Below are 56,966 nucleotides of genomic sequence, written 5' to 3' on the forward strand. Positions count from 1 at the left end.
TTGACCAATGACCCCGGTTCCGGTTTCGCCGCAGTGTGGAATGCCGTCGTCGCTGAGCTCAACGGAGAACCCAACACTGATGGTGATGCCGGCACCGGCACCACTTTGACCAGTCCACTAACCCCCCAGCAAAGAGCTTGGTTGAACCTCGTCCAACCGCTCACCATCGTTGAGGGGTTTGCTCTGCTGTCGGTCCCGAGCAGCTTTGTGCAAAACGAGATCGAACGCCACCTGCGCACCCCGATCACCGCAGCGCTGAGCCGTCGGCTTGGACAACAGATCCAGCTCGGCGTCCGCATCGCCCCGCCGCCCGCCGACGATGATGACGATTTGGTGGCCGCCGCGGTCGAGGACCCCGGCCTCGAAGCGTCACCAGAAACGTCACAAGAAGTCTCCGACGAGATCGATGACTTTGGCGAAAACGCGCCAAATTGGCGGCAAAGCTGGCCGACGCACTTCAAGAAGCGCTCAACCGACGCTGATACCAGCGCTAGCGCCGGCGGTACCAGCCTCAACCGCCGCTACACGTTCGACACCTTCGTCATCGGAGCCTCCAACCGATTCGCGCACGCGGCCACTCTGGCGATCGCCGAGGCACCCGCCCGTGCCTACAACCCACTTTTCATCTGGGGCGAGTCCGGACTGGGCAAAACACACCTGCTGCACGCCGCGGGGAACTACGCACAGCGTTTGTTCCCGGGCATGCGCGTCAAATACGTGTCCACCGAGGAATTCACCAACGACTTCATCAACTCGCTGCGTGATGACCGCAAAGTCGCCTTCAAACGCAGTTACCGCGACGTCGACGTATTGCTCGTCGATGACATCCAGTTCATCGAAGGCAAAGAAGGTATCCAGGAAGAGTTCTTCCACACCTTCAACACGTTGCACAACGCGAACAAGCAGATCGTGATCTCCTCGGACCGGCCGCCCAAACAGCTGGCCACTCTCGAAGACCGGCTCAGAACCCGGTTCGAGTGGGGACTGATCACCGACGTTCAACCCCCCGAGCTGGAAACCCGCATCGCGATCTCGCGCAAGAAGGCGCAGATGGAGCGACTCGCGGTGCCCGACGACGTCCTAGAACTGATTGCCAGCAGCATCGAACGCAACATTCGCGAACTCGAGGGTGCGCTCATCCGTGTCACCGCGTTTGCCTCGTTGAACAAGACCCCCATCGACAAGGCACTTGCCGAGATCGTGCTGCGTGATCTGATCGCCGACGCCGGCACCATGCAAATCAGCGCGGCCACCATCATGGCTGCCACCGCCGAATACTTCGACACCACGGTCGAAGAGCTCCGCGGCCCTGGCAAGACCCGAGCGCTAGCTCAGTCGCGACAGATCGCTATGTACCTGTGCCGGGAGCTCACTGACCTGTCACTACCCAAGATCGGCCAGGCATTCGGGCGCGACCACACCACGGTCATGTACGCCCAGCGCAAGATCCTGTCCGAAATGGCCGAGCGCCGTGAGGTCTTCGATCACGTCAAGGAGCTCACCACCCGCATTCGGCAGCGCTCCAAGCGCTGATCCGCGGCCAGCTCCAGTAATTTCTGCAAAAAAAACTTCTCTCACGTTAGTCACACGAGTTACACGACGCCGGTGTGTGTAGTCCTGTGCACAAACGCTGCAGACATTCATGTAATTTTCGGACTGGAGTGCACACCGCCCGTCCCATCCCCAACAGGCCAACACAGACCACACAGCCACCCGCAGCGTGATCCACAGCCCCACCGGTCCTCTAGCTGCGTCAAGACCCGGCTGTCCCCAGAATTAACACCCCTTATTACGGTTATTGAGATCTCTTCGATGATTGTTCTTTGAAGAACAGCGTTGGGGACATCCGCTACACAGCGCCGCATCGCAGCGCGTGTCGGCTGACTTGTCGTCACTGACAGCGAGCTTTCAAGTTCGGGCTTGAAGCTCTACGGTTGGTGTTCGACTGTCGTTGCGGACGTCTTGGTGTAACTACACGCCACTGACGTACGAAGCGGTCAGTCCCACCTGCCGGCGGCAAAGTCGGCTCATGGATTTACGGGTTTTGAACTCACTGTTAGGTGAAGGGACGCAATGGACGCGGCTACGACACGAGCTGGTCTCACCGACTTGAAATTTCGTTTGGTGCGCGAGTCCTTCGCCGATGCGGTGTCGTGGGTCGCAAAAAACTTGCCCACCAGGCCTGCGGTGCCGGTGCTGTCGGGGGTGTTGTTGACCGGCTCCGACGAGGGGCTGACCATCTCGGGTTTTGACTACGAAGTTTCCGCAGAAGTCCGGGTTCCCGCCGAAATCGCTTCTCCTGGAACGGTTTTGGTATCAGGACGATTGCTGTCCGACATTACCCGCGCACTGCCGAACAAGCCGGTCGACTTCTACGTCGACGGTAACCGCGTCGCGCTGACCTGTGGGAACGCCAGGTTTTCACTTCCGACGATGGCGGTTGAGGATTACCCGACGCTGCCCACACTGCCCGAGGACACCGGCACGCTGCCCGCCGAGCTGTTCTCCGAGGCGATCGGTCAGGTCGCCATCGCCGCAGGTCGTGATGACACCTTGCCCATGTTGACCGGTATTCGTGTCGAGATCTCAGGCGAGAAAGTGGTTTTGGCGGCCACCGACCGGTTCCGCCTGGCAGTTCGCGAGTTGACCTGGAATGCGTTGTCCCCCGACATCGAGGCGGCGGTGTTGGTGCCGGCCAAGACCCTGGGCGAGGCGGCCAAAGCCAACACCGATGGTTCGGAAGTCCGGTTGTCGTTGGGCGCCAGTATGGGGGTTGGCAAGGACGGCCTGCTGGGTATCAGCGGTGACGGCAAGCGCAGCACCACGCGGCTCCTTGATGCGGAGTTTCCCAAGTTCCGTCAGCTGTTGCCGGCCGAACACACCGCGGTGGCCAGCGCCGATGTGGCTGAGCTGACCGAGGCGATCAAGCTGGTCGCCTTGGTGGCCGACCGCGGCGCCCAGGTGCGCATGGAGTTCGCCGATGGAATGTTGCGGCTTTCGGCCGGAGCCGATGACGTCGGACGGGCCGAAGAAGACATTGCCGTTGAGTTCGCGGGTCAACCCTTGACCATCGCGTTCAACCCGACATATCTGATCGACGGTTTGGCCTCGTTGCATTCCGAGCGGGTGTCGTTCGGTTTCACCACGCCGGGCAAGCCGGCGCTGTTGCGGCCAGCGTCCGCTGAGGACCGGATTGTCAGCGGTCCCGGGGATCAAGGTCCCTTCGCGGCGGTGCCGACCGACTACGTCTATCTGTTGATGCCGGTTCGGTTGCCGGGCTGACCACCATGGTGCCGAAATAGGTGTACGTCCGGCATTTGGGATTGCGTGATTTCCGTTCGTGGGCGCACGCGGATCTTGAACTGGGGCCCGGACGAACGGTGTTCGTCGGTCCGAACGGATTTGGCAAGACCAATATCATTGAGGCGCTGTGGTATTCGGCCACATTGGGGTCGCACCGGGTCGGTACCGACGCGCCGTTGATCCGCGCGGGTGCCGACCGAGCTGTGATCTCGACGATCGTGGTCAATGACGGTCGAGAATGTGCGGTGGATCTGGAGATCGCCGCAGGCCGTGCTAACAAGGCGCGGTTGAATCGATCACCGGTGCGCAGCACGCGCGAGGTGATCGGTGTTTTGCGGGCGGTGTTGTTTGCCCCCGAAGATCTGGCCTTGGTGCGTGGGGACCCGGCGGATCGTCGCCGCTACCTCGATGACTTGGCGACGTTGCGCCGACCGACCATCGCCGGCGTGCGTGCCGACTACAACAAGGTGCTGCGGCAGCGCACCGCATTGCTGAAATCCGTTTCAGGAGCACGGTTTCGGGGAGACCGCGGCGCGTTGGACACCTTAGATGTATGGGACAGCCGGCTGGCGCAACATGGTGCGGAACTGATGGCGGCCCGCGTTGATTTGGTGCGTCTACTGGCACCGGAAGTGGAGAAGGCATATCAGCTGCTGGCGCCGGAGTCGCGGTCAGCGGCGATCGCGTATCGAGCCAGCATGGATGCATTCGTGGCTGCCGACGACGCCGCGCCGGATCGTGTCACCCTGGAAGAAGGGTTGTTGGCGGCGTTGGCCGCGCGCCGTGATGCCGAGTTGGAGCGGGGTGTGTGTCTGGTAGGTCCGCACCGTGACGACTTGGAATTGCGTCTCGGCGACCAGCCGGCAAAGGGCTTTGCCAGCCATGGGGAGTCATGGTCAATGGCGGTGGCGCTGCGATTGGCGGCCTTTGCGCTGCTGCGCGCCGACGGTAGCGAACCGGTCTTATTACTCGACGATGTGTTCGCTGAGCTCGATGCCGCCCGTCGCACGGCTTTGGCAAGGGTCGCCGAGTCGGCCGAACAAGTCTTGGTAACCGCGGCGGTGCTCGAAGACATCCCTTCGGGCTGGGATGCTCGCAAGGTGCATATCGATCTGCGTGACAGTGCCGACGGCCGGGTATCGGCGGTGCAGTCGTGAACGGTGACGGCGAACAGCCCGGGCCCGGTGACGGCGCAGCACGTGACGAATTGCCCGGCATGGACTTGGTGCGGCGTACTTTGGCCGAAGCGCGGGCGGCAGCGCGCGCCCGTGGCCAAGACCCGGGGCGAGGTTTCGCCGCGGGGCCCGCGCCGCGACGTGTGGCGGGGCGACGCCGTAGTTGGTCAGGACCCGGGCCGGACACCAGGGATCCGCAACCGCTGGGCAAGCTGACGCGCGACTTGGCGAAAAAGCGCGGGTGGTCCGGTCACGTCGCGGAAGGCACCGTGCTGGGTCAGTGGAGTCAAGTGGTCGGCGCGCAGATCGCCGATCACGCAACGCCCACGGCGCTCAATGAGGGTGTGTTGAGTGTGACGGCCGAATCAACGGCGTGGGCGACACAGTTGCGGATCATGCAATCACAACTGTTGGCCAAGATCGCCGCAGCGGTGGGCAACGGCGTGGTGACCTCGCTCAAGATCACCGGCCCGGCCAGTCCGTCGTGGCGCAAAGGGCCCCGACACGTCGCTGGTAGAGGCCCTCGCGACACCTACGGCTAGGTCCCACGCGGACAAATGCGACCCCTCGAATCGAGTCCACGGCCATGGAGGTCTCAGATCGGCTAGGACGAGATGGACCCGCATCTCCAACGTCGGGACGCATCGGGAAGCAAGATATCGAGCGCACGGCGCAGTTAGATAGGTAGAAACGCGCCCAGAGAATCGGTGCGGACAACCACTCACGGTAGAGTGGAGGAGCGACTGCTGCGGTGACTGGACCGCGCGCATCCAACCCCGAGGAGAACATTCGGACCGTGGCTGCCCAGAAGAAGAAGGCACAAGACGAATACGGCGCTTCGGCGATCACCGTTCTCGAAGGCCTCGAGGCCGTCCGTAAACGCCCCGGTATGTACATCGGGTCCACCGGTGAGCGCGGTCTGCACCACCTGGTGTGGGAGGTCGTCGACAACTCGGTGGACGAGGCGATGGCCGGCTACGCCACCCAGGTGAACGTGCGGCTGCTCGATGACGGCAGTGTCGAGGTCGCTGACAACGGCCGAGGCATTCCGGTCGCGATGCACGCCACCGGCGCCCCGACCGTCGACGTCGTCATGACCCAACTGCACGCCGGCGGCAAGTTCGGCGGCGAGAACAGTGGTTACAACGTCAGTGGTGGTCTGCACGGCGTGGGTGTGTCGGTGGTCAACGCGCTGTCCACCCGACTGGAAGTCGACATCAAGCGCGACGGATACGAGTGGTCGCAGTTCTACGACCGCGCCCAGCCGGGCACCCTCAAACAGGGCGCGGCAACCAAGAAGACCGGAACCACCATCCGGTTCTGGGCCGACCCGGACATCTTTGAGACCACCGAATACGACTTCGAGACGGTGGCGCGGCGCCTGCAGGAGATGGCGTTCCTCAACAAGGGCCTGACCATCAACCTCACCGACGAGCGGGTCACCCCGGACGAGGTCGTCGACGACGTCGTCAGTGATACCGCCGAAGCACCAAAGTCCGCCCAGGAGAAGGCCGCCGAATCGACCGCGCCGCACAAGGTCAAGAGCCGCACCTTCCACTATCCCGGCGGTTTGGTCGATTTCGTCAAGCACATCAACCGCACCAAGAGTCCTATTCAGCAGAGCATCGTCGACTTCGAGGGCAAGGGCTCCGGCCACGAAGTCGAAATCGCGATGCAGTGGAACGGTGGCTACTCCGAGTCGGTGCACACCTTCGCCAACACCATCAACACCCATGAGGGTGGAACGCACGAAGAAGGCTTCCGCAGTGCGTTGACCTCGGTGGTGAACAAGTACGCCAAAGACAAGAAGCTGCTCAAGGACAAGGACCCCAACCTCACCGGTGACGACATCCGCGAGGGGTTGGCCGCGGTCATCTCGGTGCGGGTGGCAGAGCCGCAGTTCGAGGGTCAGACAAAGACCAAGCTGGGCAACACCGAGGTCAAGTCGTTTGTCCAGAAGGTTTGCAACGAGCAGCTCACCCACTGGTTCGAGGCCAATCCTTCGGAAGCCAAAACCATTGTGAACAAGGCGGTCTCCTCGGCGCAGGCACGTCTCGCCGCGCGCAAGGCGCGAGAGTTGGTGCGGCGCAAGAGCGCAACCGATCTCGGTGGGCTGCCCGGTAAGTTGGCCGACTGCCGCTCGACAGATCCGCGCAAGTCGGAACTGTATGTGGTGGAGGGTGACTCCGCCGGCGGCTCGGCAAAGAGTGGCCGCGATTCGATGTTCCAGGCGATCCTGCCGCTGCGCGGCAAGATCATCAATGTCGAAAAGGCACGCATCGACCGAGTCCTGAAAAACACTGAAGTCCAGGCGATCATCACCGCGTTGGGTACCGGTATTCACGACGAATTCGACCTCTCGAAGCTGCGCTATCACAAGATCGTCTTGATGGCCGACGCCGACGTCGACGGCCAACACATCTCCACGTTGTTGTTGACCCTGTTGTTCCGCTTCATGCGTCCGCTGATCGAGAACGGCCACGTGTTCCTGGCACAGCCGCCGCTGTACAAGTTGAAGTGGCAGCGCACCGAACCCGAGTTCGCCTACTCCGATCGGGAGCGCGACGGCCTCCTCGAGGCTGGGCTCAAAGCCGGCAAGAAGATCAACAAGGAAGACGGCATTCAGCGTTACAAAGGTCTGGGCGAGATGGACGCCAAGGAGCTGTGGGAAACCACGATGGACCCATCGGTTCGGGTGCTGCGCCAGGTGACCCTCGACGATGCGGCGGCCGCCGACGAATTGTTCTCCATTCTGATGGGTGAAGACGTCGATGCACGCCGCAGCTTTATCACCCGTAATGCCAAAGACGTTCGGTTCCTGGACGTTTAGACCCCGAGTCCGCGTTTTGACTGAGCAAACGAGGAATAGATGACAGACACGACGCTGCCGCCTGGTGGTGAAGCTAGTGACCGGATAGAACCGGTCGACATTCAGCAGGAGATGCAGCGCAGCTACATCGACTACGCGATGAGCGTCATCGTCGGCCGGGCCCTGCCCGAAGTCCGCGACGGGCTCAAGCCGGTACACCGCCGTGTGCTCTATGCCATGTATGACTCCGGGTTCCGGCCGGACCGCAGTCACGCCAAGTCGGCGCGCTCGGTCGCCGAAACGATGGGTAACTACCACCCGCACGGTGACGCGTCGATCTATGACACCTTGGTGCGGATGGCGCAGCCGTGGTCGCTGCGCTACCCGCTGGTCGACGGTCAGGGCAACTTTGGGTCGCCGGGTAATGACCCGCCAGCCGCCATGCGGTACACCGAGGCTCGCCTGACCCCGCTGGCGATGGAAATGTTGCGTGAAATCGACGAGGAGACAGTCGATTTCATCCCGAACTACGACGGTCGGGTGCAGGAACCGACGGTGTTGCCCAGCCGGTTCCCCAACCTGTTGGCCAACGGGTCCGGCGGCATCGCGGTCGGCATGGCCACCAACATCCCGCCGCACAACTTGCGTGAACTCGCCGAAGCGGTGTTCTGGTGCCTGGAAAACCACGACGCCGACGAAGAGGCGACGCTGGCCGCGGTCACCGACCGCGTTAAGGGACCCGACTTCCCCACCTCGGGTCTGATCGTCGGTACCCAAGGCATCTCCGATGCCTACAAGACCGGTCGCGGTTCCATCCGGATGCGCGGAGTCGTTGAGATAGAGGAAGATTCGCGCGGCCGGACATCACTGGTTATCACCGAGCTGCCGTATCAGGTCAACCACGACAACTTCATCACCTCGATCGCCGAGCAGGTTCGCGACGGCAAACTGGCCGGCATCTCCAACATCGAGGATCAGTCCAGCGACCGGGTGGGCCTGCGGATCGTCGTCGAGATCAAACGCGACGCCGTGGCCAAGGTGGTCCTCAACAACCTCTACAAGCACACCCAGCTGCAGACCAGCTTCGGCGCCAACATGCTGTCCATCGTCGATGGCGTACCGCGCACCCTGCGTCTGGACCAGATGATCCGCTACTACGTCGAACACCAACTCGACGTGATCATCCGACGCACCACCTACCGGCTGCGAAAAGCCAATGAGCGGGCCCACATTCTGCGCGGTCTGGTCAAGGCGCTGGACGCGCTCGACGAGGTGATCGCACTGATCCGGGCGTCGCAGACGGTCGACATCGCCCGCGCCGGCCTGATCGAGTTGCTCGGCATCGACGAGATCCAGGCCCAGGCCATCCTGGACATGCAGCTGCGGCGGCTGGCCGCCCTGGAACGCCAGCGCATCGTCGACGATCTGGCCAAGATCGAGGCCGAGATCGCCGATCTGGAAGACATCCTGGCCAAACCGGAACGCCAGCGCGCCATCGTGCGGGACGAACTCGCCGAGATCGTCGACAAGCACGGCGACGACCGTCGTACCCGGATCATCGCCGCCGACGGCGACGTGAGCGATGAGGACTTGATCGCCCGCGAGGACGTCGTCGTCACGATCACCGAAACCGGCTACGCCAAGCGGACCAAGACCGACCTGTACCGCAGCCAGAAGCGCGGCGGCAAGGGCGTGCAGGGTGCCGGTCTCAAGCAAGACGACATCGTCCGGCACTTCTTCGTCTGCTCAACGCATGACTGGATCTTGTTCTTCACCACCCAGGGCCGGGTCTATCGGGCCAAGGCCTACGAACTGCCCGAGGCGTTACGCGCCGCGCGTGGGCAGCACGTGGCGAACCTGTTGGCATTCCAGCCCGAGGAACGCATCGCCCAGGTGATCCAGATCAAGAGCTATGAGGACGCGCCCTACTTGGTGCTGGCCACCCAGAACGGGTTGGTCAAGAAATCCAAGTTGACCGACTTCGACTCCAACCGCTCCGGGGGGATCGTGGCGATCAACCTGCGCGGTGAAGACGAACTCGTTGGCGCCGTGCTGTGTTCGTCCGAGGAAGACCTGTTGCTGGTCTCGGCGAACGGTCAGTCGATTCGGTTCTCGGCGACCGACGAGGCGCTGCGGCCGATGGGCCGGGCCACCTCCGGCGTGCAGGGCATGCGGTTCAACGCCGATGACCGGCTGCTGTCGCTGAATGTGGTCCGAGAGGGCACCTACTTGCTGGTGGCCACGGCGGGCGGCTACGCCAAACGCACTGGGATCGAGGAGTATCCGGTCCAGGGCCGCGGCGGCAAGGGCGTGCTGACCATCATGTACGACCGCCGGCGTGGCCGGCTGGTCGGCGCGCTGATCGTCGATGACGACAGCGAGCTCTACGCGATAACCTCCGGTGGCGGTGTCATCCGTACCGCGGCTCGCCAGGTCCGCAAGGCGGGACGGCAGACCAAGGGCGTTCGGTTGATGAACCTCGGCGAGGGTGACACGCTGTTGGCCATCGCCCGCAACGCTGAAGAAAACGCCGACGAAGCTGTCGCGGAAGCAACCGACACCGACGAGTCCAGCAACTAGGGCCGGGGCGGGGTACACCCGCCCTGGGGCAAAGCGTGGGGCCATTAGACTCAGCGACCTGGGTACATACGTTAGGAGTCCGGGTGACCTCACCGAACGATCCAGGCGCCCCCAATATGGGCGACAACTTCAATGGGGACGCCGCGGTCGACCGTTCCGGCGTACACCGGGCGGGGACGGGGCCCGGCCGGCTACCCGATCCAGCGGATTCACCGCCCTGGCAGCGGGGTGCGGCGCGACCGGGAAACCCGGGGCCACGCCCACCCGAACAGTCCGGTGAGGGGCGGGTGCCCGGTCCGACGTCGGCCGCCGACGCCCGGCTGAGCCGCTTCATCTCCGGTACGTCGGCGCCGGCCGGCGGGCCGGCTCCGGTCAAGGCCCCGCCGCCGGAGGCCGAAGCCCCACCGGTGCGTGGCGAGAACCTCCCGGCGGAGGTCTACGCCAGCGAACTGCCCGATCTGTCCGGACCGGCTCCCCGACCCGTGCAGCGCAAGCCCGCCCCCGATCGTGGGGCGGACAATTCCGGGGCCCATCCGATGGCCGGTGCGGCACGGTCGGCGGCCGCCGAAGCCCGGGAATCGCGGGAATCGCGCTTCCAGGTGTCGTCTCGGCGGGCGGCGCGCGGCCCGGTACGGGCCAGCATGCAGATCCGACGGATCGATCCGTGGAGCACGCTGAAGGTGTCGGCGCTGCTCTCGGTGGCGCTGTTCTTCATCTGGATGATCGCGGTGGCCTTCCTGTACCTGGTTCTGGGCGGTATGGGCGTGTGGGCCAAGCTCAACAGCAACGTCGGCGACCTGCTGAACAACACCAGCGGCAGTAGCGCGGAGCTGGTCTCCAGCGGAACCATCTTCGGCGGTGCCGTGCTGATCGGCTTGGTGAACATCGTTTTGATGACGGCGATGGCCACCATCGCGGCATTTATCTACAACCTGGCGACCGATCTGATCGGCGGTATCGAGGTCACCCTGGCCGATCGCGACTTGCGGTTTTGGGAGTCGGGAACCCATTGCGGTAATCTCGTCGCTCGGCCGTATGCGCAATACGGGCCTATAGCTCAGGCGGTTAGAGCGCTTCGCTGATAACGAAGAGGTCGGAGGTTCGAGTCCTCCTAGGCCCACGACCATGTGCCCATCAAGACATAGCGTGCGGCTCGTGTTGCTGCTGGTAGCGACTGCTGTGGTAGCAGCATCGGTGCGGGCACGGCGCAGCGTCGAGGTCTGGCACGTGGCGCCGGATCCGGATTCTGGATTCGTACCCGGTTATCCACCCGGTCACGACGAGGGGCCTTAGCTCAGTTGGTAGAGCACCGCCTTTGCAAGGCGGGTGTCAGGGGTTCGATTCCCCTAGGCTCCACAAATCATCTGTCTGACCTCGGCTGGTCGCCCACTTTCCTGGCATGAGGGTCGTTGTGCGCCGAACTCGTCACACCGACCATGCGCGCACTGCAATGTTGCGGATTTGCTCCCGATCACCGAATCAAGGATCAATCGTGGTGAATGTGAACCGACCCGACTATGTACTGGGCCATTCGGACTACGAGTTGGGCCGCCTGGGCCGCCAGGCCATGCTGCTGGACGCGACCACGCGCGAGTACGTGGCCACCGCGGGCCTTGAGCCCGGGATGCGGGTGCTCGATGTGGGCAGCGGTCCCGGAGAGGTCGCGTTTGTCGCCTCGGAGCTGACGATGCCCGGCGGCGAGGTGGTCGGAACGGACCGAGCGGCCGGCGCGGTGAGCGCGGCATCGGCGACCGCGGCGGTGCGGGGGCTATCCGAAACCGTTCGCTTCCGGCTGGGTGACCCCGCCGACTTGAGCTTCGAGCGGCCATTCGATGCGATTGTGGGCCGCTACGTCCTGACCTTCCAGGCCGATCCCGCCGCCATGCTGCACCGACTGTCTCAACATCTGGTGCCTGGCGGGATCGTGGCGTTTCACGAGCCGGACTGGAGTGCCGTCCGCTCGTCGCCACCGGCGCCCACCCACGACCGCTGCTGTTACTGGATCCGCGAGGCGTTGGACCGCACCCACACCTCCTGGGACATGGCCGACCGCCTACACAACGCCTTCACCGGTGCCGGGCTACCGGCACCGACGTTGACCATGCGGACCTTCATCGGGGCCGGGCGTGCGGCCGCGGTGTGGCTACAAGCCCTCGCCGATCTGGTTGAGACGCTGCTGCCGACCATCCAGGCCCAGGGTGTGGCGACCGCGATCGAGGTCGGTATTGAAACGCTGACGCAGCGGCTGCTCGAGGAGGTCAGCGATCTGGGCGCGACGGTTATCGGACGCTCCGAGGTCGGAGCGTGGACCCGCACCCCGCACAGCGGCTAGCACCGCGACCAGGACGGGCCGGTCACGTCAGCCGCCGGCCCGGTTCGCGTTGGCGTGAATGGCCTCGCGACAGTAGGCCGCGAGCCCCGGCAACCCGAATGATTCGTCGTAGGTGGCGATGTACCTGGGGTCGCTCACGTACATGTCGCCAGGTTGCGGTGAAAGGCCGGCGGGCAGTCGTAGAACCAGCGATTCACGTGGCGGCGGTGTTGCTCCGCCGCGTTCATAGCCTCCTCGGAGTCGGCCGGCAGCCCAGCGCGGAAGGCGTCGGACAAGGCCTTCTCAATGGCTTGGCCCTCGGCCTTGATCCGAACTTGGTGCGGCGTTGGGATTCCTTCCACTCCGCGGTCTCGCCCCACTTCTGCTCGGTCTCGACCCGGTAGTCGTCGAAGCCGTCACCGAAGAGTTCGCGCATGTCGTCGACGGTCATGGGGGTGTTGGTCATGGCTTTCTCCAATGCCAGATCGATTGCCTCGACGAGGTCCTTCATCTCATCGAGTCGCGCCATGACGCGTTCGCGCTGACGAACCAGGTGGCTGACCGCATTGCCCTCGTCGAGCAGCCGCGCGATCTCGTCGAGCGGCAGCTCGAGTCGGCGGTAGACGATGACCTGGGACAGGCGCGTCAGGTCCGCCGACGTGTAAACCCGGTAACCCGAGGCCGCACGTCGACTCGGGATCAACAACCCGATTTCGTCATAGTGGTGAAGCGTGCGCACCGTGATGCCGAATCGCTCCGCGACCTGGCCCACGGTGAGTCCGTCCACCGGCGTCTCCTGCGTCACGTCGATCAGGTTGGCGCCTCACGTCGCGTGAGGGTCAAGCCGTCGTGATAGGCGGCCTAGTTGCCCGAGTCCATGGGCACGCTAAGCGAGTCCTAGGGACGCGGCTGGACGTCAACGCTGGGTGGGCGCGGGGACGGCTCGGGCTGCGACGAACGGCGCACCACGGTGAATGCCACCGCACCGCCGGCCACGACAACCACGGTGACCGCCCCGGCAATCACCCAGGGACGCTTACTGCGGCCCTGCTTGCGCCGGGCCTCCTGAATCACCCGGGGCAGATTGGCGACCACTTCTTGAGCGGCGGCCAGCTCCTGGGCAATCGCTTCCTGAGCGGCGGCAACCTCGCGGGCCAAGCGGCCCTGGGGGTACCGGCGGCGAAGCTCCGACGCGGTCGACTGCGCAGAGTGCACCCCGAGTCCCACAACACCTCGGGTCACATCCACCGGCCCCACCGCCGTGTAGGTCAGCCCGCGGGTCAGTCGCTCCCGTGGCGTCAACCGTGCTTCCGCCTGCTCGCTCATCTGCCGCCTCTCTACTGTCGTGCCAAACCGTCTTGCCAGGCCCTGGCCCAGAGCTACTCCGGTCCCTACACAGACTGCCACCATTAGGGCGTTCGCGGGCCCATTGCCCGCACACGGCTTCCCGCGAGTCGGAATGACACCGGCTGCGGCCGGGCCCGTCTGTAATGGCAGACTGTGATTCCGTGACTAACAGCCCAATTCAGACTGCAACCGCCACGCTGCACACCAACCGCGGGGATATCAAGGTCGCCCTCTTCGGGAACCACGCTCCCAAGACCGTTGCCAACTTTGTCGGCCTTGCGCAGGGCACCAAGGAATATTCGACCCAGAACGCATCCGGTAGCACCTCCGGCCCGTTCTACGATGGCGCTGTCTTTCACCGGGTGATCCGGGGCTTCATGATCCAGGGCGGCGACCCCACCGGCACCGGCCGCGGCGGACCGGGCTACAAGTTCGCTGACGAGTTCCACCCGGAGCTGCAATTCGACAAGCCCTACCTGCTGGCGATGGCCAACGCCGGGCCGGGCACCAACGGCTCGCAGTTCTTCATCACCGTCGGCCCGACGCCGCACCTGAATCGGCGCCACACGATCTTCGGCGAGGTGAGCGACCCGGACTCACAGGGTGTGGTGGAGGCGATCGCGACGACCTCCACCGACGGCAGCGACCGGCCCACCGAACCGGTCGTGATCGAGTCGATCACTATTTCCTGACACCTTCAGCTCAACGTTTGCCGCGGCCGGCATAGCCGGCCGCGGTGAGCGCGTCGAGTACGTCGAGCGGATCGGTACCGAGATCCCACCGCGACAAGACGAACATGGCGTCGTTGTCCCCCTCGATCTCGAGCAAACGGACCGTGCGCGCATGGCGACGGAATTCGTTGATCCGGATGATCTTGATGCTGGCGGGGCGCAGCAGCTGAGTCCGAAGCCGGCCGCGGATCGCTAGGCCCTCACGCGTGATTGCCAGCTTTGGCCGCGCGCGCCACGATTCGCCCGCAAACAAGATCAGACCCAGTGCGGCAACGCCTGCCAGAATGCGCCCAGGCGGGTCTGTGACGACGGTCACAGCGGCGGTAGCCATCAAAACGCCAGCGAGCGCACAACCAGTGATCCCCGCCGTCCGCGGCGACCATTGTGTTTGCTGCATGCGCTACTTCAGCCCTCCGACCACGGGGGATACGGTTATCCACAGACGCTATCAACAGTGGGGATAAATCACACGCGTGTGATTGAACTACAAAAGAGTTGATGGCGCGGTGACCCTCCTACCCAGTAATGAATTCATTACGGGTGTGGTATGGGTCAGTGCCAGCGCATCGTGAGCAACAACCCGGTGATCATGAAAGCGAACGCGATCGCGTAGTTCCACGGACCCAGCTGAGCCATCCAATTGAGCGCCGCGGGAGCTTGACTACCGACGGCAGCCAACTGGAACACCATCAACCAGACCAGGCCGATGAGCATCAAACCGATGAACAACGCGACGAACCAGACGCTGGAAGGGCCGACCTTCACCTTCACTGGGGTGCGGCTCACCGGCTTGACGGTGAAGTCGTTCTTCTTACGGACCTTCGACTTGGGCATTGGTACCTCGAAATACCTCAACAACACAATGAGCGGGACAGGACTGCAACGATTACGGCTGCAGCATTAGGCATAGCTTTGCCACGAGACTAACCCAACCGGCCCTGTGACCAGGAAATGGAGGCGGCATGACCGATGAGCGCCGCTCGCCGTGGCGCTTCGGCGTTCCGCTGGTCTGCCTACTGGCCGGTCTGCTGCTGGCCGCCACCCACGGGGTCTCCGGCGGCGCGGAAATCCGCCGCAGCGATGCACCACGACTGGTGGACCTGGTCCGTCAGTCGCAGTCGTCGGTCAACCGCCTCAACGCTGAGCGCGATGCCCTCACCGCGCGGATCGACGCGAACCACCTGCGGTCCTCTGATGCCGCCCTGACGGCGATGCTGCGCCGAGCCCGCGAGTTGGCCAGCGAGGCCGATATGGATCCGGCGCACGGCCCGGGCCTGGTGGTCACGCTCAACGACGCGCAGCGCGACGCCAACGGCCGCTTCCCGCGCGACGCCTCCCCCGATGACCTGGTGGTGCACCAACAAGACATCGACGCCGTTCTCAACGCGATGTGGAGTGCCGGCGCCGAGGCGATTCAGATGCAGGACCAGCGCATCATCGCCAACTCGGTGGTTCGCTGCGTCGGCAACACCCTGTTGCTCAACGGTCGCACCTACAGCCCGCCCTACATCATTACCGCGATCGGAGATGCGGCCGCGATGCAAGCGGCGCTCGAGGCGGCACCACTGGTGGTCCTCTACAAGCAGTATGTGGTACGCTTTGGTATGGGCTACCGCGAGGAAGCCAAATCCGATGTGAATGTCGCCGGGTACTCCGAACCGGTCCGGATGCACTACGCGCAGCCGCTCGGTCCGGTGGGCTACTGAGCCGACCAGAACTCGGGCCGGACGGTAACCTGTCACGATGCCCATCCTGGTCGTCGACAACTACGACAGCTTCGTGTTCAACCTGGTCCAGTACCTGGGCCAGTTGGGTGTGCGGGCCGAGGTGTGGCGAAACGACGACCCGCGGCTCTGCGACGAGGCCGCCATCGCGGCGCAATTCGATGGGGTGCTGCTCAGCCCGGGCCCGGGCACTCCGGAACGAGCCGGTGCATCGGTGAGTTTGGTCCGGGCGTGTGCGGAGGCGCGCACGCCACTGTTGGGGGTATGCCTGGGCCACCAGGCCATCGGGGTTGCCTTCGGGGCGACCGTCGATCGGGCGCCCGAGCTGCTGCACGGTAAGACCAGCAGCGTCTATCACACAAATGTTGGCGTCCTACAAGGACTTCCCGACCCGTTCACGGCAACCCGCTATCACTCGCTGACCATCCTGCCGGACTCGCTGCCGGCCGAGCTGGAAGCCACGGCGCACACCCGCAGCGGAGTGATCATGGGAGTTCGCCACACCGAGCTGCCGATTCACGGTGTCCAGTTCCACCCCGAGTCGATCCTGACCGAGGGCGGGCACCGGATGCTGGCCAACTGGCTGGCCTACTGCGGATGGGCGCGCGACGACACGCTGGTGCGACGTTTGGAAAACGAGGTCGCCAGCGCGATCCGACCGCACCTGCCGGTGGAGGCCGGAACTACTGACCGAACTTTAGCGTGACAATGCCGTCGCGGTTCACCCCGGCACCGGCGGGCGGATTCTGATACACGACCCGGTTGTGCTGGGAACCGCCGGCGTCCACGTCGGGCCCCTTGTCCAGTGATCCCGTCCAGCCCAGCGCGCGCAACCGCGGCTCGGCGTCGGTCCAGAACATGCCGGACAGGTCGGGCATGACGAACTGATTGCCCTTGGACACCTGTAGATCGATCACCGAATCGATCGGCACCGTGGTGCCCGCCGGCGGATTGGTGGCGATGACGCTGCCGGCAGGCTTGGGGCTATCCACCGATGCCTGACTGAACTTGGTGAACCCGTAAACGTTGAGGTTCTGTTCGGCTTCCTCAACACTTTGGCCCGCGACGTCGGGAATCTGCTTGGTCGCGGGGCCAGAGCCGACGATGATCGTGATGACGTTGGTGATCGCCGACGTCTGGTTGGCCGGCGGGTTGGTTCCGATGACCTTGCCCATCAGCTCGGGGGTCGAGGGCGACTTGGCCTCTTTGAACCTGCCGAATCCCGCCGCGGTCAGCTTCTTGACGGCCTCGGCGTAGGTCATCGAGGAGACGTCGGGGAGCTCGCGCTGCTCGGGACCGGTGGAGACGTTGATGGTGATCTGGTCGCCGGCCGACACCGAGGCGTTGGCGGCCGGGTCGGTACCGATGACGTGGTCGGGTGGGATCGTCGAGTCCGGCTTGAGCAGGGTGCGGGTCTTGAAGCCACGGTTTTGCAGCGCAGCGATGGCATCCGCCGATGCTTGGCCCCGCACATTGGGAACTTGCACGTTGCGGGTGTTGCCGCCGAACGTGTTGATGGCGATGGCGACGACGATCGTCAGTACGGCCACCACGGCCACCACGGCCACCCAGCGGCCGACCGAGGGCGTGCTGCGGTCCCGGTCGGTGTTATCGAGTGTCTGGCGAGGCAGCGGGTCGGTGCGTGGCGCGGCCGGGCTGGACGGTGAGGACGCCGTCAGGGAGCGCCGCTCGGCGCCGGTCAGCACTTTAGGTGCCTCGGGCGCTTCGCCGTTGTGCACCCGCACCAGGTCGGCGCGCATCTCCGCGGCGGTCTGGTAGCGGTTGTCCGGGTTCTTGGCCAGGGCCTTGAGCACCACCGCATCCAGCTCGGCGGAAATCCCTTCGTGGCGTTCCGACGGCGGGATGGGGTCTTCCCGAACATGCTGGTAGGCGACCGCGACCGGGGAATCGCCGGTGAACGGTGGCTCGCCGGTCAGGATCTCGTAGAGCACGCATCCCAACGAGTAGACGTCAGATCGTGCGTCGACCGAATCGCCGCGGGCCTGCTCGGGCGACAGGTACTGCGCGGTGCCGATGACCGCCGCGGTCTGGGTGACGCTGTTGCCGCTGTCGGCGATCGCGCGCGCGATGCCGAAGTCCATCACCTTGACCGCATTGGTGGTGCTGATCATGATGTTTGCCGGCTTGACGTCGCGGTGAATGATGCCGTTTTGATGGCTGAAGTTCAGTGCCTGGCACGCGTCCGCGATGATCTCGATGGCGCGCGTCGGGGCCATCGGGCCGTCGGTGTGCACGATGTCACGGAGGGTGACCCCGTTCACGTACTCCATGACGATGTAGGGCAACGGTCCGGACGGCGTCTCGGCTTCGCCGGTGTCATACACCGCGACAATCGCCGGGTGATTGAGCGCGGCGGCGTTTTGCGCCTCCCGCCGGAAGCGCAGATAGAAGCTGGGATCGCGAGCCAGGTCAGCGCGCAGCACCTTGACCGCGACGTCGCGGTGTAGCCGCAGGTCGCGGGCGAGGTGTACCTCCGACATACCTCCGAAACCGAGGATGTCGCCCAGTTCGTAGCGGTCGGACAGGTGCTGAGGGGTGGTCATCGCTGCATCTCAAATCGGGCCAGCGCCGCACGATGCTGCGGCGTCACCGTGACATTCCAGCTGGTTGCGCTGTCCCGGTTCCCTATCGGGCGATTTCGGCCCGCATCGTCGACCAGGTCAGGCTGGTTACTTTGCAGTCCAGGATTCCCTATTGATTGACCATCCGTCCAATTAAGGCGCGGCCCCTGACCGGTCGGCGTTTGGTGAGCCGTTGTGGTCTGGGTGACGGTCGGCGGCGGTGACTGTTGCTGGCTGTCGGCCCGCGAATTGATGACGATGAGCACCGCGATGATGATCGCCAGTGCGCCCAACACCCCGGCGGCCCACAGCAACGCGCGCTGCCCCGAGGAGAAGGTACGCCGGGCCGGTGGCGGCCGGTGTCCGCCCGTCGCGGGCCGGGTTCGGCGCGGCGTGGTCGTCCGGGTGGTGGGCGCGGGCGCGATCCGCGCCGGTGCGCTCGACGGGATGGCTGCCGGGGCAGCCCGGCCGGCGGGCGGTGACTGGCTGGGTCGGGGCGGGCGCCGGCCGGCGCGCACCGCGGCGACGGCGTCGGCGAAGGGTCCCCCACTGCGGTACCGCAGGCCGGGGTTCTTGACCAGCGTGATCTCGATCAGCTCGCGCACATTCGGCGGGAGTTCGGCCGGCAGCGGCGGCGGCGGCTCTTTGATGTGCTTCATCGCCACCGTCAGAGCTCCGTCGCCGGTGAACGGACGTTTACCCGAAACCGCTTCGTAGCCAACCACTCCCAACGAGTAGACGTCGCTGGACGGGCTGGCATCCTGGCCGAGCGCCTGCTCGGGCGCGATGTACTGGGCGGTGCCCATCACCATGCCGGTCTGGGTCACCGGTGCCGCATCGACGGCCTTGGCGATACCGAAGTCGGTGATCTTGACCTGCCCGGTGGGGGTGATCAGGATGTTGCCCGGCTTGACGTCGCGGTGCACCAGGCCGGCCGCGTGGGCGACCTGCAGAGCCCGCCCGGTCTGCTCGAGCATGTCCAGCGCGTGCCGCAGCGATAGCCGCCCGGTGCGTTTGAGCACGGAGTTCAGCGGTTCGCCGTTGACCAGCTCCATCACCAGGTAGGCGGTGCGGCCCTCACCGTTCATCTGGCTTTCGCCGTAGTCGTGCACGGCGGCGATGCCGGGATGGTTGAGCATCGCGGTGGTGCGTGCCTCGGCGCGGAACCGCTCGATGAACTCGGGGTCCGACGAGAATTCCTGTTTGAGGACCTTGACCGCGACGCGCCGGCCCAACCGGCTGTCGACCGCTTCCCAGACCTGGCCCATGCCACCGGTGGCGATGAGCCGCTGCAGGCGATACCTGCCAGACAGCGTCATACCAACTATTGGGCTCATGGTTCCCCCTGAAGCGCGGCCTCGATCACGGCCCGCCCGATCGGGGCCGCGAGCGCGCCGCCGGTCGCAGAAAGGCGATCGGCCCCATTTTCCACCAGCACCGCGACAGCAACTTTGGGAGCCTGTGCGGGGGCAAACGCGATATACCACGCGTGAGGTGGGGTATGACGGGGATCGGTGCCGTGCTCTGCGGTACCCGTCTTGGATGCGATCTGCACGCCGGGGATGGCCCCTTTCTGCTGTGCGACTTGCTCGGCGCCGACCATCAGCTCTGTTAGCTTAGCGGCGACCTGCGGTGACACCGCGCGGCGCTGCTGATGTGGTGCGGTGGTGCTGATATTGGCCAGGTCGGGCCCTTTGAGGCTGTCGACCAGGTAGGGCCGCATCACGACGCCGCCGTTGGCGATGGTCGCGGCAATCTGCGCGTTTTGCAGCGGTGTGAGCGCGACGTCCTTTTGTCCGATGCTCGACATGCCCAGTGCGGCGGCGTCCGGGATGGGTCCGACCGTGGACTCGGCCACCTGCAGGGGTATCGCGCTCGGTGGGGTGTCCAGCCCGAAGGCATGTGCCATGCTGCGCAGAGCCGCCGCGCCGGTCGAGATGCCCAACTGCACAAACGCGGTGTTGCAGGACTTGGCGAACGCCTCGCGAAGCGACACGGTCTGCCCACTGCCACACGGGGCACCGCCGTAGTTCTCCAGGGTCGCCGTGCTGTCGGGCAGCGGAATGTTGGCGGCGGCGGTCAGCTGGTCGTTCTCGGTGGCCCCGGCCTGCAATGCGGCGGCGGTGGTGATCACCTTGAAGGTCGAGCCGGGCGGATACGTTTCCGAAATTGCCCGATTGGTCAGCGGGGAGCTGGGATCGTCGCGCAAATCCTTCCAGGCTTCGGCCTGTGCCTCCGGATCGTGCGACGCCAGCAGGTTGGGGTCATACGACGGCGAAGAGACCAGCGCCAAGATCTTGCCGGTCGACGGTTCCAGCGCGACGACGGCGCCCTTGCAGGGCCCGCCGCAGCCCTGCTGCATGGCGTCCCACCCGGCCTGCTGGATGCGCGGGTTGATCGTGGTGTCGACGTTGCCGCCACGGGGGTCGCGGCCGGTGAAGAAGTCGGCCAGCCGGCGACCGAACAGGCGCTGGTCGGATCCGTTGAGGAGCGGATCCTCGGCGCGCTCCAGGCCGGTGCTGGAATAGCGCAGCGAGTAGAAGCCCGTTACCGGCGCGTACACCTCTGGGTTGGGATAAACCCGCAGGAAACGGAACCGGCTGTCGGTGGCCACCGAGTAGGCCAGCAGCTGGCCGCCGGCGGTGATCTGGCCGCGCTGGCGGGAGTACTCGTCGAGGAGCACCCGCTGGTTGCGGGGATCGGCTCGTAACCCGTCGGCGGTGAAGACCGGGGTCATCGTGGCGTTGAGCAGTAGTAGCACGATCAACGCCATCACGGTCACCGAGATTCGGCGCAGAGAGGCGTTCATACCCGCTCGATCACCTCTGTGCCGGCCGCCGCGATGGACGACGTATTTCGAGGGCGGGTGCGCAATGGTCGTCGGGCACCGTGGGAGATTCGCGCCAGGATGGCCAGCAGCACGTAGTTGGCCAGCAGCGACGACCCGCCGTAGGACATCCATGGTGTGGTCAACCCGGTCAGCGGGATGAGCTTGGTGACGCCGCCGACGACGATGAACAGCTGGATGGCCAGCGTTGATGCCAGACCGGCGGCCAAGAGCTTGCCGAAGCTGTCGCGGGTGGCGATCGCCGTACGCAGTCCGCGGATGATGACGATGGTGTAGAGCATCAAGATGGCGGCCAGCCCCACCAGCCCGAGCTCTTCCCCGAACGCGGCGATGATGAAGTCGGTCGACGCCGCGGGCACGGTATCGGGCTGTCCGTTGCCCAGACCGGTACCGAAGATGCCGCCGGTCGCGAAGCTGAACAGGGCTTGCACCATTTGGTAGCCGGTGCCGTCGGGATCGGCGAACGGGTCGAGCCAGTTCTGCACCCGGACGCGGACATGGTGGAAAACGAAGTAGGCGACCACGCTTCCGGCGGTGAACAGCGTCAGCCCGATGATGACCCAACTGAACCGTTGCGTGGCCAGGTAAAGCACCACCAGGAATGACGCGTACAACAGCAGCGAGGTGCCGAGGTCCTTTTCGAAGACCATCACACCGACCGAGGCCACCCAGGCCGCCAGCAGCGGCGCGAGGTCGCGCGGGCGCGGCAGGGTCATGCCCATCAGGTGCTTGCCGGCGCTGGTGAACAGTCCGCGCTTGGCCACCAACACCGCCGAAAAGAAGATCAGCAGCAGAATCTTGGAGAACTCGGCGGGCTGGATGGAGAAGCCGGGCAACCGAATCCAGATCTTGGAGCCGTTTTCCTCAGACAAGGCCGCGGGCAGTACCGCGGGGATCGCCAGCAACACCAGACCCGCCAGACCACAGGTGTAGCCATAGCGCGCCAGCTGGCGATGGTCCTTGAGAAACGTCACCACCAGCGCAAACGACGCCACCCCGACCAGAGTCCACAGCATCTGTTGGTTTGCGCTGGGATGTGCGCGGTGGCCGATCTGCTTGTCGACGAGGTCGAGCCGGTGGATCATCACCAGGCCCAGTCCGTTGAGCAGCGCCACCACCGGCAGCAGCAGCGGATCGGTGAACGGCGCGAAGCGTCTGATCGCCAGGTGCGCGAAGCCGAACAGGGTGAGGAAGGCCAGCCCGTAGCTGGCTAGGTCCCAATGGATGGCCCGGTCTTGATTGGCTTCCACGATGAATAGCGCAGCGATGGTGATCACCGCGGCGAAGCACAACAGCAGCAGTTCGGCGTTTCGTCGGGTCGGCAACGGGGGCGTCACCGTTACCGGTGGCTGCAGCTGGGTCGTCATGCCGCCGCCCGGCAGTCAATGCCCGGCTGCGGTGGGGGTGGCGGGAGTGCGGTCACGTTCGGCGAACTCGTCGTCGACGTCGGAGTAGGTGACGTCGGGGCCGCCGGCGAGGTACCCGCGGGCGGGGTGCTGGTAGCTGCCGTACTTCCGGAAGTCGTGGTCGGCGTGGTGCTGGCCGAGGGAGTCGGGGTGGTCGTCGACGCTGGTGAGGAGGTGACGCTGGGCTGTCCGGGTGTCTCGCTGGCGGTGCTCGGGGCAGATGATTCCGGCGGCGAGGTGGCGCGCGGCGCGGGGCAGGGTGGCAGCAGCGAGTTGGCGGCCAACTCGCGCAACTGCCCGATCGCGTTGTCGAGCGAGCCGGCGGGAAGGCCGGCCTGCACCTGTGCGCGTTCGGGTGGGCGCAGGTCGTCCAACTTCATCAGATTGCAGTCGAGATGCTCGCCGGATTGCTGATAGCTGATTTGGGACAGCTCGTTGCGTGCGTTCAGACAGCCCATGAGATACGGCTCGTGCAGGGACATGCCGAGAAACGACCCCTGAATGCCCCGCATGATCGATACGGTGCCGTTGAATTCGGCGACGTAATAGTTGTTGCGGATCACCGCACGGCTGATGAACAGGCCCGCCACCACCAGCAGCACCACCAGCGTGGCGACCAGTGCCATCCGTCGCCATGACCAGCGAGGCCGGTGAACGGTCTCGACTTGCGGCGGAACCCGCTTGACCGCCTCTTTGCGGGCGGTTATCGCCGAAGCCCGTCCTGCGGCGGTGTTGGGCAGGGTCAGCTGGTCGTCATCACCGGAGACCGCGCCGGCCAGGATCGGCTGGGTTTGTCCGTATTCGTAGTCGACGACGTCGGCCACCACGACCGTGACGTTGTCGGGACCGCCCCCGCGCAGGGCCAGCTCGATGAGACGGTAGGCGCTTTCGGCGACGTCGGGAATCTGCAGCGCTTCATGGATGGTTTCGTCGCTCACCGGATCCGACAGGCCGTCCGAGCACAGCAGATAGCGGTCGCCGGCGCGAGCTTCTCGCATGGTCAACGTCGGCTCGACCTCATGACCGGTCAGCGCACGCATGATCAGCGAACGCTGCGGGTGGCTGTGCGCCTCCTCCGCGGTGATCCGCCCCTCGTCCACCAGCGTCTGGACAAACGTGTCGTCCTTGGTGATCTGGGTCAGCTCACCGTCGCGCAGCAGGTAGCCGCGGGAGTCACCGATGTGCACCAGCCCCAGTCGGTTACCGGCAAACAGGATCGCGGTGAGTGTGGTCCCCATGCCTTCGAGCTCGGGTTCCATCTCGACTTGGGCGGCGATAGCCGAGTTGCCGGAGCGCACCGCGGCATCCAGCTTGGCCAGCAGGTCGCCGCCGGGCTCATCGTCGTCCAGATGTGCCAGCGCGGCGATGACCAACTGGGATGCCACTTCCCCGGCGGCGTGGCCGCCCATGCCGTCGGCCAGCGCCAACAGGCGTGCCCCGGCGTACACGGAGTCCTCGTTATTGGCGCGTACCAGGCCGCGATCACTGCGGGCGGCGTAGCGCAAGACTAGGGTCACGGGCGCAACTCGATTGCCGTCTTGCCGATTCGCACCGGCGTTCCCATGGGAACTCGTACCGCAGTCGTCACCTTCGCCCTGTCAAGGTAAGTACCGTTGGTCGATCCTAAGTCCTCGACGTACCACTCCGATCCTCGTTGGGAAAGCCTGGCGTGGCGCGTCGAGGCGTAGTCGTCAGTCAACACCAGGGTCGAGTCGTCCGCGCGTCCAATCAATACCGGCTGTCCACTCAAAGTTATGCGGGCGCCGGTCAGCGCCCCCTCGGTCACTACGAGATAGCGTGCCGACTGCCCGCGCCGCCGCGACGGTAAGAGCGTCCCGCGCAACGCCAGACCGCGGCGCACCATGACGGCACCGGTCGGTGCGTAGATATCGGTCCGCAGGATCCGCAACACCGACCAGATGAAAAGCCACAGCAGCATCAAAAAACCGGCACGCGTCAGTTGCAGTACTAACCCCTGCATCTGGCGTCCTTTCCGTCCTGGCATCCGTCCTTGCACTGCCCACCCCACGCCGGTGCCGAGCACATCAGCAAGGTCACGATACTTGGACGGCGGTCGGTGCGGAGTAAAGCACGGCAGCTGTGAGCCCAGAGGGTCAGTGGATGCGGACGATTATCTCGGAATGGCCCAAGCGAATCACATCGCCGTCGGCCAACTGCCACTCCTGCACGGGCGCGTTGTTGACGGTGGTGCCGTTCGTCGAGTTCAGGTCCGCCAGCAGCGCAACCTGTCCATCCCAGCGGATCTCCAGATGGCGACGTGACACCCCGGTGTCGGGCAACCGGAACTGCGCGTCCTGCCCGCGGCCGATGATGTTGGACCCGTCGCGGAGCTGGTACGTGCGTCCGCTGCCATCGTCGAGCTGGAGGATCACCGAAGATCCGGCAGCCCCGTAGCCGCTCTGTCCGTAACCGCCGTAACCGCCGCCGGCTGGCTGGCCGTACTCGGGCGGCGCCTGACCGTAGTCGGATGGGGCCTGACCGTAGTCGGGGGCCGCCGCTTGGCCGTACTCGTAGTCGCGACCGGCCGGGTCGGCGTATCCGGCGCCCTGCGGCGGGTAGCCGCCCGGGGAGGACGTGTCGGCGTATTGGGTGTAGTCGCCCTGGCCATACTCGGGCCGGCCGTACCCGGCGCCGCCCTGCTGGTAGCCCTGGTCGTAGCCGCCACCCTGGTCGGGGTAGCCCGGGCGCTGCGCCTCAGGGGGTGCCGACGGAGCCGCGGGCGCTGAATAGGCGCCCTCGTCCTGGCGTGCGGGCTCGCGGCCGTATTCGCCGTAGCCCCCGTATCCGGGCTGACCGCCCGGCGGCTGGCCGTAGCCGCCACCCTGGCGGTAACCCTGGTCGTAGCCCTGGGCGCCGTAACCTCCGGGCGCGGGCGGACACTGCTCATATGACGGCGGGTAGCCACCCTGCTCGGGGTAACCGCGCTGGTCGGGGTAACCGCGCTGGTCCTGGTAGCCGCGCTGGTCGGGGTAGCCGCGCTGGTCTTGGTAGCCGCGCTGGTCGGGGTAGCCGCCCTGCTCGGGGTAGCCGCCCTGTTCCGGGTAGCCGCCCTGGTCTTGCGGGCGTGGCGGCGGGTACCCGGGCTGAGGCGGGTAACCCGCGGCCTCCGGCGGGTATCCACCACGTGGGTCGGGTCCGCCGTGCGGACCGCCGCGCGGGTCTTCTTGCGGACGGGCGTAACGCTCGTCGTAGTACTCGTCGGGCCGCCCCTGCCCCTGACCGCCGCGGTAGCTCGAGTTGTCAGTCATTGGTGGTACTCCTGGTTCTGCGCCAAACGCATCGTTCGATTGTGGCTGGGCGGAATCGTTGACTGTCGGGCGGGGCTCGACGTCGGGGTTAACAGCCCCGCGGGCGCGGAACTGGCCAGTATGCAGGCTCGATGACTGCTCGAACCGGACGATCACATCACCATAAGTTTGCCACCCCTGTTCATGGATGTAGTCTGCCAAGTACCGAGCAAATTCGCTCGACGTGAGGTGTGGATCGGCGCCCAATTCCTCAGCGTCGTGCACACTGAGGGTAATGATGTATTCGTTGGGGGCCAAAAGGCGATTTCCCGGCAGGGAGCGCACGCCGTCGGCCGCTTCCCGTCGCAACAGGGCTTCGACCTCTTGCGGGACGATCGATCCGCCGAACATCCGGGCAAATGCGTCCCCCACCGTCGACTCGAGTTTGCGCTCGATGCGCTGAACTAGCCCTTTCTGGCTACCCATCTCTTCAGCGCTCGCCTCACTGTGTTGTGGTCCATCGTTGGCGCAAGGCAAACGACTCACCCGCGGGTCGTGGTCAACAGACCATGCTATCGGGACACCGTGACCCTGGGGCACCGTGAGAACCCTGAGAATCACATCGAGACACTTCAGAGACCCAGAAGTTGGTCCGTGTACCAGGGCCGCTGGGGTCGAACTGCGGCTCGGCGGGGGTTCCCGGGGCCGACCCCCGGCCCCACCCCGCTGGCAGCGGTTGGGGTTCGGGCCTACTAAAGTGATATGGTCCTCCGGTCGTTTGGGCGAGTGGCGGAATGGCAGACGCGCTGGCTTCAGGTGCCAGTGTCCTTCGGGACGTGGGGGTTCAAGTCCCCCTTCGCCCACAGCGAGCGGTTCTATGAACCGTAGACACAAAGGTCACGGCCTCGAAAGAGGACGTGACCTTTGTGGTTTGTGGGGGTGGCTGCGGCGGGCGCCCATGGGTGGGGACTGTCGTCGTCGGATCCGCTTTTTCAGCCGTTGCGGGGTATGCGACTTGCCTGCCCGAGCGGCCCGGCTGGACGTTGTTGCTCGCCGCGGCTCAATTAGGCGGGGCGTGCCCCCGGAAGTATCTACACTCCAACCGTGGGTCCGAGCGTGACCGAGGACTATGACTCATCTGCCTCGCGACGGCTGCGCAAGATCGCTCTCGACGCTGAGATCGCGGGCTGCCGGCGCTGCGAGGGCATGAACATCGCGCCCGCCACCATGTCGGCGCCCGGCTACGGCTGCGTGAGCTCACCGGTCGCGCTGATCGGGCAGAGCCTGTGCGAGAAGTGCATGGAGAGCCAGGTCCCGTTCACCGGTGGCAGCGGCGAGCTGATCGACGAGAGCATCCAGCGCGCGGGTCGGGAAAAAGAGGATGTCTTCATCAGCAACGCGGTGCACTGCCACCCGCCGAAGAACCGCTCGTCGCATCAGCATGAGATTGTCAATTGCTCGCCGTATCTGCACCGCGAACTCGAGATCGTCCGGCCGCGGCTGGTGGTTGCCTTAGGTCGCGATGCGGAACGGGTGCTGACGTTCTTCTATCCGAGCGCGCGGATTTGCGAGGAGCTCTTTGAGATTCCGCGCGGGCGACTCCCCAAGGGTGTTCCGTACATTTTCCACGTGAAGCACCCGTCCTGGATACAACGCCAGCACGACGACAATCTGGAAGCCAACTACGTGTCGAACCTGTCCGCGGCGATCCGGTGGGGCTTCGACCGCGAAGGCGAGGAAGCGACGGGCTAGGCGTGACGTGGCGTCGGCAGACGTGCAGTTTCTCGACGGCTATCCGGTCCTCTCGCACGGTGTCCCGTGCCGCCCGGCGTGGTGCATACCGCGGGTTCCGGAGAGCTGAAATCGCCTGGGGGTGAGCAGATCCTGTCGGAAAGAAAGACATCCGGGTGCGGTGTGTCCAAGACCGGTTGTCGCAAACCGAGCCAGCTCGATTCCAACGACTGCGGTCGCGGTCCTTACGCCGAGGTGACGACCTTCTTGATCACTTTGCGGCGCAGCGTTGTCGGAAGCAACCGACCCAGACCGACAAGTGTGCTCATGGCACGCGGGAACGAATAGGACTCTCGGCCAGAAGATAGTGCGCGTAGAACGTGCTCTGCAGCTTCCTGTTCAGAGATTTCGCCGGGTGCGGGCATTCCGTCGCCCTCGGTGGCCTCCGTGGCAACGAATCCCGGATAGATCGACACAAATCGCACACCGCTGCCGGCATACTCAATCCGATAGGCGTCGAACAGCACGCTCAATGCGGCCTTCGCCGCCGAGTAAGGCCCCTGCAGCGGTACGGCGTACCAACCGGCCAACGAGTTGGTGTGTGCGATCACGCCCGTCCCGCGCTCAGCCATGTGCCGCAACACCGGAACGAGGTAGTTGACCGCGACGTCGTAGTTGGCGTCCATGACGCTTGTGATGTCAGCAGCGTCAAGCCGGGTCAGATCAAGGGCAGGAGCGCCGCCGGCATTGAGCAACACCACGTCGATCTTGCCGTGGCGCTCTAGTACGTCGGCGACAACCGACTGTGCGGCAACCGGATCGGTGGCATCGGCCGGGTGGATCGAACAGCTGCCACCCATCTCCGCGATGGTCGCGGCGAGGCTGGCCAGCCGGTCGGTACGTCGGGCCGTCACCGCCACAGTGGCGCCCCGGCGCGCAGCCCGCTCCGCGACGCTGCGACCGATTCCGGATGAGCCGCCGACAATCAAAAACGTTGCTGACTCGACGCGCACTTTGTAGGCCCTTCGTTTGCCGATGACGGCCACTCAGCAGACTAGCGGCCGGTGGCTACCAGGCCGACGAAGACTCGCCTACCTGGGCGGGTTGGGCGGACTGCCGGTTCCGGCAAGCCCCCCGATCGCCGCGAACACCGCGTGCACCAATCCGGCGAAACCACGGCCGACTATCGTCTGCACCCGTGATTGTGCTGCTACCGCCGTCGGAGACCAAGCGGGGTGGGGGTGATGGCCCCCCACTGCGACTCGAAAAACTCGCCAACCCGGGACTGGGTGCACTGCGGGCCGCGCTGGTCGGCGAACTCGTTGATCTCGCGGCCGACCCGCCGGCGTGCAGAACGGCCCTGGGGGTCTCGCCGTCCCAGGATGCCGAGATCGAGCGCAACGCCGCGCTGCGTACCGCGCCGACGCTGCCGGCGCTGCGCCGCTACACCGGTGTCCTCTACGACGCGTTGGATGTCGATTCGCTGCGCGGCGCCGAGGCAAAGCGCGCCCGCGCTCGGCTGGCCATTGGTTCGGCATTGTTCGGGCTGTTGCGCGCCGACGATCAGGTGCCCGCCTACCGGCTTTCCGCTACTTCCAAGCTCCCGGCGAAACCCACCCTGGCCGCCCGGTGGAAGCCCCTGCTGGAGCCGTTGCTCGCGGAGTTGGCGGCCCAAGACCTGATCGTCGATCTGCGCTCCGGCTCCTATGTAGCGCTGGGACCAACATCCGGCGCGATCCACGTCAAGGTCCTCGCCGAGCATCCCGACGGCCGACGGACCGTGGTCACCCATTTCAACAAGGCATACAAGGGTCGGCTGGCCCGCATTCTGGCGAGCACGCGGGCCGAGCCCACCGATCCGGCCGCGGTCGCTGCGGTCGCCCGCAGGGCCGGCATGCAGGTGGAGCGCAGCGGAAACGAATTGACCCTCGTCGTCGCTGCGGGCGGGTGAGACCGGACGTCTGACCCAGGCCGCTAGCTGAGCAGCTTCTGTTGCAGCAGCCAGTCTTTGGCAACGATGGCCGGGTCCCGGCCATTGTTGTCCACCTGGGCGTTCAATTCCCTCATCGTGTCGTTGGTGAGCCTCGGATTGAGCTGCGCAAAGATCTCCCGAAGTTCCGGGTGATCATTGATCAGCGAGGTATCGACAACTTCGGTGAGGTTGTACAGCGGGAAGAAGTGCTTGTCGTCTTCGAGCAGACGCAGATGCAGCGCGGGGATCCGGCCGTCGGTGGTGAACACTTCGCCGAAATTGCATTCCCCTTGTGCCGTGGCGCTGTAGACGACCCCGGTGTCCAACGTGGTGATCTTCGCCAGATCCTCGAGATCAAGCCCGTAGGCGTGCAGCATCGGCACGAAACCGTCATTGCGGCTTGCGAATTCGCTTTCGATACAGAACGTGAGCGCGGAGCGGGGCAGCCTCTTGAGGTCGGAGAGCTTGGTCACCCCGAGTCGTTCGGCCTCGGACTCGCGGATGGCCAACGTATAGGTGTTGTTCATCGGCGCCGGCGGCAACCAGGTCAGGCCGTGACCTGATCGGCGGCGTTGACGGCTTCCCATTGCTGCTTTGCGCCCTTGATCGGGTTCTCATGGCGGAGGTAGTTGATCCAGCCGGTACCGGTGTACTCCGGTGCGATGTTCGCCTCGCCGGTGAGCAACGCCCGCCGGACCCCGAAGCTGCCGGGCGTGTTGCGGAGGTTGGTGACCCTAGCGCCCGCGGCATGCAGGACGATCGAGAGCATATTGCCGAGGATCAGCTGCTCGGTGAAGTCCTTGGCCGCGACGGTGATGGGCACGCCCTCCAGGGACTGATAGTGGCGGATGAGGACGGGTTTGGCTTCCAGCACCGCACCGGTCGCCGAGCGCAGCCCGCAGCTGGCCACCAGGCCCACGTACAGCACCGCCAGCGCCGCGAACGCCAGCCGTCGCGCGCGCCGACATTTACTCCATCGGTGGACCGTTGCGAGCATGTGATTCACAGTCCCCTCGGTGCGGCCACCATCTCGATGAGGCGAGCCAGCCAGTCGATGAACAACGCCAGTGCCGCCACCAGATTGGCGCCGACGATCAGGGTCACCGGCTGCTGCAGCTTGATGCCGGTGGTGATCAGCTGCCCCAATCCCCCGCCGCCGGTGAACGACGCCAGCGCCGCCGTCCCGACAATCAGCACCAAGGCTGTCCGAACGCCGGCGACGATGACCGGTAGCGACAACGGCAGTTCGACACGACGCAGCGTCGAGAACGCCGACAAACCCATTCCCCGGGCGGCTTCGACGATCCGGCGATCCACGCCGTCGAGTCCGGTGACGGTGTTGGCGATGATGGGATCGCGCCGTAGACGATGAGGGCAACGATCGCGCCGAGCTGACCGATCCCGAACACGACCGCCCCCAGCGCGATCAGGCCGATAGCCGGCGCGGCCTGACCGAAACTGGCGACGGTGATGATCGGCTTCGAATAACGCCGCATCGGCCCTCGCGTCAATGCGATTCCCACCGGAATCGCCACCACACACGTGAGCACCGTGGCCGACAGGCTGATCACCAGGTGTTCGCGCAGCAGCTGCAACAGATGCGACACGCTCAGCGAGCGGCGCTCCGACTCGGACACATCGGCCACCGTCACATAGGCCAGCGCTCCGGCCACCGCGAAGGCACACGTGAGTGGCTGCAGCGCCCACCGCCCGAAACTCGGCCGACCTGGCGTCGTCGGGACCGTGGGTTGGCCCTCGGCGCCGCCCTTGACGGCACCTTCGACGTTGATGTCGCTGCCGGCCACGCTCACGTGTCGGGCTCCTCAGAGTTCGCTGCACCGCGTATGTCGGCGATTGCCTCCATGATCGTCTCGACTCTAATGGCGCCCTGGTAGGTATTGCGTCGGCCGGTGACGACCACGACCCCGTGTGACGAGGTCAGCATTACGTCTAACGCGTCGTTGAGGGTCGATGCTAGGTTGACGCACTCCAGGTCGTCATCGCGGGTCACCTGGGCCAGTGCTTGGGGTTTGGCCAGCTCCTCGAGGGGCAGCCAGCGCAGCGGCCGATTCTGCCGGTCAAGCACGATGGCATGCGCCCGGTCGAGGGATCCGGCCAGTTCAACGGCTTCGGCGGGGTCGCCGCCGGCCTGCGCAACGACGGCCTCGTGCAGGTCGATGTCGCGCACCCGGGTCAGGCTGAGCTGCATGAGGATAGCGCCGGCGCCGACGAAGCCGCGGACGAAGTCGTTGGCGGGTTCGGCGAGGATCCGTTCCGGGGTGTCGTATTGGACGACCTTGGAGCCGGTGGTCAGGATGGCGATCCGGTCACCCAGCTTGACGGCCTCGCCGAAGTCGTGGGTGACGAAGACGATGGTCTTGTGCAGCTCTTCCTGCAGCCGCAAGAACTCGTCCTGTAGTCGTTGGCGGGTGATCGGGTCGACCGCACCGAACGGCTCGTCCATCAACAGCACCGGCGGGTCGGCGGCCAGGGCGCGAGCGACACCGACGCGCTGCTGCTGGCCCCCGGAGAGTTCGCGGGGGAACCGGTCGCGGTACTGGGCCGGGTCGAGGTTGACCAGGTCGAGCAGTTCGTCGATACGGGCGGCAACCCGGTTCTTGTCCCACTTGAGTAGGCGGGGAACGATGCCGATGTTGTCACCCACCGTCAGGTGCAGGAACAGTCCCGCGCCCTGGACCACGTAACCGATGTGGCGTCGAAGTTCATCGGGGTTGCGGCGGGTGACATCGTCATCGCCGATGAAGATCCGCCCGCTGGTGGGCTCGATCAGCCGGTTGATCATCTTCATCGTCGTGGTCTTTCCACAACCCGAAGGGCCTACCAACATGACGATCTCGCCCGCGCCGATCTCCAAGGTGACGTTGTCGACCGCGGGTGTGGAGCGCACGCCGTACCGCTTGGTCACCCCATCCAGCAGAATCCGGAGTCCGCTGCTCTGGGGAGCGTCGGACGTGGTCGGTTGATCAGCGGATGCGGCTTCAGGCACGTATTCCTCTCGGGGTGGTGAGACGCGCAATGACGTTGAGCACCGTGTCGAGAATGACCGCCAGGATCAGGATGCCGATGGTGGCGGCGACGATCGAGTTGGTCGCGTTGGCGCCACCCATTCGGGAGATGCCCGTGAAGATGTAGCCACCCAGACCCGGACCGAGCGCGAAGGCCACGATGGCCGCGATGCCCATCAGCATCTGGGTGGACACCCGCACACCGGTCATGATCACCGGCCACGCCAGCGGCAATTCCAGACGCACCAGCGTGGTCAGTCGGCTCATTCCCATCCCCCGGGCCGACTCCACCAAGCCTTTGTCGACGCCGGTCAGTCCCACCACAACGTTGCGCAGAATGGGGAACACGCCAAAGAAGGTCAGCATGATCACCGACGGCAGAACGCCGAGGCCGACGATCCCGACGAGCACACCGAGCAGGGCGTAGGACGGAATCGTCAACCCGACCGCGGTCACCGCGTTCCCGGCGGCCACGCCCAGCGGTGAGTTGTAGATGAGAACACCGAGAATCAGGGCTATCGCCGTCGCCAGGATCAGCGTCTGTCCTACCAGGCTGATGTGCTGGTAGGCCAGAAACCACAGCACTGACCACCGATCGACTACGAAATCGTATAAACCCATGAACTCGGTAGCGGCCTCCATAATGGGGATGTAGCGCGTGCTGGACGTGATGTCGTTATTCAACCTAACCAGATCGGCACCCCATCGCGAGTCCGATGCGGCAAATCCCGGCCGGATGGGTGCGGCGCGACGGCTCGCGTGCTCGGGTTCCAGGCGGGAGGGATCTACGCTGGTACGGTTGCGGATCCGCTGGGTCGCTGGCGGTCTTCCGGTGTCCAGAGCACGGTGAGGACGGGTTCGTTGGCGAGATTACTTGACTCGGTGAATTACTCTGGATATATGTTTGTATTCATTCGTGAGTGAGTTGAACGGGGTATTCGATGAGGGGTACAGGGCGGATTGTTCGTTTTGACGATGTTCGTGGTTATGGGTTTATTGCTCCCGATTCCGGTGGCGAGGACGTTTTCCTGCATGCCAATGACTTGGATTTCGATCGGCTTTTGGCAAAACGCGGTACGCGGGTTTCCTTTGATATCGAGGACGGTCCTCGCGGCAAGTTCGCCACGGCAGTGCTGATCACTTCGGAAGGGTCCGGCAGGACCGGTGCTGGGAGCAAGGCCGCTGCCTCGGACACCGATGAGTATTTCGATGTCTTCTCGGCCCAGGAATTCAAGGAAGCGGCCACCGAGATCCTCTTGGAGGCGACGCCTTCAATTACGGGTGAGCAGATTGTGCGCATCCGGGCGGCATTCGAGGGATTTGCCCGAAAACACGGTTGGATCGAATAGTCGAGCGGACGCCATTTCCGGATCCGGACCGGAGGGTGAGATGTCGACCAATCAATTGTGCGAGTATCAGTGTGGTCGCCGGAACAATCGTGGCGGGGTTGTCAGGTGGGCCAGACGCGTTGCGCCACTCGATAGAAGTTGGCGCCGAGCACCGCGTTGATGTGATCGTCGGCCCAGCCCCGGTCGACGAGGTGCGCACCGAGTGTGAGCAGCGTTTCGGGCGCCATCCACTGGATCGGTCCCCAGCGGGTGTAGCTCTCATCGAATAGGTCCGGGTTGCGGGCCAGCTCGTCGTAGAAGTCGGCGAGATCGAAGGAGAAGTCGCTGCTGATACCGACGTGGTCGATGCCCACCAGAGCGACGGCGTATTCCAGGTGTCGTGTCATGGCGTCGAGGGTGGGCGTATTGGGTCCCAGGAAAATGCCGACCCCGGTGATTCCGATGACCCCACCGGTGGCCGCGCAGGGTCGTGCTTGGTCGTCGGTGATGTTGCGCGGGTGATCCCACACCGCGCGCATGCAGGAGTGGCTGTAGACCACCGGACCGGTGGAGACCTCACACATGTCCAGTCCGGTGCGGGTGCTGCAGTGCGACCCGTCGGGCACGATGCCCACGTCGTTCATCTCGGCGACGATCGCGCGTCCCCAGCCGGTCAGGCCGGGATCGGTGGTGTCCAGACAACCGCTGCCTGCACGATTGGCGTGGTTGTAGGTCGGCAGCAGCATGCGCACCCCGAGGTCGGCCAGGGTCGCCAGGTTGTCGAGGTTGTCGTCGAGGGGGCGGGAGTCCTCCAGGTCGAAGACCACCGCGATGCGCCCGCCGCGGGTGATGGTGGTGACATCGCCGACGCCGGCGGCCAGCTCCAGATCGGGGTGGGCGCTGAGCGCGGCGCGGTAGTGATCCAGCAGCGCCGTCGTGTCGCGGAAGCTGTGCGGCGAATACCCGGCGTTGACCGATACCAACACCGCCATGTCGTGACCGTGGTACCGGATCAGCGGTTCGACCGAGGTGTCGGTCTGTAGCGGCAGACACGTGTGCTGGTCCCACAGGAACGACGTCATACACGGATATTGCACCGCGGCCGGGGCTCGGTTTGCGGCGGCTGACTATGCCGAGATCCGCCGTCTAGCGTCTATCGGAAACATCGCGCCGATATTCTCGTGGCTGCTGACTATCGAAGGAGTGCCGAGTTGGATATCGATCCCGCCGCTACCGCGTGGCTGCTGGCCAGCACCGCACTCGTGCTGCTGATGACGCCCGGGCTGGCGATCTTCTACGGCGGCATGGTGCGCACCACCGGCGTGCTCAACATGATCATGATGAGCTTCATCTCCATACCGCTGGTCACGGTGGCGTGGTTGCTGGCCGGTTACAGCTTGGCGTTCTCCGACGGCGCGGCGCCTGGCTTCCCCGGTGGGCTGGTGGGCGGGCTGACGCATGCCGGAATGCGCGGTATCGGTCCGGCGACGGTCCATGGGTCGGTTCCCGAGTTGCTGTTCGCGACCTTTCAGCTGAGCTTTGCGATCATCACCGCCGCCCTGGTCAGCGGTGCTATCGCGGATCGGGCCAAGTTCGCGGCCTGGATGGTTTTCGTACCCGTCTGGTCGATCGCGGTGTACTCGGTTGTGGCGCACTGGGTGTGGGCGCCCAGCGGCTGGCTGGCGAAGATGGGAGTGCTCGACTACGCGGGCGGGCTGGTCGTCGAGATCGTCTCGGGTTCCTCGGCCCTTGCCCTGGCGCTGGTGCTGGGCCCACGCATCGGGTTCAAGGTTGATCCGATGCGCCCGCACAATCTGCCGTTCGTGCTGCTGGGTGTGGGACTGCTGTGGTTCGGCTGGTTTGGGTTCAATGCCGGTTCGGCGTTGGCGGCCAATGGGCTGGCCTCGGCGATCTTCCTCAACACCCTGGTCGCCGGGTGCCTGGGGATGCTGGGCTGGCTGGCAGTCGAGCAGATCCGCGACGGCAAGCCGACCACGTTCGGTGCCGCCTCGGGCGTGGTGGCGGGTCTGGTGGCGATCACGCCGTCGTGTGGCACGGTGAACACCCTGGGTGCGGCCCTGGTCGGGTTGGCGGCCGGGATCGTCTGCGCGTTCGCGATCACGGTGAAGTTCAAACTCAACTACGACGACTCGCTCGACGTGGTGGGTGTGCACTTCATCGGTGGTGTGGTGGGCGTCCTGCTGATCGGGTTGCTGGCCACCGCGGTGATGACCGACGGCGCGCGGGGTCTGTTCTACGGCGGTGGGCTGGGCCAGCTCGGCAAGCAGGCATTGACGATGGTGGTGGTGGCGCTCTACGCGTTCACGGTGAGCTATTTGTTGGCCGCGCTGATCGAGCGGTTGATGGGGTTCCGGGTAAGCCGCGAGGAAGAGGTCAGCGGTGTCGACTTCAGCCAGCACGCGGAGACGGCCTACACCGAGGGTGTCTATGGGCATCAGCAGCTGCATCGCCCATTCTCCGGTGGGGACGCAATTCGCCCGCGCCCCAACATCGAGGACGCCTGAGCTGTCCCGTTAAACGGGGTCGGTGATCGCGTCGTATTCGGGATGCTTGTCGAGGACCGTAACGACCATGGAGCACACCGGGACGATGCGCTTGCCCGCGGCTCGTGCGTCTTGCAGGGCTTCCTCCACGAGGATGGTCGCCAGGCCCCGTCCGCCGAACGCCGGATCGACTTCGGTGTGGTCGAAGACGCGCTGATCGCCGCGGTCGATGTAGGTGGCGAGTCCGACGGTTTGTCCTTCGATCGCGATCGTGTACTTGCCCGCCTCGGCGGTGATGGTGGTCTGCGCGCCGGTCTTGTCGGCAGTCATCGATGGTCCTTTCGGTTCGGTAGCGGTCTGGGCAGCAGCCGGGTGGTGGGCAGGGGCGGGGCGGGCAGTCGGGTGACCGAACCCTGGTAGCCGACAACCTCACCGAAGCGCGCGTCGGCGTCCTGCCACAGTTGGCGATAGCTCACGATCTCGTCGTGGTTGCGCCCGACGAAGTTCCACCACATCACCAATTCTTCGGCAAACGGTGTGCCGCCCAACAGCAGTAGTCGCGCCGGCTGTGCCCCGACGTTGCGCACGTGCACGGTGGTGTTGTCCGGGCCCTGGTAGCCCAGATCGCCTGCCGCCAGCGCGGTCCCAGCCAATTCGAGATCCCCGACATCGCACAGCACCCCGTGTTCGAATGTCGGGTCGACTTCGATATCCAGCTCGGCATGGACGTCCAGGTCGAGCTGGGCGCCAAGTAGCGGCGTGAAGGTATGTACCGGCGACCGCACGCCCGCCAGCTCGCCGATGAACACCCGCGCTCGCGCACCGGGGAGCACCGCCGGTGCCGGCGCGTAGTGAGCAAAGTCGCGCCCGGTGTCGCGGGCGGAATCGGGCAGGGCCACCCACAGTTGGGCGCCATGTAGCACGCCGCTACCCACCGACACCTCGGAGTGACAGATGCCCGCGTCCGCGGTCATCAGGTTCAGCTCGCCGGGGCGGATCCGGGCATGGACCCCCGCGCTGTCCCGGTGCTCCACTTCCCCACTGAACAGCCAGCTGACCGTCTGCAGTCCGGTGTGCGGGTGGGGCGCCACATCCATGTGCGCCGAGACCGGGCCATAGTGGTCGACGAAACACCAGGCGCCTATCAGCGAACGTTGCCGCTGCGGAAGCGTGCGTTGCACCCGGATTGCACGCGGCCCACCCAGCGGCACTTCCCGCGGATGCAGCACCTCGATACCGGCACCGTGTGCGGCGCAGCAGGCTACCTCCGCTGGTGCGGTCTCCAGGTTGCTCATTTGGTGCACCCTTCGTCGCGGGTGTGCTCGGGCGAGCTACCGCGACCCTACGCCGGTTTGGCGACCGGGCCGCCCCAGGTAGCGCGTGATCACGACGCGGCCCCACCGGTGGGGCTAGGCCGCTGTTTGGGGGCCCACCTGTGTGACCGGCAAATGCCACACCACCGCGGTCACGGGGACGGCATCGCGTTCGTTGCGCGCCAGCAGGGCGGTGTTTTCCGGGAGCTGTCGGGCATTGATCTCCCCCGCCGCGATTCGGCGCAAGACGTCATGAGCCTCAGCCAGCTGTCCACGCTTGCGGTACTGGCCCCCGGGCAGCTTGACCCCAGCCCACACCCCGTACTCCTCCCGGTGCTTGACGGCCCGTTCGGCACACAGACGTTGCTGGGCCAGCGGGCACCGGCGCAGGCAGATGCGCGATCCTGGCAAGAGAAGCGTGACAAAAACGTATATAACAGGGTGTCGTACCGGTCTGTGTAATATCCCGCCTATGGCCGGAGCTAGCGGTGAGACGTGAATCGGCCGGTGCGGCTATCCGTGCCTTGCGTGAGTCACACGATTGGTCACTGGCCGACCTCGCGGCCGCGACCGGTGTCAGCATCATGGGCCTCAGCTATCTGGAACGAGGCGCCCGCAAGCCGCACAAAGGCACAGTTCAGAAGGTAGAAAACGGCCTCGGTTTGCCGCCGGGCACCTACTCGCGGTTGCTGGTCGCCGCCGATCCGGAGGCGGAGCTAGCCCGGCTGCTCGCTGCCCGGCCGACCGAGACGGCCTCGCCTCGCCGCCCCGGCGTGGTGGTGGTCGACCGCCACAGTGACACCGATGTGCTGGAGGGATACGCCGAAGCCCAGCTGGATGCCCTCAGGTCGGTCATCGATAGATTGCCGGCGAGCACATCAAACGAATATGAGACGTATATTCTCTCTGTGGTCGCTCAGTGCGTGAAGGCCGAGATGCTGGCCGCCAGCTCATGGCGGGTGGCGGTCAACGCCGGCTCGGAGTCCAGCGCCCGACTCATGGAGCACCTGCAGGCGCTGGAGGCAACGCGCACCGCCCTGCTCGAGCGGATGCCGGCGAGCTTGAGTGCGCACTTCGACCGGGCGTGCGCGCTATCGCAGTTACCGGACGCGGTCATCGCGGCACTGATCGGTGTCGATAGTGACGAACTGTGGGATATCCGCAACAGGGGGGTCATCCCGCCCGCAGGGCTCCGGCGTTGTTGATTAGCAGGCTTGTGGGCTGGGTTGATGATCTTTGGTGCCGCGCTATTGGGGCCGGAGTGTAGGCACGGGCTATCTGGAGAACGATCGAGTTGGTTACTGTTCGTCGTTGGTCTGGAGTTGCCCGTGCCTACCGTTTCAGTATTGCCTGTGTCGTCGGTTCCAGAGGTGTTCGACCGCTGGAGTCCTGGTGAGCGCAGCGAGCTCATCGGATCGGAGTTTCTCGATGTGTTGGCCTCGGTGCCAGACCCGAGGGACCCACGCGGTCGGAGGTATTCGCTGATGGCTTTGTTGGCGATCGCGGTTCTGGCCACTGCCGCGGGGATGCGCGGCTATGCTGGTTTTGCCACATGGGCGGCCACCGCTCCCGATGATGTGTTGGCCCAATTAGGGGTCCGGTTCCGGCGGCCCAGTGAGAAGACCTTCCGCGCTGTTTTGTCTCGGCTAGACCCCGCCGACCTCAACGCCAGGATGGGCAGTTACTTCACTGCACACGTGGCCAGCAGCGACCCCAGTGGATTGGTGCCGATCGCGTTGGACGGCAAGATGCTGCGTGGTGCTTTACGCGCCAAAGCGACAGCCACGCATCTCGTGTCGGTGTTCGCCCACCGTGCCCGATTGGTGCTCGGTCAACTCGCTGTCGCCGAGAAAAGCAATGAAATTCCCTGCGTACGTGCCCTGCTCACGCTGCTGCCGGGTAGCTTGCGGTGGCTGGTCACCGTGGATGCGATGCATACCCAGGTCGTCACCGCGAAGTTGATCTGCGCCACCTTGAAGTCGCACTACCTGATGATCGTCAAGTCCAACCAAGCCAAAATACTTGCGCGTATCACCGCGCTGCCCTGGGCCGAGGTGCCCGCAGCCGCTACCGACGACTCCCGCGGCCACGGCCGTGTCGAGACCCGCACCCTGCAAATCATCACCGCTGCACGAGGAATCGGCTTCCCCTACGCAAAACAAATCATCCGGATCACTCGTGAACGCTTGATCACCGCCATCGACCAGCGCAGCGTGGAGGTGGTCTATGCCATCTGCAGCCTGCCGTTCGAGCACGCCCGCCCTACCGCGATCATGGCCTGGATGCGTCAACACTGGGGAATCGAGAACAGCCTGCACTGGATGCGCGACGTCACCTTCGACGAAGACCGTCAAAGGGCACATACCGGAAACGGCGCACAGGTCCTAGCAACGCTACGCAACGCCGCGATCAATCTGCACCGCCTCAACGGCGTCGACAACATCGCCGAAGCCTGCCGGATCACCGCTTTGACCGCCAACCGCCGCCTAGACCTCCTCAATCCACAATTCCCCGGCTCACAAGCCTGCTAATCAACAACGCCGGAGCCCTGATGATGCCCGAAGCGCTCCCCCGGATTCGCGCCTTCGTCGATGGATCCACGGAGTCCTCTGAACAGCAGGGTCCGGGATACGACGACGGCGAGGGGCAACGATGATTCCCACCGAAGTCGATGCGTTGCTTCGCGCCCATCAGATGTTCGTCGGCACTGGCGACCACCGGATGCCGGACGTGCACCCCCAACCGGGTGCGGAGCCGCTGTGGCGCGCCACCCCGCCCAACCCCGCGACGGATCAACCCCGCTATAGGTTCCGGGCGGCACGTGGCCGGGAAGTCCTAGCGGCTGCGACAAGAACCGATGCGGTGGTTGCCGCGGTGATTGCCGATGCGCACCGGGATCGCGAGCAGGCCCGGGAGTCGACCGGCAACGTCGTGACCCAGGCTCGGGCCGATTGTGTGGCACCGCCGGTGACCCCGTTGGCCCAGCGTGAGGCCATCCGTCGCCGGGTGGGCCGGCTGCGTGCCCAACGCGCGCATGTTCTGTGGGCGCACCGACGGGCGCGGCGCCGGTTGGCCGCCTTGCGCCTGCGGCGGTACCGGATGCTGCACCACCATGGGTCGAGGCAGCGGCTGTCGCCGATCAGCGGGCGCGCCGGAATCGCGGTGCGAGCGGCGTTGTCGCGGCTGGGCCGCCCCTACGTTTGGGGGGCCACCGGCCCGGACCGGTTCGACTGCTCCGGGCTGGTCCAATGGGCCTACGCGCAGGCGGGCGTGCACGTGGACCGCACCACCTACCAGCAGATCAACGACGGGATCGTGGTGTCGCGCTCGCAGATACGGCCCGGCGATCTGGTCTTCCCGCATCCGGGCCATGTGCAGCTGGCGATCGGCAACAATCTGGTTGTCGAGGCGCCGCACGCGGGCGCCTCGGTGCGGATCAGCCCATTGGGTAGCCATGTGCAAATCCGGCGGCCGCTATGAACGGCGGCGAACCCAGGTCTGAGCAGGCCGGATCCGCGCTAGCTGCGATCCGGGCGCGGCAAGCCGAGCTGGCGCGCCAACACGACGTGCTCGGGGAGGCCGACCGTGCGCTGGTGGAGGCGCTCACCCGTGCGCACACGGTAATGCGCGACAGTGTCCGTCGGCTGGATGCGATCGGTGCTGAGATCGATGGCGCTGTGGCAGGCCAGGATTCGCTCGCCCTCGATACCCCGCTGGGGGCGCGTGAGTTTCAGAATTTCCGGCTCGCCAAGCAGCGCGAGATCGCAACCATCGTCGCCACCGCCCACGAGCTTGATCGCACGAAAAGTGCTGTGCTGGCGAGCTTGCGGGCACACTATGGCGAATCCGTGGGCTAGCCCGCCAGCCGGTTGTGCACAGACCAGGTGAGGTGAATTGTCGGCGCTGAGGCGCCTGGGTACTGTCACGCGACATGGGCGGATCGGAGCAGCTTGCGCAATCGGGCGCGGCGCGCGGAGCCGCCGCCGATGCCATCGCTGGCGCGGAAGTGGCTTTAGCACACCAGAATTCGATGAGCTCGCAGCTCGATCTCCAGGTGATCGCGGCTATCTTGAATGCGCACCTGACGGCGGTCGACGGAAGCGAGGCGCTCGACGAGCTGCAGCAAGAGACCGAAGCCGCGGTGCGGACCCGCTCGGATCTGGACACACCGGCCGGAGCCCGCGACTTCCAGCGCTTCCTGATCGGAAAACTCAGAGATATCCGCGAGGTGGTCGCCACTGCGAGCCTCGATGACACCTCGAAAGCAACCCTGATGGCCGCATGGACGTCGCTGTACAACGCATCCAAGCAAGAGGCGAGTTCGCCCGGCGATGCGCAGACGGCCACCGAGCCCGCGGCGGGCACCGGTGCCGATGCGGACCGCGCGGCTGGGCTGATCTCGGGGGACCCGCTTTTGGACTCGCTGTTGTTCGACGACCCGGGTTTGGTAGATGAGGCGACGTTGCCGCAGGGCGCTGCGCCGTCGGGCGCGGCGACGGCGCCGTCGCTGCCGAGCATGCCCAGCCTGGGCGACGGATCGGGCGCTGCCACTCCGTCGGGTGCTGGTTCGGTTTCGAACTTGCCCGCGGGTCCGGCCTTGTCCGCAATCCCCCGGGCAATCGCATCACGCCTGGACGAGCTCGATGACCCCAGCCTCGACTCCCTTGCCCTGGACCCGGACGCCTCGGGCGACGACTCAGACGACGAACCAGCTGATCTGGATGAGGACACCGACGGTGGTGGCGAAGACACGGAGCAACCGGCATCGTCGGGCGAGCCGCAACCGCTGCCCACCGGACCGACGACGGTGACTCTGCCCAACGGGGACACGATCACCGCGGCAAGCCCTGAACTAGCCGCGGCGATCAACGCCGCCGCGGGCGGTGCTGCCATCGCAGATGCGTTCCAGCAACAAGGCATTGCCATCCCCCCGCCCGGAACGCCGGTGAGTGACCCGATAGACCCGGCGCGGCTCGCCGCCGGAGACATCGGCATGTTCACGGATCGGCACGCGCTTGCCCTCGGTGATGGCAACGCGTTTCTGGACGGGCAGATGCAGCAGGTTTCCAGCATTGGCGGGCCGAACTTCCTAGGCTGGCAGCATCCGCCAACATCGACGACCGTCACGGAGCCGGCGCAGACCGGCGCCCCAACCCCGACCCGGCCGGCGACTACGCCGGTCGCCCCGCGATACTGAGCCCGCCGGCGGGACCCCGGCGCCATAACGAGGAGACAGCGGATGGCAGATCGAATCCATGTGGAGCCGGCGCACCTGCGCGAAGCCGCTGCCCATCACGAGCAAACCTCCGAATACCTGCGCAGCGTGCCGTCGTCGCACGCTGCGATACAGGAGAGCCTGAACTCATTGGGGCCGATCTTCAGTGAGCTGCGCGACGCCGGTCGCGATCTTCTCGAGCTACGACGCCAGTGCTACGAGCAGCAGGCCGACGACCATGCCGACATCGCGCAGAACCTGCGGACCTCCGCGGCGATGTGGGACCAGCACGAGCAAGACGCGGCTCACGATTTCGGCGGCATCGTCGACAACGGTCGATGACAGACGCCAACCCCGCGTTCGACACCGTCCATCCCAGCGGGCACATTCTGGTCCGGTCGTGCCGGGGCGGCTACATGCACAGCGTGGCCTTGAGCGAGGGAGCGATGGAGACCGACGCCGCTGCGCTGGCCGAGGGAATTTTGCTGACAGCCGATGTCTCATGTCTGAAGGCTTTGCTAGAAGTACGCGAAGAGATCGTCGCGGCCGGCCACACGCCATCGGCGGAGGTGCCGACCAACCTAGATCTCGACGTCGCCATCGAGCGCCTGCTGGCACACCAATTACGGCCGCGCCGCCGCTGATCGGCTAGAGCAGCCAGGGTTTGGCGGTATCGGGATCGGGTGCGATGTCGGTGGGTGGTTCGACGGGATTGGCGCCAAACAGTTCCCGCGCGCGGCTTAGCAGAGAACGCACCTCATCGAGTTGCTGCTGCAGCGCAGAATCAGCCATGGCCTCACGCTACCGAGGCCCGCTCGTCGGCACAATTCACCATCTGCGACGCCCCGTGAGGTGCCGGTACGCTGAGCCGATGGCGATTTTCGGGCGACGGACGGCGCGTCAGCGCCTCCGCAAAGCCGCCCAGGAATCCCTGGCCATCCCGGCGTTCAGCTCTCCGCCGGACTGCACCCCATGGGTGATCGGCGGGCTATGGCCCACCGAACTGTCGCGGGATGCGCCCGAAACTGCCACGCTGGCAGAGTATTTGGAAGCCGACTTGCAGCGAATCGCCGATTCCGCCAATGAGGAACTGGCTAGCCTGCGCCACGCGGTAATGCTTGATTCGGACCGACGTGCCGCGGAGGCCAGGGTGATCGACGAAGCCCGCGCGCGGGCGGTGCAACGAGTCGAGTCGGCACGGAATCAACTACGTGAAGGGGCGTCAACCGAGCCGCCCGTCGCACCACGAGACATCGCCGATCCGAACGCGGGCGAACCGGGATCGCAACCGCAACCGCCGATGGCCGGGCGCCCCGACGCGGTCGATGCGGCCCGGGCAGCGGCTCGAGCTCCGGCACCGGCTGTGCCGGAGTCGGACGACCAGCGGCTGCGTCGACTGCTGATGTTCGTGGCCCGCCAGGAGCCTCGCCTGAACTGGGCGATTGGGCGACAGTCAGAAGGCACGGTGCTGGTCACCGACGTCGCCCACGGCTGGATACCTCCCGGGATTGCCCTTCCACAGGGCGTCCGGTTGCTGCCCCCGAAGCGGCGCAGCGGCCGGCTCGCCGCACTGGTCGACGCGGCGACGGGTTCGCTGAGCTATAGCCCGGGCGATCCGCTGCCCTGGGCGGATGAAGACACCGCGACGAGATCCTCGGTGCGGCCGCGTGAGTTGCCGATGGCCGACAATGTGGCCCGAGAGCTCTGTGACGCCACCCGCAGCCGTGTCGGGTTGCCGAGGATGGCGCACGTACTGGCCAAGGCGGCTGATGCCGGGACGGCCGTGGTGGAAGACGAAATCGACCTTTTGCGAGTGCATCTCGACACTGCGCGGCACCAGATTGTGGCCCACTACCCCAGCATCGATGGTGAGGTGTTCCTCAACTGCATGTTGTTGGCGGCCACCGCAAGCAGTGTCAACGGCGACGCGGTGACGGCGAACTACCACCTGGCCTGGTTTCGGGAACTCAATGCGTGACCACTCGCCGACCGAATCGGCCACCGGTGCATATACGCTCGACGCCGCGTTTGAATTGACGGTGGCTACAGCCGTGGACATACTGTCTTGGTGTCGGGGCCCGGCGGTCGCGCGGAATTGAGCGACAAAGACCTCGTTGAATCCGTCCTTCGCGAACTGAGCGAGGCGGCCGACAAATGGGAAGCCCTTGTCGCGCAGGCGGAGAATGTCACCTACAGCGTGGACCTGGGATGTGTTCACGCTGTGGCCAATTCCGACGGCCGGTTACTGAAGTTGACGCTGCATCCCGGCGTCATGACCGGCTACTCCCATGCTGAGCTGGCCGATCGATTGAACGTCGCCCTCGCCGCGCTGCGTGAAGAGGCGGAAGCCGAGAACGAGGCCCGCTACGGCGGGCCTTTGCAGTAACCGGGCGCCGGATTGTCCTGCGGTGCAATGAGTTCGAAATGGTCAACCGGCGGCTCGGATAGATTTTCTGCACAACAGTCTCTTTCGCATCATCGGTGCGGCATCCGGGCTAGATTGGTGGACCATGACCTGGTTGACGATCGCCAAGGTGGCCTTGGTGGGCTTCCTGGTGATGGGCAGCGGCCTGTTGTTGTTCACCTTTGTGCGCAAGGCTCGACGTGGCGTCAGGCCGCCAACATCGGATCCCAATGCTTCGTCCTACTTGAACGCGGTGTTCGGGGGCGCGCCACCAACCCCGTTGCCCCAGTGGGCGCACCACGACGAGGCATTCGACGAGGACCCCGAGGGCGGCGACTCGCGCCACGGCGCAGCCGGCTAGGTCGCGGGTCAGGTTAGGGTCATCGCCCTTCGCCGGGAGGCCCGGCGAAGGCCTGCGCGATCTGTAGCCATTGCCGCGCATCCTCGCCGGTCGCGGTGAGGTGCAGGGAGCTCAACGGTCGCCGCTGGGTGACCAGGAAGCAGAAATCTTCGGCGGGCCCGGTGACCCGCTGGGCCGCATCGGCCGGTCCCCACGACCAGAGGTCACCGCCGGGGCCGCGCAGCTCGACCAGGAACTGCTCGGTGGGCGGGGCCAGGTTGTTGACGAAGTAGGCGTAGTCGCGGGTGCGCACACCCAGGTGTGCAATCGAGCGCAGCCGGTCGGTGGCGGGCCGGGTGACACCGAGGGCGTCGGCAACATCAAGCCCGTGCGCCCAGGTCTCCATCAAGCGCGCGGTGGCCATTGACGCGGCGCTCATGGGTGGTCCGAACCACGGCAACTTGCGTCCGTCGGCAACATTGAGCAGCGCCTCATGCAGTCGGCCGCGGGTGAGCCGCCAATCGCTGAGCAGCTCCGCCGGCGGCATCGCCGCAAGCTCCTCGGCGCCCTCGTCCACGAAGCCGGCCGGGTTGGCGGCCGCCGCGGTCAGTACGTCGGCGAACCCCGCCTCGTCGGTCACCGCGGTGAGTGCCACGCGATCGGTCCACAGCAGGTGCGCGATCTGGTGTGCGATGCTCCACCCCGGTGCCGGGGTCAGCTCGCTCCACCGCTGCGGTGCCAGCGGCGCCACCAGGGCGTCCAGGTCGTCGCTTTCTGCCTCCAGGTCAGCCACGATCGGGCCGGGACCCGCCATTGTCAACCTCCCTCAACGTTCGAGGCCGAACTGCGCCGGCCGACGATGCTGTGCACACAAAGTCCGAGCAGATAGATCACCGATCCGACCAACACAAAGACCGGCGCGCGCCCGTCGTCGGGAATCAAGGCCGCGGCCACGGTAACCGAGACGATATACGAGACCCAGAACAGCGCATCCTGCACGGCGAACACGTGTCCCCGCAGCGCGTCATCGACATCGATCTGCATCGCCGAGTCGGCGCACAGCTTGACCACCTGACCGGCCACTCCCAGCAGAAACCCGCACACCACCATGACCGGGAGCAGCAGGCCCGCGCCGGCAAGCTGGATGACCGCGGCGGCGGCCAGGGCGCCATTTGTCGTGGCGTAGCGCCCCCAGCGCCTGATCAGGCCCGGGGTGAGCACGTTTGCCAGGAACGCCCCGAGGCCGGTTGCGGCGAAGAACAGCAGTGCCGTGCCCAACCCTTCGACGTCCACGTCTCGCATGTGATGGACCAGCAGCAAGATCAGCAGGGAGTTGACGCCGACCACCATTCGGTGAGCCGCCAGACCGGACAGCGCGGCGGCCACCGTCGGGAGCTGGACGACCGTACGCACCCCGTGCATCCAGCCGGTGATAACCGCGTACACGGCCGATCCGTGGATCGCGCGCTTGGTGTCGTCGGGGCCGAGCACCCGGGGGGCGAACCGCAGGGCCAGCAGCAGTGAAATCGCGACCGGAATCATCGCGGTGAAAATGACCGCGGCGGCGCCATGATCACCGCCACCGGCCAGCCATCGGGGCAACAACATGAAATTGGCGCCCACAAACGCCGCGACCGCACCCGAGGCGGTGGCCACCGAATTCATCGTGACCACCTGCTCGCGCGGCACCACATGGGGCAACGACGCCGACAGCCCCGAGGCGACGAACCGGGCCAGACCATTGGCCAACAGCGCGACAAACAGCAGCAGCAGATCGCCCGCCTCAAACGCCAGAATGGTCCCGATCCCGGCAATGAGGATCAATCGACCGATATTGGCGCCGACGATCACCAAGCGCCGATCCTAACGGTCCATCAGCGCACCGGCAAACGGGCCCAGCAGGGAGTACGGCAAGAACAGCACCGCGAACGCGCGCGCAATGGCCATCGGATCGGCGGCGCGGTCCGGATTGAACAGCAAGGCCCCGGCCAGCCCCGCCTGAAAGAGGCCATCACCGAACTGGCTGGCGATGCGCACCTGAAGCAGCCGCCAAAAATCAGGCAGACTCCTTACCGACCGCCACAATTCGACGGGTGCGCCGGCGTGCATCCGGCTGCGAATCACAGACCCCCACTTCCACGATCGAGCGAAGGTTAGCCCGATTTCGCACCGTGCGGACCCAACAACGCTACAAATATCTGCCGACAGTGCTCGTTTAACCCGGTGATGATGCTGTTAGTGCCGTGGTGTGAATGCCATGATGTTGGGGTGGCGCCGCAGGAAGATCCAGAAGACCATGTTGCGCCTGCCGCACAACGGGTGCGAGCGGGTACGTTGCTGCTGGCCAATACCGACCTGCTCGAGCCCACCTTCCGGCGCAGCGTCATCTATATCGTCGAGCACAACGACGGCGGGACGCTGGGTGTGGTGCTCAACCGGCCCAGCGAGACCGCCGTGCACAACGTATTGCCGCAGTGGGCCAAGCTTGCGGCCAAGCCCAAGACGATGTTCATCGGCGGGCCGGTGAAGCGCGACGCTGCCCTGTGCCTGGCGACGTTGCGGGTCGGGGCCGATCCGGGTGGAGTGTCGGGTCTGCGCCATGTTGCCGGCCGGATCGTGATGGTCGATCTCGACGCCGACCCCGACCTGATCGCACCGTTGGTCGAAGGCGTGCGAATTTTTGCGGGCTATTCCGGGTGGACCATCGGGCAGCTCGAGGGCGAAATCGAACGTGATGACTGGATCGTGCTGTCGGCCTTGCCATCTGACGTTCTGGTACCGCCGCGGGCCGACTTGTGGGGCCGGACATTGCGACGGCAGCCCTGGCCGCTTTCGCTGTTGGCGACCCACCCGATCGACGTCAGCCGGAACTGAGGCTCTCCCCCCGCTCGTCGGGTTCGGCGACGGCGGGCAGGGCGGCCGAGTCGGCTGGGTCGACCACTTTTCTCCCCAGCTTGCTGGCGATCACCGCGCCCACCACGAGCTGCAACTGGTGATAGATCATCAACGGCAGCATGACCACGCCGGATATCGCCTCGGGGAACATCACCATCGCCATCGGCAGTCCGGACACCAGACTCTTCTGGGAACCACAGAACATCAGCACGACCGAGTTGTCGCGATTGAGGTGAGCGGCTCGTCCCAGCGCCGTGGTGATCCCCAAGGCCAGGGCGCGCAACAGCGCATCGAGGGCCACCACCGCCACCAAGTGCCACGCTTCGACCTCGGTCCATCCACCCGTCGCCACCCCGAGCGAGTAGGCCGCGTACACCAACAGCAGGATGGCGGCGCGATCGATCCAGCGCATCAGGCCTGGATGCCGCGCGTTGAGCGCACCGATCCAGCGCCTGGCCAGCTGCCCCAGCACAAACGGTACGAACAGTTGCAGCACAAAATCGGCCAGTGCGCTCTATTCGGCCTGGGAGCCACCGCCGATGTCCATCAAGAACAGCACCAGTATCGGAGCGAGCAGCACACCGAGGATGTTGGACGACGACGCGCTGACTATCGCCGCCGACACGTGCCCACGCGCGATCGAGGTGAACAGGATCGCTGACTGCATCGTCGAGGAGACCAGGCACATGAACAGCAGTCCGCTGTGCAGCTCTTCGTCCATCCAGGACCGCACCAGCGCGCGGATGGCCAGCCCGAGGATCGGGAATATGAGGAATGTGGTGATCAGCACCAGCGCATGAAGGCGCCATTGGCGTAGCCCGTGCCAGGCTTGCTCGAGGGACAGCTTGCCGCCATAGAGGAAAAACAACACGGAGACGGCCACCCGGGCGGCGACGATCACCGCGTCGCTGGCGGCACCGCGTGCCGGTAGCAGGACGGCGGCCAATACGCCCCCAGCACCATCAGCAGCACTGGGTCTAACCGGATCCCCCGCTGCTGTGCCACCGGATGCTCAGTGGCAGGAGAGCGTACAACCAGCGCAGGAGCCGCTACAGGAGGCTTCGTCGGGAATCGTATCCACGCGGCTCAGCGCAAACCGCGCGCTCTGCCACGAACCGGCGGCCAGTGTGCCCAACGCGCCCGCGACGCACACGATCAACACCACCAAGGCGGTGTGCGGGGAGGCCGCGAGCGCCACCACCCCGCCGGCGCTCAACATGACCGCGGCCGCCAGCTGGGTGGGTGCCATCGCTCGCAATGCGAGCTGAGTCGAGTCGGTGACATCGGCGCGGGCGAGTGACCACGCTCCGAATAGGGCGGACGCCGCCGCACACATGCAGAGCACACCGGCGATCATCATGGAGTCACAATACGAGGTCGTGACCGAGTTCGCTTGATCAAGGGGCGATCGGATCAACCCCCCCGGGGGTAATGGGCGTCGGGAGTCAGCGCGACGGGGCGGGCGCGGCGGCGACCGGCGGCGCCGCAGCTACTTGGCCCGGCACGGCCTGCAGCGCGGGCGTCAGATTGGGCGCGGGCGCCTGAGCCGGCGCCGTCGCGGCCGCCGGGTGATGAGGTATCGACACGGGTGCCTGAGCGGGTGCGGCCGGCGACGCGGCCCGAGCCGGGGTCTGCGGCGCTACCGCAGTGGCTGCGCCGGCCCGGGCGGGTGTGTGACCGGCTGCCGTCGGGGTCGCCACCCGGAATCCATTGATGATCGCGTCGGTGGCGGGGGCATCGGCCACCGCCTGGGACTGCGCCGTGGTGACCGAGAGCGACACCAGGTAGTTCTCACTACCCGAGGCGGCGATGACGTGGCGCCGGGAGGTGTTCAGCGTCATGTCGTTTTCGCGGTAGGTGCCCTCGATGACCGACGACGGGAAGCCACCGAACTCGGCCATCGAGGCGTTGGTCGTCCGCCAGGCGAGCAAGTTCTGACTGTCCACAAAGCCATGGGAGATGGCCTCGGCGGGATCCAGATCGCCGACCAGCTTGTACACCACCACCTGCGCGTTCGATGTGTACACGCTGTTGCCGCCCACTCGGTCGGCAATCACGGCGAACGCGTCGGGCACGTTGGGGTCGGGCACCGGCGTCCAGCGCGGGGGCATGGGCAGGGTGATCTCGAGTGCGTTGAACCCCTGCGGTCGCTGCGCCTCGAGCTTGACGCCCTTGCCGTTGAGGTAGTCGCGCACGGTCCCGGTGACGGCGGGTGTTATCGCCGGGGCTACCGGCGCCGCGACGGGCAGCTGCCCGGCGGCGGGGACTTGCCCGGCGGCGGGCAGCTGCCCGGTGGCGGGGATGGCGGCCGGTACCGGCGCGGCCGTCGCGGCCGGAACCTGCATCGGGGCGGGCACCTGCGCGGGAGCCGGGGCGAACCGGTTGGTGATGCTCCCGGGGGAGGCATTGAGGTTCTGGACGGGCGGAACCGCCGCTTGGGCGGGAGCCGGTGCGGGCGACGGGGGCTGCGGATAGAGCGGGTCGGCCGACGCCGTGCCGCTCGCGATCAGTGTGACGCCGACGAAGCCGGCGGCCATGCACCCTGCGAACCCTCGCCAAGTGCGCGCGATGTGGATCATTTGCGTCGGTCCCTCCGAAACTATTCGGGCGGCGCTGCCCGCTACCGAAGCTGAATGTAACTAGCTGGCGGCGGCAGCTACCAGGACCGAAACAGACCTGGGATGAACATCTGATCGGTGTGCAACGCAACCGAGACCAACCCGTGGCCGTGGGCTACGGGCCAGCCGCTGCAAAGCCGCCCTTATACCCTGTTGGGCGTGACCGAATCGCCGACCACGACACTTGGCAGCACGTCCGGTGCCCCCTCTGGTGTCCCCTCCGGTGTTAACGACGCGGAATCCGACGCTCCGCGGCATCGCTACACCGCCGAGCTGGCGGCCGGAGTGGAGCGGACCTGGCAGCAAAACTGGGCCCGCCTGGGCACGTTCAACGTGCCCAACCCGGTTGGATCGCTCGCACCGTCGGACGGTTCCCCGGTGCCCGAGGACAAGCTGTTCGTCCAGGACATGTTTCCCTATCCATCCGGGGAGGGCCTGCACGTCGGGCACCCGTTGGGCTACATCGCCACCGACGTGTTCGCCCGCTATCACCGGATGAAGGGCCGCAACGTGCTGCATGCGTTGGGGTTCGACGCCTTCGGTCTGCCGGCCGAGCAGTATGCCGTGCAAACCGGCACCCACCCACGGACCAGGACCGAGGCCAACGTCGTCAACTTCCGGCGCCAGCTGGGCCGGCTGGGGCTGGGCCACGACAGCCGGCGGAGCTTCTCCACCACCGACGTCGAGTTCTACAAGTGGACCCAGTGGATCTTCCTGCAGATCTACAACGCGTGGTTCGACGCGGCAGCCAACAAGGCTCGTCCGATATCGGAGTTGGTCGCAGAGTTTGATTCCGGGGCCAGAAGTCTGGTCGACGGCCGGGACTGGTCCACGCTGTCGGCGGGGGAGCGGGCCGACGTGATCGATGACCACCGGTTGGTCTACCGGGCGGATTCGATGGTGAATTGGTGTCCTGGACTGGGCACGGTGCTGGCCAACGAGGAAGTGACATCCGATGGACGCAGCGACCGCGGCAACTTCCCCGTATTTCGCAAGCGGCTTCGGCAATGGATGATGCGGATCACCGCATACTCCGATCGGCTGCTCGACGACCTCGATGTGCTGGACTGGCCGGACCAGGTCAAGACCATGCAGCGCAACTGGATCGGGCGCTCGACGGGTGCCTCCGCGCTCTTTACGGCAACCAGGTCCAACGGTGAGACGGTCGGCCTCGAAGTGTTCACCACTCGCCCCGACACCCTGTTCGGTGCCACCTATCTGGTTCTGGCCCCCGAACACGACCTGGTCGACGATCTGGTTGGGGCCGGGTGGCCAGCCGGTGTGGACCCGCTGTGGACCGGTGGTGGTGCCACGCCGGCCGAGGCCGTGGCCGCCTACCGTCGCGCTATCGCGGCCAAGTCCGACCTCGAGCGTCAGGAAAGCAAAGAGAAGACCGGCGTCTTCCTGGGTAGCCACGCGATCAATCCTGCCACTGGCCAGCCGGTGCCGATATTCATCGCTGACTACGTGCTGGCCGGCTACGGCACCGGGGCCATCATGGCAGTTCCGGGCCATGATCAGCGGGACTGGGATTTCGCGAGAGCACTGGGACTTCCGGTCGTCGAAGTCATTGCCGGCGGCGACATTTCGCAGGCCGCCTACACCGGCGACGGCGTCCTGGTGAACTCGGGATTCCTCGACGGCATGAGCGTGGGGGAGGCAAAGCAGGCCATCACCGCTCGGCTGGAGTCCGACGGCCATGGCCAGGCCCGCATCGAATTCAAGCTGCGTGACTGGCTTTTCGCGCGTCAGCGGTATTGGGGTGAACCATTCCCGATCGTGTACGACGCGGATGGACGCCCGCACGCACTTGATGAGTCGGCGCTTCCCATCGAACTGCCCGATGTGCCGGACTATTCGCCGGTGCTTTTCGACCCCGACGATGCGAACAGCGAGCCGTCGCCGCCGCTGGGCAAGGCGACCGAGTGGGTGCACGTCGAGTTGGATCTCGGCGATGGGCTCAAGCCGTACAGCCGCGACACCAACGTGATGCCGCAGTGGGCGGGCAGCTCCTGGTACGAGCTGCGCTATACCGATCCGCACAACGCAGGTCGGTTCTGCGCCAAGGAAAATGAGACGTACTGGATGGGGCCGAGGCCGGCCGAACACGGCCCGGACGACCCGGGTGGCGTCGACTTGTACGTCGGTGGCGCCGAGCACGCGGTGCTGCATCTGCTCTATGCCAGGTTCTGGCACAAGGTGTTGTACGACTTGGGCCACGTCAGCTCTCGCGAGCCCTACCGCAAGCTGATCAACCAGGGCTACATTCAGGCCTTCGCCTATACCGACGCGCGGGGATCCTACGTACCTGCCGAAGAGGTCATCGAACGTGACGGCGGGTTTGTGTATCCCGGCGCCGACGGCGAGATCGAGGTCTTTCAGGAATTCGGGAAAGTCGGTAAGAGCCTGAAGAATTCGATATCGCCCGACGAGATCTGCGACGACTATGGCGCGGACACCCTGCGGGTGTACGAGATGTCGATGGGCCCTATCGAGGCTTCACGCCCGTGGGCGACCAAAGACGTTATCGGCGCGTATCGCTTCTTGCAGCGGGTGTGGCGGCTGGTGATCGACGAAAACACCGGCGAGATCCTGGTGGCCGATACGCCCGCTGAGTTGGACACCGACACGCTGCGGGCGCTGCACCGCGCTATCGCCGGGGTGGCTGAAGACTATGCGGCACTGAGAAATAACACCGCGGTCGCCAAGCTGATCGAGTACACCAACTTCCTCACCAAGCGCCATCGCGATGCCGTGCCCCGAGCTGTCATCGAGCCGCTGGTGCTGATGGTGGCCCCGCTGGCCCCGCACCTGGCCGAAGAGTTGTGGCAGCGGCTGGGTCACACTACTTCGTTGGCGCACGGACCATTCCCGGCGGCCGATCCGGCCTATCTGATCGACGACACCGTCGAATATCCGGTTCAGGTCAACGGCAAGGTGCGGGGCCGGGTTGTGGTGGCCGCCGACGCGGATGGCGATGCGGTCAAAGCCGCTGCCCTAGCCGATCAGAAGGTGCAGGCGTTCCTGGCGGGCGCAAGCCCGCGGAAGGTGATTGTGGTCGCCGGCCGTCTGGTGAATCTTGTTGTTTGACCGCGATTCCAAACCCGGGGCGGGTGTCCTCAGCGGGGTCGGATGACCACTTCGTGGCCGTGACCGTCCGGTGGCGTGGCTACCACATTGGCCACCACCTCGGCGACCGTGTCGGCGCGCATGAACCTTGCGGGATCGTAGGTTCCGCCCTCGAAATCGACGAGCTCCCTCTGCATGTCGGTGTCGGTGCGGCCGGGATAGACGGTCGTCACGCGAAGCGTGGGCTCATCGGTGCGCAACGAGTCAGCAAATGCCCGTAAGGCGAATTTACTGGCCGAATAGGATGCCATCCCGGCGGAAACGTTGCGCCCGGCCCCGGAGTTGATGAAGACAACCTGGCCGCGGGCACTTCGCAGCGCCGGCGGCAGCGCCAGCGTAAGAGCAACGGCACCAAAGAGATTGACGTTGAAGGTGGCGCGCCATTCGTCGACGTGCGAATCGCCGAAATGCCCCGGGATGGAAAGTCCGGCATTGTGTATCAATACGTCGAGTTGGGCGGAAGGCCGGCCGGCCAGCAACAGGGTGTGCGTCGGCGCCAATGCGGCAGCGATCGCAGCACCGATGCCGCGGCTGGCGCCGGTGATGAGTTCAGTTGGCATGGGTCTAGCTGACACCAATCCGTTTATCGGTCAATTACTTTCATCCCCGCCCGGGCGTGGCGGCGTCGTCCTCCGGGGCATTGGCGGGTTCGCCGCAGGCCAAGCGTTCGAGCGGGGTCAGAGCCGTCATCAGGGTTTCGAGGTCGGAGTGGGGGAGTTGGTCGAGCATCGCGGCCAGGGCGGCGTGCCGGTTGGCCAGCGACTTGGCGTGAACGGAGCGTCCTTGTGGGGTGATGTCGACAAGCACCGCCCGTAAGTCCGATGGGTCGCGCGAGCGTTTCACCAGGCCGATCTTCTCCAGGCGACGGATCGCCACGGTGGTGGTGGGAGTTCGCACCCGCTCATGCGCGGCCAAGTCGGTCATCCGGATGGGACCCCGATCGAGTAGGGTAACCAGAATCGATAATTGCGCCAACGTCAATTCGCCGGCGACCACTCCGTTAAGATCGCCCCGGCGCAGTATCGAAAACAACTTGGATAACGCGCGGTGCAGACCCTCGGCCAGCTCCGTCACCTCGGGCGCGGTGGATTCGCTATCCGCCATAATTCGGCAGTCTAACCCGACATCTGGCCAGCGGTAGAGCCGATCTAGCCAGCCTGTCAAAGTACTTGGGCGAGAAACCGCTGCAGCCGTTCGGTGCGCGCGGCCTCGAATAGCTGCTCTGGGGGACCGGCTTCGACCACCGTCCCGTGGTCCATGAACACCACGGCATCCGAGGTTGAGCGGGCGAAACCCATTTCATGGGCGACCACAACCATGGTCATGCCGTCAGCGCCCAAGTCGGCGATCAGCGCCAAGATGCCCTTGACCATCTCTGGGTCCAGCGCCGAGGTTGCCTCGTCAAAGAACATCACCTGCGGGGCCATCGCGAGGGCACGCGCGATCGCAACGCGTTGTTGCTGCCCCCCGGACAACATGTCTGGGCGTGCATTGGCCTTGTGCTTCAGGCCAACTCGGTCTAGTTGGTCCAATGCGAGCATTCGCGCTTCTTCGTCGGATAGTCCGCGTAGCTTGCGTGGCGCCAGCGTGACGTTGTCGACAACGTTGCGGTGCGGGAACAGGTTGAAGTGCTGGAACACCATGCCGATGCGCTGCCGAAGGTCGTTGGGGTTGTCGCGCAATACCGATCGCCCGTCTAGCAGGATGTCTCCGCTGTCGGGCTCGTGCAGGCGGTTCAGGGTGCGAGGCAGCGTCGACTTGCCTGACCCGGACGGACCGATCACCGCCGCGGTGGTACCCGCGGGGACCTCCAAATCGACGCCACGCAGCACCACGCTGCCGCCCAGCGTTTGGTGAATACTCCTGGCCGCCAGACAAACCGGTTGTCGACCTGCATCCTGGCGGGTCACGTCATCTCCCCACCGATGGTGGAGCTGACGACTCCGGGGGGATCCTCCGGATCGAGGCGGCGGCGACCGCGGCGCAGCCGCGCGTCGATGTAGTTCACCAGATGCGTCAGCGGAACGGTCAACATCAGGTAGAAGATGCCCGCGGGCACCAGCGGCGACAGGTTGCCGGTTTGGGCGTTGAGGTCGCGCCCGACCTGGAAGAGTTCACGCTGTTGAGCGATCAGGCCAAGGAAGTACACCAGGGCCGAGGCCTTCAGCAACGCGATGAATTGATTGACCAGTGCGGGCAGCACCCGTCGCACGCCCTGGGGCACCACCACCAGCCGCATGGCCGCGGAGTAGCTGAAACCCAGCGCGCGGGAGGCCTCGAGTTGACCGGGGTCAACACTTTGGATTCCCGAACGCAGAATCTCACCGACATAGGCGCCGGCCATCAACCCCAGCGCCGCGATGCCCAACGGATAGGGATTGTTGTTGGTCAATCCGCCCACGATGGGTCCGACGCCCAACCCGATGA

The 56,966-nt window shown here is 65.5% G+C and carries 50 protein-coding genes, 3 tRNA genes and 7 pseudogenes (1 of these 60 running past the window's edge); 30 read left to right on the forward strand and 30 right to left on the reverse strand.

Annotation, left to right across the window (positions count from 1 at the left end; all coding sequences use genetic code 11):
* The 10 genes and pseudogenes from dnaA to SHTP_RS00050 all read left to right on the forward strand — a co-directional run bounded on the left by dnaA (nt 1) and on the right by SHTP_RS00050 (nt 12,199).
* A complete protein-coding gene (gene dnaA / locus SHTP_RS00005) occupies nt 1–1,533 on the forward strand; it encodes a chromosomal replication initiator protein DnaA (protein ID WP_096369405.1) in 1,533 nt (510 codons plus the stop codon).
* A gap of 540 nt (nt 1,534–2,073) precedes the next feature.
* The gene (dnaN, locus tag SHTP_RS00010) at nt 2,074–3,282 is read left to right on the forward strand and encodes a DNA polymerase III subunit beta (RefSeq protein ID WP_096369406.1); all 1,209 of its coding nucleotides are present in this window, start codon (nt 2,074–2,076) and stop codon (nt 3,280–3,282) included.
* 20 nt (nt 3,283–3,302) lie between these two features.
* The gene (gene recF / locus SHTP_RS00015) at nt 3,303–4,460 is read left to right on the forward strand and encodes a DNA replication/repair protein RecF (RefSeq protein ID WP_096369407.1); all 1,158 of its coding nucleotides are present in this window, start codon (nt 3,303–3,305) and stop codon (nt 4,458–4,460) included.
* Complete coding sequence (locus tag SHTP_RS00020; protein ID WP_096369408.1) at nt 4,457–5,020, forward strand: DUF721 family protein; 564 nt, start codon at nt 4,457–4,459, stop codon at nt 5,018–5,020. Before recF ends, SHTP_RS00020 begins: the two co-directional genes overlap by 4 nt.
* Nucleotides 5,021–5,274: 254 nt before the next feature.
* A complete protein-coding gene (gyrB, locus tag SHTP_RS00025) occupies nt 5,275–7,308 on the forward strand; it encodes a DNA topoisomerase (ATP-hydrolyzing) subunit B (RefSeq protein ID WP_096369409.1) in 2,034 nt (677 codons plus the stop codon).
* A 39-nt stretch (nt 7,309–7,347) separates the two neighbouring features.
* Nucleotides 7,348–9,867, forward strand: a complete 2,520-nt coding sequence (gyrA, locus tag SHTP_RS00030) for a DNA gyrase subunit A (protein ID WP_096369410.1) — start codon at nt 7,348–7,350, stop codon at nt 9,865–9,867.
* Nucleotides 9,868–9,950: 83 nt separating this feature from the next.
* A pseudogene (locus SHTP_RS00035) lies at nt 9,951–10,850 on the forward strand (DUF3566 domain-containing protein); the annotation flags it as partial.
* Between the two features lie 63 nt (nt 10,851–10,913).
* Nucleotides 10,914–10,987: transfer RNA gene (locus tag SHTP_RS00040), tRNA-Ile, on the forward strand.
* A gap of 163 nt (nt 10,988–11,150) precedes the next feature.
* A tRNA-Ala gene (locus SHTP_RS00045) sits at nt 11,151–11,223 on the forward strand.
* A gap of 136 nt (nt 11,224–11,359) precedes the next feature.
* Entirely contained in the window at nt 11,360–12,199 is an 840-nt protein-coding gene (locus tag SHTP_RS00050) for an SAM-dependent methyltransferase (RefSeq protein ID WP_231991683.1), read from the forward strand.
* A gap of 27 nt (nt 12,200–12,226) precedes the next feature.
* Here SHTP_RS00050 and SHTP_RS00055 read toward each other — a convergent pair.
* Nucleotides 12,227–12,965 (reverse strand): annotated as a pseudogene (locus SHTP_RS00055) (MerR family transcriptional regulator).
* Nucleotides 12,966–13,075: 110 nt separating this feature from the next.
* Nucleotides 13,076–13,504, reverse strand: a complete 429-nt coding sequence (gene cwsA / locus SHTP_RS00060) for a cell wall synthesis protein CwsA (RefSeq protein ID WP_096369413.1) — start codon at nt 13,502–13,504, stop codon at nt 13,076–13,078.
* 164 nt (nt 13,505–13,668) lie between these two features.
* Here cwsA and SHTP_RS00065 point away from each other — a divergent pair, with 164 nt between their 5' ends.
* Nucleotides 13,669–14,217, forward strand: coding sequence for a peptidylprolyl isomerase (locus SHTP_RS00065; RefSeq protein ID WP_011738416.1), 549 nt, complete (start codon nt 13,669–13,671; stop codon nt 14,215–14,217).
* A 10-nt stretch (nt 14,218–14,227) separates the two neighbouring features.
* Here the strand turns inward: SHTP_RS00065 and SHTP_RS00070 are convergent, their stop codons facing one another.
* Entirely contained in the window at nt 14,228–14,653 is a 426-nt protein-coding gene (locus SHTP_RS00070; RefSeq protein WP_096369414.1) for a PH domain-containing protein, read from the reverse strand.
* A gap of 155 nt (nt 14,654–14,808) precedes the next feature.
* On the reverse strand, nt 14,809–15,090 hold the full coding sequence (crgA, locus tag SHTP_RS00075) for a cell division protein CrgA (RefSeq protein ID WP_011738418.1): 282 nt from the start codon (nt 15,088–15,090) through the stop codon (nt 14,809–14,811).
* A 128-nt stretch (nt 15,091–15,218) separates the two neighbouring features.
* Here crgA and SHTP_RS00080 point away from each other — a divergent pair, with 128 nt between their 5' ends.
* Together SHTP_RS00080 and SHTP_RS00085 are read left to right on the forward strand one after the other, a co-directional pair.
* On the forward strand, nt 15,219–15,962 hold the full coding sequence (locus tag SHTP_RS00080; RefSeq protein WP_096369415.1) for a DUF881 domain-containing protein: 744 nt from the start codon (nt 15,219–15,221) through the stop codon (nt 15,960–15,962).
* Nucleotides 15,963–15,999: 37 nt separating this feature from the next.
* Nucleotides 16,000–16,686, forward strand: coding sequence for an aminodeoxychorismate/anthranilate synthase component II (locus SHTP_RS00085; protein WP_096369416.1), 687 nt, complete (start codon nt 16,000–16,002; stop codon nt 16,684–16,686).
* On the opposite strand, the gene pknB is transcribed toward SHTP_RS00085, so the two are convergent.
* From pknB to SHTP_RS00120, 7 genes are all read right to left on the reverse strand, one after another.
* Nucleotides 16,664–18,544 carry a Stk1 family PASTA domain-containing Ser/Thr kinase gene (gene pknB / locus SHTP_RS00090; RefSeq protein WP_096369417.1) on the reverse strand — a complete coding sequence of 627 codons (1,881 nt, stop codon included), beginning with the start codon at nt 18,542–18,544 and terminating at the stop codon, nt 16,664–16,666. The genes SHTP_RS00085 and pknB overlap by 23 nt on opposite strands.
* On the reverse strand, nt 18,541–19,899 hold the full coding sequence (locus SHTP_RS00095; RefSeq protein ID WP_096369418.1) for a serine/threonine-protein kinase: 1,359 nt from the start codon (nt 19,897–19,899) through the stop codon (nt 18,541–18,543). The genes pknB and SHTP_RS00095 overlap by 4 nt, the downstream gene beginning before the upstream one ends.
* Entirely contained in the window at nt 19,896–21,371 is a 1,476-nt protein-coding gene (gene pbpA, locus SHTP_RS00100; RefSeq protein ID WP_096369419.1) for a D,D-transpeptidase PbpA, read from the reverse strand. The genes SHTP_RS00095 and pbpA overlap by 4 nt, the downstream gene beginning before the upstream one ends.
* On the reverse strand, nt 21,368–22,777 hold the full coding sequence (locus SHTP_RS00105) for an FtsW/RodA/SpoVE family cell cycle protein (RefSeq protein ID WP_012392026.1): 1,410 nt from the start codon (nt 22,775–22,777) through the stop codon (nt 21,368–21,370). Before SHTP_RS00105 ends, pbpA begins: the two co-directional genes overlap by 4 nt.
* A complete protein-coding gene (locus SHTP_RS00110; RefSeq protein WP_096369420.1) occupies nt 22,774–24,333 on the reverse strand; it encodes a PP2C family protein-serine/threonine phosphatase in 1,560 nt (519 codons plus the stop codon). The genes SHTP_RS00105 and SHTP_RS00110 overlap by 4 nt, the downstream gene beginning before the upstream one ends.
* Nucleotides 24,330–24,797 carry an FHA domain-containing protein FhaB/FipA gene (locus SHTP_RS00115; RefSeq protein WP_015353896.1) on the reverse strand — a complete coding sequence of 156 codons (468 nt, stop codon included), beginning with the start codon at nt 24,795–24,797 and terminating at the stop codon, nt 24,330–24,332. The genes SHTP_RS00110 and SHTP_RS00115 overlap by 4 nt, the downstream gene beginning before the upstream one ends.
* 133 nt (nt 24,798–24,930) lie before the next feature.
* Nucleotides 24,931–26,550, reverse strand: a complete 1,620-nt coding sequence (locus SHTP_RS00120; RefSeq protein ID WP_096369421.1) for an FHA domain-containing protein — start codon at nt 26,548–26,550, stop codon at nt 24,931–24,933.
* Between the two features lie 294 nt (nt 26,551–26,844).
* Between SHTP_RS00120 and SHTP_RS00125 the strand changes: the two genes are divergently transcribed.
* A tRNA-Leu gene (locus tag SHTP_RS00125) sits at nt 26,845–26,927 on the forward strand.
* A gap of 253 nt (nt 26,928–27,180) precedes the next feature.
* Nucleotides 27,181–27,816, forward strand: coding sequence for a uracil-DNA glycosylase (locus SHTP_RS00130; protein ID WP_231991235.1), 636 nt, complete (start codon nt 27,181–27,183; stop codon nt 27,814–27,816).
* Nucleotides 27,817–28,040: 224 nt separating this feature from the next.
* Here the strand turns inward: SHTP_RS00130 and SHTP_RS00135 are convergent, their stop codons facing one another.
* On the reverse strand, nt 28,041–28,841 hold the full coding sequence (locus SHTP_RS00135; RefSeq protein ID WP_096369423.1) for an SDR family NAD(P)-dependent oxidoreductase: 801 nt from the start codon (nt 28,839–28,841) through the stop codon (nt 28,041–28,043).
* Between the two features lie 152 nt (nt 28,842–28,993).
* Here SHTP_RS00135 and yaaA point away from each other — a divergent pair, with 152 nt between their 5' ends.
* Complete coding sequence (yaaA, locus tag SHTP_RS00140) at nt 28,994–29,746, forward strand: peroxide stress protein YaaA (RefSeq protein ID WP_096369424.1); 753 nt, start codon at nt 28,994–28,996, stop codon at nt 29,744–29,746.
* Between the two features lie 23 nt (nt 29,747–29,769).
* Here yaaA and SHTP_RS00145 read toward each other — a convergent pair.
* The 4 genes and pseudogenes from SHTP_RS00145 to SHTP_RS00160 all read right to left on the reverse strand — a co-directional run bounded on the left by SHTP_RS00145 (nt 29,770) and on the right by SHTP_RS00160 (nt 33,414).
* Nucleotides 29,770–30,764 (reverse strand): annotated as a pseudogene (locus SHTP_RS00145) (glycine betaine ABC transporter substrate-binding protein).
* A gap of 5 nt (nt 30,765–30,769) precedes the next feature.
* A pseudogene (locus SHTP_RS00150) lies at nt 30,770–31,467 on the reverse strand (ABC transporter permease).
* Between the two features lie 107 nt (nt 31,468–31,574).
* Nucleotides 31,575–32,774 carry an ABC transporter ATP-binding protein gene (locus SHTP_RS00155; RefSeq protein WP_096369425.1) on the reverse strand — a complete coding sequence of 400 codons (1,200 nt, stop codon included), beginning with the start codon at nt 32,772–32,774 and terminating at the stop codon, nt 31,575–31,577.
* Entirely contained in the window at nt 32,767–33,414 is a 648-nt protein-coding gene (locus SHTP_RS00160) for an ABC transporter permease (protein ID WP_096372236.1), read from the reverse strand. Before SHTP_RS00160 ends, SHTP_RS00155 begins: the two co-directional genes overlap by 8 nt.
* A 320-nt stretch (nt 33,415–33,734) precedes the next feature.
* On the opposite strand from SHTP_RS00160, the gene SHTP_RS00165 reads away from it, so the two are divergent.
* Nucleotides 33,735–34,142, forward strand: coding sequence for a cold-shock protein (locus SHTP_RS00165; protein WP_011738435.1), 408 nt, complete (start codon nt 33,735–33,737; stop codon nt 34,140–34,142).
* A gap of 101 nt (nt 34,143–34,243) precedes the next feature.
* Here SHTP_RS00165 and SHTP_RS00170 read toward each other — a convergent pair whose 3' ends face one another.
* Nucleotides 34,244–35,203, reverse strand: a complete 960-nt coding sequence (locus SHTP_RS00170) for a dipeptidase (protein ID WP_096369426.1) — start codon at nt 35,201–35,203, stop codon at nt 34,244–34,246.
* Nucleotides 35,204–35,332: 129 nt separating this feature from the next.
* Here SHTP_RS00170 and SHTP_RS00175 point away from each other — a divergent pair, with 129 nt between their 5' ends.
* Nucleotides 35,333–36,646 carry an ammonium transporter gene (locus SHTP_RS00175; protein ID WP_096369427.1) on the forward strand — a complete coding sequence of 438 codons (1,314 nt, stop codon included), beginning with the start codon at nt 35,333–35,335 and terminating at the stop codon, nt 36,644–36,646.
* A gap of 9 nt (nt 36,647–36,655) precedes the next feature.
* On the opposite strand, the gene SHTP_RS00180 is transcribed toward SHTP_RS00175, so the two are convergent.
* The 3 genes and pseudogenes from SHTP_RS00180 to SHTP_RS00190 form a co-directional block, all read right to left on the reverse strand.
* Nucleotides 36,656–36,955, reverse strand: a complete 300-nt coding sequence (locus tag SHTP_RS00180) for a GNAT family N-acetyltransferase (protein WP_096369428.1) — start codon at nt 36,953–36,955, stop codon at nt 36,656–36,658.
* A complete protein-coding gene (locus SHTP_RS00185; RefSeq protein WP_096372237.1) occupies nt 36,952–37,920 on the reverse strand; it encodes a pirin family protein in 969 nt (322 codons plus the stop codon). Before SHTP_RS00185 ends, SHTP_RS00180 begins: the two co-directional genes overlap by 4 nt.
* Nucleotides 37,921–38,034: 114 nt before the next feature.
* A pseudogene (locus SHTP_RS00190) lies at nt 38,035–38,331 on the reverse strand (WhiB family transcriptional regulator); the annotation flags it as partial.
* A gap of 95 nt (nt 38,332–38,426) precedes the next feature.
* Between SHTP_RS00190 and SHTP_RS00195 the strand changes: the two are divergent.
* From SHTP_RS00195 to SHTP_RS00225, 7 genes are all read left to right on the forward strand, one after another.
* Nucleotides 38,427–39,143 (forward strand): helix-turn-helix domain-containing protein, encoded by a 717-nt coding sequence (locus SHTP_RS00195; RefSeq protein ID WP_096369429.1) that lies wholly within the window; start codon nt 38,427–38,429, stop codon nt 39,141–39,143.
* A 123-nt stretch (nt 39,144–39,266) separates the two neighbouring features.
* On the forward strand, nt 39,267–40,469 hold the full coding sequence (locus SHTP_RS00200) for an ISAs1-like element IS2404/ISMul1 family transposase (protein WP_420873061.1): 1,203 nt from the start codon (nt 39,267–39,269) through the stop codon (nt 40,467–40,469).
* Nucleotides 40,470–40,590: 121 nt separating this feature from the next.
* The gene (locus SHTP_RS00205) at nt 40,591–41,418 is read left to right on the forward strand and encodes a C40 family peptidase (RefSeq protein WP_096369431.1); all 828 of its coding nucleotides are present in this window, start codon (nt 40,591–40,593) and stop codon (nt 41,416–41,418) included.
* A complete protein-coding gene (locus SHTP_RS00210; protein WP_096369432.1) occupies nt 41,415–41,795 on the forward strand; it encodes a DUF4226 domain-containing protein in 381 nt (126 codons plus the stop codon). The genes SHTP_RS00205 and SHTP_RS00210 overlap by 4 nt, the downstream gene beginning before the upstream one ends.
* A gap of 74 nt (nt 41,796–41,869) precedes the next feature.
* Nucleotides 41,870–43,135: a DUF4226 domain-containing protein gene (locus SHTP_RS00215; RefSeq protein WP_096369433.1), complete on the forward strand. Its 1,266-nt coding sequence runs from the start codon at nt 41,870–41,872 to the stop codon at nt 43,133–43,135.
* A 42-nt stretch (nt 43,136–43,177) separates the two neighbouring features.
* Nucleotides 43,178–43,495: an ESX-1 secretion-associated protein gene (locus SHTP_RS00220; protein ID WP_015353913.1), complete on the forward strand. Its 318-nt coding sequence runs from the start codon at nt 43,178–43,180 to the stop codon at nt 43,493–43,495.
* Complete coding sequence (locus tag SHTP_RS00225) at nt 43,492–43,797, forward strand: DUF2694 family protein (RefSeq protein ID WP_096369434.1); 306 nt, start codon at nt 43,492–43,494, stop codon at nt 43,795–43,797. The genes SHTP_RS00220 and SHTP_RS00225 overlap by 4 nt, the downstream gene beginning before the upstream one ends.
* Nucleotides 43,798–43,801: 4 nt before the next feature.
* On the opposite strand, the gene SHTP_RS27885 is transcribed toward SHTP_RS00225, so the two are convergent.
* The gene (locus SHTP_RS27885; RefSeq protein ID WP_020727578.1) at nt 43,802–43,945 is read right to left on the reverse strand and encodes a hypothetical protein; all 144 of its coding nucleotides are present in this window, start codon (nt 43,943–43,945) and stop codon (nt 43,802–43,804) included.
* A gap of 79 nt (nt 43,946–44,024) precedes the next feature.
* Here SHTP_RS27885 and SHTP_RS00230 point away from each other — a divergent pair, with 79 nt between their 5' ends.
* The 3 genes from SHTP_RS00230 (at nt 44,025) to SHTP_RS00240 (ending at nt 45,918) form a co-directional block, all read left to right on the forward strand.
* Nucleotides 44,025–45,131, forward strand: coding sequence for a DUF5631 domain-containing protein (locus tag SHTP_RS00230; protein ID WP_096369435.1), 1,107 nt, complete (start codon nt 44,025–44,027; stop codon nt 45,129–45,131).
* A gap of 87 nt (nt 45,132–45,218) precedes the next feature.
* Nucleotides 45,219–45,539, forward strand: coding sequence for a DUF2710 family protein (locus SHTP_RS00235; protein WP_086085374.1), 321 nt, complete (start codon nt 45,219–45,221; stop codon nt 45,537–45,539).
* Between the two features lie 124 nt (nt 45,540–45,663).
* A complete protein-coding gene (locus SHTP_RS00240; protein ID WP_020785431.1) occupies nt 45,664–45,918 on the forward strand; it encodes a hypothetical protein in 255 nt (84 codons plus the stop codon).
* A 19-nt stretch (nt 45,919–45,937) separates the two neighbouring features.
* Here SHTP_RS00240 and SHTP_RS00245 read toward each other — a convergent pair whose 3' ends face one another.
* Nucleotides 45,938–46,711 (reverse strand): TIGR03084 family metal-binding protein, encoded by a 774-nt coding sequence (locus tag SHTP_RS00245; RefSeq protein WP_015353919.1) that lies wholly within the window; start codon nt 46,709–46,711, stop codon nt 45,938–45,940.
* Nucleotides 46,712–46,713: 2 nt separating this feature from the next.
* Nucleotides 46,714–48,006: pseudogene (locus tag SHTP_RS00250) on the reverse strand (MFS transporter).
* A 120-nt stretch (nt 48,007–48,126) separates the two neighbouring features.
* Here SHTP_RS00250 and SHTP_RS00255 point away from each other — a divergent pair.
* On the forward strand, nt 48,127–48,771 hold the full coding sequence (locus SHTP_RS00255; protein WP_085979850.1) for a YqgE/AlgH family protein: 645 nt from the start codon (nt 48,127–48,129) through the stop codon (nt 48,769–48,771).
* On the opposite strand, the pseudogene SHTP_RS00260 reads toward SHTP_RS00255, so the two are convergent.
* The 3 genes and pseudogenes from SHTP_RS00260 to SHTP_RS00270 form a co-directional block, all read right to left on the reverse strand.
* Nucleotides 48,758–49,693 (reverse strand): annotated as a pseudogene (locus SHTP_RS00260) (bile acid:sodium symporter family protein). The gene SHTP_RS00255 and the pseudogene SHTP_RS00260 sit on opposite strands and share 14 nt — an antisense overlap.
* A 111-nt stretch (nt 49,694–49,804) precedes the next feature.
* Nucleotides 49,805–50,152, reverse strand: coding sequence for a hypothetical protein (locus SHTP_RS00265; RefSeq protein ID WP_096369436.1), 348 nt, complete (start codon nt 50,150–50,152; stop codon nt 49,805–49,807).
* 85 nt (nt 50,153–50,237) lie between these two features.
* Nucleotides 50,238–51,371, reverse strand: coding sequence for an LpqN/LpqT family lipoprotein (locus SHTP_RS00270; protein WP_096369437.1), 1,134 nt, complete (start codon nt 51,369–51,371; stop codon nt 50,238–50,240).
* Nucleotides 51,372–51,569: 198 nt separating this feature from the next.
* Here SHTP_RS00270 and leuS point away from each other — a divergent pair, with 198 nt between their 5' ends.
* The gene (gene leuS, locus SHTP_RS00275) at nt 51,570–54,500 is read left to right on the forward strand and encodes a leucine--tRNA ligase (protein WP_096372238.1); all 2,931 of its coding nucleotides are present in this window, start codon (nt 51,570–51,572) and stop codon (nt 54,498–54,500) included.
* 29 nt (nt 54,501–54,529) lie between these two features.
* Here the strand turns inward: leuS and SHTP_RS00280 are convergent, their stop codons facing one another.
* The 4 genes in view from SHTP_RS00280 to SHTP_RS00295 are tightly spaced (at most 56 nt apart) and all read right to left on the reverse strand, a layout consistent with a single transcriptional unit that may run on beyond the window.
* Nucleotides 54,530–55,099 (reverse strand): SDR family oxidoreductase, encoded by a 570-nt coding sequence (locus SHTP_RS00280; protein ID WP_096369438.1) that lies wholly within the window; start codon nt 55,097–55,099, stop codon nt 54,530–54,532.
* 40 nt (nt 55,100–55,139) lie between these two features.
* Nucleotides 55,140–55,643: a MarR family winged helix-turn-helix transcriptional regulator gene (locus SHTP_RS00285; RefSeq protein ID WP_096369439.1), complete on the reverse strand. Its 504-nt coding sequence runs from the start codon at nt 55,641–55,643 to the stop codon at nt 55,140–55,142.
* 56 nt (nt 55,644–55,699) lie between these two features.
* Complete coding sequence (locus SHTP_RS00290) at nt 55,700–56,449, reverse strand: amino acid ABC transporter ATP-binding protein (protein WP_096369440.1); 750 nt, start codon at nt 56,447–56,449, stop codon at nt 55,700–55,702.
* A protein-coding gene (locus tag SHTP_RS00295) for an ABC transporter substrate-binding protein/permease (protein ID WP_096369441.1) crosses the window boundary here: on the reverse strand, nt 56,446–56,966 show its final stretch. It continues 1,249 nt past the right edge of the window; 521 of the gene's 1,770 nt are visible here — the last part of the coding sequence; its start codon lies off the right edge, out of view — the gene reads right to left on this strand; it ends in the stop codon at nt 56,446–56,448. Before SHTP_RS00295 ends, SHTP_RS00290 begins: the two co-directional genes overlap by 4 nt.

This window comes from Mycobacterium ulcerans subsp. shinshuense, assembly GCF_002355775.1.
Taxonomy (GTDB): Bacteria; Actinomycetota; Actinomycetes; order Mycobacteriales; family Mycobacteriaceae; genus Mycobacterium; species Mycobacterium marinum.

Bases quoted from the DNA above. Each gene is read 5' to 3' on its own strand.
- SHTP_RS00160 (WP_096372236.1), bottom strand. From the start codon at position 33,414: ATGGGTTTATACGATTTCGTAGTCGATCGGTGGTCAGTGCTGTGGTTT.
- SHTP_RS00205 (WP_096369431.1), top strand. From the start codon at position 40,591: ATGATTCCCACCGAAGTCGATGCGTTGCTTCGCGCCCATCAGATGTTC.
- SHTP_RS00085 (WP_096369416.1), top strand. From the start codon at position 16,000: ATGCCCATCCTGGTCGTCGACAACTACGACAGCTTCGTGTTCAACCTG.
- SHTP_RS00095 (WP_096369418.1), bottom strand. From the start codon at position 19,899: ATGAGCCCAATAGTTGGTATGACGCTGTCTGGCAGGTATCGCCTGCAG.
- SHTP_RS00065 (WP_011738416.1), top strand. From the start codon at position 13,669: ATGGCAGACTGTGATTCCGTGACTAACAGCCCAATTCAGACTGCAACC.
- SHTP_RS00070 (WP_096369414.1), bottom strand. From the start codon at position 14,653: ATGCAGCAAACACAATGGTCGCCGCGGACGGCGGGGATCACTGGTTGT.
- dnaN (WP_096369406.1), top strand. From the start codon at position 2,074: ATGGACGCGGCTACGACACGAGCTGGTCTCACCGACTTGAAATTTCGT.
- SHTP_RS00225 (WP_096369434.1), top strand. From the start codon at position 43,492: ATGACAGACGCCAACCCCGCGTTCGACACCGTCCATCCCAGCGGGCAC.
- cwsA (WP_096369413.1), bottom strand. From the start codon at position 13,504: ATGAGCGAGCAGGCGGAAGCACGGTTGACGCCACGGGAGCGACTGACC.
- SHTP_RS00185 (WP_096372237.1), bottom strand. From the start codon at position 37,920: ATGAGCAACCTGGAGACCGCACCAGCGGAGGTAGCCTGCTGCGCCGCA.
- SHTP_RS00255 (WP_085979850.1), top strand. From the start codon at position 48,127: ATGCTGTTAGTGCCGTGGTGTGAATGCCATGATGTTGGGGTGGCGCCG.
- SHTP_RS00265 (WP_096369436.1), bottom strand. From the start codon at position 50,152: ATGATGATCGCCGGTGTGCTCTGCATGTGTGCGGCGGCGTCCGCCCTA.
- SHTP_RS00170 (WP_096369426.1), bottom strand. From the start codon at position 35,203: ATGACGTCGTTCCTGTGGGACCAGCACACGTGTCTGCCGCTACAGACC.
- SHTP_RS00230 (WP_096369435.1), top strand. From the start codon at position 44,025: ATGGCGATTTTCGGGCGACGGACGGCGCGTCAGCGCCTCCGCAAAGCC.
- SHTP_RS00080 (WP_096369415.1), top strand. From the start codon at position 15,219: ATGACCGATGAGCGCCGCTCGCCGTGGCGCTTCGGCGTTCCGCTGGTC.
- SHTP_RS00210 (WP_096369432.1), top strand. From the start codon at position 41,415: ATGAACGGCGGCGAACCCAGGTCTGAGCAGGCCGGATCCGCGCTAGCT.
- SHTP_RS00220 (WP_015353913.1), top strand. From the start codon at position 43,178: ATGGCAGATCGAATCCATGTGGAGCCGGCGCACCTGCGCGAAGCCGCT.
- SHTP_RS00120 (WP_096369421.1), bottom strand. From the start codon at position 26,550: ATGGGTAGCCAGAAAGGGCTAGTTCAGCGCATCGAGCGCAAACTCGAG.
- SHTP_RS00180 (WP_096369428.1), bottom strand. From the start codon at position 36,955: ATGACTGCCGACAAGACCGGCGCGCAGACCACCATCACCGCCGAGGCG.
- SHTP_RS00115 (WP_015353896.1), bottom strand. From the start codon at position 24,797: ATGCAGGGGTTAGTACTGCAACTGACGCGTGCCGGTTTTTTGATGCTG.
- gyrA (WP_096369410.1), top strand. From the start codon at position 7,348: ATGACAGACACGACGCTGCCGCCTGGTGGTGAAGCTAGTGACCGGATA.
- pknB (WP_096369417.1), bottom strand. From the start codon at position 18,544: ATGACCACCCCTCAGCACCTGTCCGACCGCTACGAACTGGGCGACATC.
- pbpA (WP_096369419.1), bottom strand. From the start codon at position 21,371: ATGAACGCCTCTCTGCGCCGAATCTCGGTGACCGTGATGGCGTTGATC.
- SHTP_RS27885 (WP_020727578.1), bottom strand. From the start codon at position 43,945: ATGGCTGATTCTGCGCTGCAGCAGCAACTCGATGAGGTGCGTTCTCTG.
- SHTP_RS00215 (WP_096369433.1), top strand. From the start codon at position 41,870: ATGGGCGGATCGGAGCAGCTTGCGCAATCGGGCGCGGCGCGCGGAGCC.
- SHTP_RS00105 (WP_012392026.1), bottom strand. From the start codon at position 22,777: ATGACGACCCAGCTGCAGCCACCGGTAACGGTGACGCCCCCGTTGCCG.
- SHTP_RS00165 (WP_011738435.1), top strand. From the start codon at position 33,735: ATGAGGGGTACAGGGCGGATTGTTCGTTTTGACGATGTTCGTGGTTAT.
- SHTP_RS00245 (WP_015353919.1), bottom strand. From the start codon at position 46,711: ATGGCGGGTCCCGGCCCGATCGTGGCTGACCTGGAGGCAGAAAGCGAC.
- SHTP_RS00240 (WP_020785431.1), top strand. From the start codon at position 45,664: ATGACCTGGTTGACGATCGCCAAGGTGGCCTTGGTGGGCTTCCTGGTG.
- SHTP_RS00270 (WP_096369437.1), bottom strand. From the start codon at position 51,371: ATGATCCACATCGCGCGCACTTGGCGAGGGTTCGCAGGGTGCATGGCC.
- SHTP_RS00280 (WP_096369438.1), bottom strand. From the start codon at position 55,099: ATGCCAACTGAACTCATCACCGGCGCCAGCCGCGGCATCGGTGCTGCG.
- crgA (WP_011738418.1), bottom strand. From the start codon at position 15,090: ATGCCCAAGTCGAAGGTCCGTAAGAAGAACGACTTCACCGTCAAGCCG.
- SHTP_RS00285 (WP_096369439.1), bottom strand. From the start codon at position 55,643: ATGGCGGATAGCGAATCCACCGCGCCCGAGGTGACGGAGCTGGCCGAG.